Raw genomic sequence first — 56531 nt, forward strand, 5'->3', positions numbered from 1 at the left:
CAAAGTCGACTTCCCGCAGGCGTTCGGGCCGACGATCACCGTGAACGCGCCGTCGGGAAGCTCCAGGTCGAGACCTTCGAACACGGCCCGGTCGTGGTAGCCGGCGGCGAGGCTCTGAGCGGTCAGCTTCACCGAAGGACCGCCACGTCGTTCGGTCCTCCAGCGGCGAGAGGAGCAACGGACGCGGACGTAGGCGTGTCGAACACCCGTACCTCCCTAGTGACCATAAACTTCAATACGTGTTGGTGACGGAAACGCTGAAACTGGCACCGTCGCAAAGTCAGGCGACAGCACTGGTTGCGACTCTGGAGGCGTGTAACGCTGGCGCGAACCGGGTTGCCGAGGTGGCCTTCATGCATGGGACCGCGAACAAGATCGCCTTGCACAAACTGGTCTATGCACGGCTGCGTGCAGACTTTGGGCTGTCGTCGCAAATGGCCGTGCGTGCCGTCGCAAAGGCGTGCGGGGCGTACAAGCGCGATAAGACCGTCCGCCCGGTGTTCCGTCCGCACGGAGCGATCCAGTACGACCAGCGGATCTTGACGTGGAAGGGCCGCGAAGCAGTATCGATCCTGACTCTCGAAGGCCGCACAATCGTCCCGGTCGTCTACGAAGGGCGTTGGTTCAAGCGGGCTGGGACCGTGGTGCGGGGTCAAGCTGACCTGATCTACCGCGACGGCATGTGGTTTGTCGCCGTGGTCATCGACGTCCCTGAGCCACCAAGAGGCGCCAAACCCGATGACTGGTTGGGCGTCGACCTCGGTGTCGTCAACATCGCCACCGATTCGGACGGCGCTGCCCACAGCGGCAAGGGAGTCAGAAACGTCCGCCGTCGCAATGCCCGGTTGCGGGCGAAGTTGCAGGCGACCGGCACCAAGTCGGCGAAGCGGCTGTTGAGGAAGCGCCGTCGCAAAGAGTCCCGGTTCGTCCGCGACGTCAACCACGTTGTATCGAAGAAACTGGTCGGTGTAGCCAAAGACACCGGACGGGGGATCAAGCTCGAGGACCTGAGTGGAATCCGTCGCCGGATAACGGTTAAGAAGGCTCAGCGCGCCGACCTGCACTCGTGGGCGTTCTACCAGCTCCGGATGTTTGTGGCTTACAAGGCTGCGATCGCCGGGGTTGTGGTCGCCTTCGTAGATCCGCGTAACACGTCGCGGGAATGCTACGAGTGCGGACACATCGACAAACGGAACCGCCCCACCCGGGACGACTTCCGCTGCACCGGCTGTGGGCACGCTGGCCCCGCCGACCACAACGCGGCGCGGAACATCTCGCGCCGGGCTGAAGTCATGCAGCCGAACGCGGCGTGACCCTCGCATCCAGCGGGGCGACCGACTGCAAGCCCGTTCCTTAAGAGACGGGTTCATGACTGTTTCCTCCGGACGAGCAGGAACAACAGGTACGGGCCGCCGATCGCGGCGGTGACCACGCCGGCCGGAAGTTGGGTCGGTGCGAAGACCAGTCGGCCGACCAGGTCGGCCAGCACCACCAGCAGGGCGCCGGTCAGCCCGGCGGCGACCAGTGGTGGCCGTTCGGTGCGGACCAGCCGGCGGGCCACCTGCGGCGCGACCAGGGCGACGAAGTCGACGGCGCCTACCTGGGCCGTGACCATCGCGGCGAGCAGCACGCCCGCGGCGGCCAGACCGACCCGGCGGGCGACCGGGCGGGTGCCGAGGCCGCGGGCCGTGTCGTCGTCGAGCGCGCTGGTGCGCAGCGCCCACCCGGCCCAGAACAGCACCGGCAGCAGCACCACGAGGGTGCCGGTCAGCCAGAGGGTCTCGGTCCAGCCGCGGCCGGCCAGCGTGCCGACGAGCCAGATGTGTGCGCGTTGCCCGTCGATCGGCTCGGCGGTGAGCATGACGATCTCGGTCAGCGCCCGCAGCGCGATGGCGACGGCGACGCCGGCGAGCACGAACCGTTGGGCGGCCAGGCCGTGTCGGGCGCCGAGTGCGAGCACGGCGGCGGCCGCGAGCAGCCCGCCGGCCAGGGCCGACGGCGCGATCACGGCGGCGGCCGCGCCACTGGTCAGTGCGATGGTGGCGGCCAGCCCGGCGCCCTGGGTGATGCCGATGATGTCGGGGCTGGCCAGGGAGTTGCGGGCGACGCTCTGGATCAGCGCGCCGGCCACGCCGAACAGCACGCCGACCGCGACCGCGAGCACGGCCCGGGGGAGGCGGAGCCGTTGCACCACGACGTCGTACGGGGTGCCCGCGCCCGACAGCGACCGCAGCACGTCGCCCGGCGCCACGTACGGCTTGCCGAGCGAGACCGCGAGCACCAGCGCGACGGCCAGCAGCACGAGCAGCACGAGCGAGACGGCCACCGCGCGCCGCCGTACGACCAGCGATGAACGACCGATCCGCAGCACGCTCATGCCGACACCACCTTGGCCCGGGTCACCAGCACGGCGAGCAGCGGTGCGCCGATCAACGCGGTGACGATGCCCGCGGACACTTCGCCGGGCAGTGCGACGACCCGGCCGATCACGTCGGCGGTCAGCAGCAGCGCCGGTCCGAGCAGCACCGACGTGGCCAGCACCCAGCGCTGGTCGCTGCCGACCAGGAACCGGGCCAGGTGGGGCACCGCGAGGCCGACGAACGCGATCGGGCCTGCCGCCGCGACGCCGGCACCGGTCAGCAGCACCGCGGCGACGCCGCCGCCGATCCGGGTCAGGCCGACCCGGGTGCCCAGGCCGCGTGCCACGTCGTCGCCGAGCGCGAGCGAGTCCAGGCCGCGGGCCACCACGGCGGCGAGCACCAGGCCGGTCAGCAGGAACGGCAGCACCTGGAGCGCCACGCCGGAGTCGCGGCCGGTCAGCCCGCCGACCACCCAGAAGCGGAACTCCTCGAAGGTGCGGGTGTCGGCGCTGAGCAGGCCGGCGGTGATCGCGCCGAGGCTGGCCTCCAGGGCCGCGCCGACGAGGGCGAGGGTCACGGGGGAGGCGCCGTCCCTCGTTCGCGCGGCGACGCCGAAGACCAGCAGCCCGGCACCGAGGGCGCCGGCGATGCCGAACCAGACGTACCCGGTCAGCGAACCGATGCCGAACAGCGTGATGGCCACGACGACGCCGAGCGAGGCGCCCGCGCTGATGCCCAGGATCCGGGGTTCGGCGAGGGGGTTCCGGGTCAGCGCCTGGAGCAGCACGCCCGCGGCGGCCAGGGCCGCACCGACGACAAGGCCGAGCAGTGTCCGTGGCACCCGCAGGTCCCAGACGACGCTGGCCGCCTCACCGCCGTCCGGAGCGACGAGCGCGTGCCAGACGCGCCCGATGCTCAACGGATTGCTGCCCACCGCGAGGCTGGCCAGCACGACCAGGACGAGCAGAGCCGCCCCGGCCAGCAGAACCAATCGACGACGCACTCGAATCCTTAGCTAAGCCTGCCCTAACTGCGAAGGGCACTCTAATAGCCGAATTCACGTCGTGTCACAGGCCGTGATCTAGCGCACGTCGAAGATCCCCACGAAGCCGGGCCACGCCGACGCCCGGCAGTAGACCGGGATCAGGTCGATCGGGGTGTCCCGCCGGTGCTCCCGGCCGCCGGCGAGGCGAACGCCCGACCACACGTCGACCCAGTCTCCGGCCGGCAGATAGGTGGTCCACGACGTCGTGGACGGCTCGGTGACGGGGTTGACCAGCAGGTCGGCGCCGAGCATCCATTGCCGCGGCCGGCTCCAGACCCGTGCGTCGGCCGGCTCGTCGAAGAACAGCGGGCGCATCAACGGCCGGTCGGTGGCGATCGTCGTGGCCGCCTCCCGCGCGAGGTACGCCACCAGCCGTTCGCGGAGGTGGGCCAGCCGCCGGAAGACCGGCACGACCCGCTCGTCACCGCTCGTCTCCGCGACGTGCCAGGGCGTGCGGTCACGCAGCGGAAGCTGGTGGTGGTTGAACTCCGAGTGGTACTGCATGATCGGCATGAAGGTCGACGCTGCCGCGGCGCGCAGGTAGAGCTCGGCGTCGGGCACCGGCCCGGAGAAGCCCGCGAGGTCCCAGCCCCAGTAGACGATGCCGCAGGCGGCCGCGGTCACCCCGGCCGTGACGGAGTTGCGGAACGCCTCCCAGGTCGAGTCCTCGTCACCGGCCCAGAACACGCCGTGCGCCTGTGAGCCGGTGAACCCGCTGCGGGAGAACGTGACCGGCGCCTTGCCGTGCGCGCGCAGCAGGTCACCGAACGCCCGGGCGTAGTGCACGGGATAGCGGTTGTTGCCCTCGTCGCCGCGGCTGCCGTCGCCGTAGCGCAGGTCGTGTCCCCAGGCGTGCTCGCCGCCGTCGGTCTTGAACCCGTCGACGTCCCAGTCCCGCACGAGGTAGGCGCGCTTGGCCGTCCACCATTCGCGGGTGGCGGCCGTGGACAGGTCGGGCAGCAGCGACTTCGGGAACCACCAACCCCGGTTGTGGTACGGAGTGCCGTCGGCTTCCGACACGGCGTGCCCACCGGCGACCAGCGCGGCACCCTCGGCCAACACCTGCTCGTGCAGCCCCGGCTCGGAGTCCGCGGTCTTCAACAGCGGGATCTGCCACAGCAGCACCTTGATGTGGCGGTCGTGGAGCTCCGCGACCATGCCCTTCGGGTCCGGCCAGGCGCCGTCGGCCGGATAGCTGAAGTCGCCGTCCTTGAACGGGGACCCGTCGGGGCGCGGCGCGTAGGCGGCGTCCCGGGGGATCATGATGCCTTCCTCGTCGCTCCACGCCTCGATGACCACCGCGCCGACCGGGATGTCGAGGTCGCGGTGCTGGTCCATCCGGTCGAGGACGGTCCGCTGGGTGTTCCACTCGTTGCCGGAGGCCCAGAGCCGGAAGACCCAGTCGGGCAGCTCCTCGGCCCGGCCCACCTCGTCCAGGAACGCGCCGAGCACCTCGGTCGGGGTGCCTTCGTAGACGCCGAGGTCGACCCGCTCATTCGGGGTCCCGCCGAGCGCGACCTCCACGACCAGCCGGTCGGGGGTGGTGGCGCCGACGTCGTACCAGGTGCGCCGGCTGGTCCGGACGTGGAAGCCCCAGCCGGTGCCGTCGGTGCCGACCACGTGCGCGAACGGCATCGGCAGGTACGTGCGGCCGTGCGCGCCCTGCGCCTTGTACTGCTCGAAGACCACCGCGTCGAGCCGCCGCCCGGCCTGGTCGAGGTGGTCGAAGCGCTCGCCGAAGCCGACGACGTGGTCACCCGGGCGCAGCGTGAGTGCGAAGCGGGCGCGGTGGACCCCGTCAGTGGAGACCAGCCACTCGACGGAGCCGGGGACGACGCGGTCGTCGCCGCCGGTAAGCGCGACGTCGAGACCGGCCGGCGCCTCGGTGGTCCAGGCGGCCGGCGCGACCCCGAACCAACTGGTCGATTGGGTCCGGCCGTCGGCGGTAGCCGCGACGAACCGATAGGAGGCGACCTCGGCAACGGGCGGAGACTCGACGGCCCAGCCGCCTTCGCCGCCCAACGCGGAAGCCTGCGCGCCGGCGAGGTGGCCCTCACCACCGGCCAGGGCGGCCGCGTCGGCGGAGCTGCCGGCGTGCGGAGCGAGCGGAAGCTCGACCAGCCCGTCGCGAACCCGCCATTCGCAAACCACGGCGGTGACGTCGGAATCCGCCCACACGCCGAGCAGCACCCGCTGCCCGGTCAGCGGTAGCACCGGAACGCGCTGGTCCAACGACGTGGCGTACGGGTGCTCGATCCCATGTGGACGGTGCCGGATCATGCGAGCACTCCCAGCTCGTCGGCGAGAATCAGGTACATGCCGTGCGACCACAGCAGCGGCGTCGCGACCGGCCCCCAGCGATCGAGCCACTCCGGCCGGCTCGCGGGGTGCAGCAGGTGATGGGGGACCTGCTCGGGCAGCTCTCCGTCGGCGGTGGCCTGGTCGGCGATCCAGCTCAGGTGGCGCCTGGCGCCGGCCGGGTCCCCGGCGCGCGCCAGGTTCCAGCCGAGCAGCGCGGACAGCAGCAGCCATTGGCCGCCGCCGTAGAACACGTCGGCGGTGAAGCGGTGCACGCCGCCGTCGGCGTCGAGGTCGGCGGCGACCTTCGCGAGCGTCGCGGCGGCCACCGGGGATCCGGCGTCGACCAGCCCGAACGGGACGACGCAGGCCGGCAGTGAGCCGTCGACAGCGGGGGAGCCCAGCCACTTCACCAGGTGGCCGTCGCGGGTCCCCTCGGTCAGCACCAGTTGGCGGGCGGCGTCCGCGGCGGCGGCGGCCGCGGAGGCGCGGCTACCGTCGAGGACAGACAGAGCCGCGCGGAGCCCGCCGTGGATCGCACCGAGGGTCGAGACGTGCCGGTGCTCGACGTGCTCCTCCCACCAGTCGTAGCAGGGCCGGTCCCAGAACGCGGTGAGGAAGTCGACGGCCACCTCGATGCCGGGCAGCCAGCGGGCCGGGTCGAGCCCGTGTCGCCGCGCGTGGGTGACCACCGACCACAGCCAGGTGCCGTAGCCGTCGGTCTGGAAGTTCCACCACGGGTCCGCGCCGTCGTGCCCGTCGAACGTGAATCGGGTCGGCGGCATCTGCTCGACCGGTGCCGCGGCGCCGGCCGACCGCAACCGGTCGACCTGCGCCCGGCGGTCGGCCAGCACGCGGCTGACCCAGTCGTGGAACCTGTTGGCCGAGGCGACGTCACCGAACCGGGAGACGCCTTCGGCGGTGAAACCACCGTCGCGCAGCCAGGCATAGCCGCGGTACGCCGAGAAGGTCGGCGCGGCCGGGTAGGCGCCGCCAGGATGCTGGTGTGCGGTGATGACGGCGTGGCTGCGGGCGGCCAGCGCCTGGTACTGCGCGACGGTGGTCATCCGGGTTCCTTGAATCAGAAGGATCAGGAGAGGAGCTTGTCGACGGCCTTTTGGGCGTCGGCGAGCGCGGTGGCGACATCCTTGCGGCCGGCCGCGGCGGCCGACAGCTCCTTCGTGACGGCGTCCTGCATCTCCTGCTGGCGCTCGATGACCGGCGGCAGCACGGTGGCGTCGAGCGAGTCGAAGACGGCCTGCCGGTTGGCGGGCTTGCCGGCGGTCAGGTAGCTGGCCACCTTGTCGGTGTCGGCGACCGGCGGCAGCTCCCAGCTCGTGGCGAGCCGGGCCTTGACCATGTCGTCGGACGAGGTGAGGAAGGTGACCCACTTCTGGGCGGCCGCCTGGTTCTTGCTCGCGGCCGAGACGACGGCACCGTTGGTGAACATCGCGGACGCCTTCGTGGTGTCACCGGGCTCGACGGCGATGTCCCAGTCGAACTTCGCGTCGGCCAGGCCGGAGAACATCCAGATGCCGCTGTGCCACATGGCCAGCTTGCCGTCCTTGAACAGCTTGGAGTCGAAGTCGGGCGTACCCGCGCCCTGAGCCTCGGTCGGCATCGTCTTGCCGGCCTTGGCGACCAGGAACTCGGCGGCCTTGCGGCCCGCGTCGGAGTTGAACGTCGAGGACTTCTTGTCGGGTGCGAGGAACTCGCCGCCGGCCTGGGCGAGCGCCTTGTAGAACTCGAAGAACGAGATCGGCTGGTAGTCGCCCCAGACGCCCTTGCCCTTGTTGGTCAGCTTGGTCGCCGCCGCCTGCTCGTCGGCCCAGGTCCAGCTCGCCGTCGGCGGTGCGACACCGGCGGCCTTGAACAGGTCCTTGTTGTAGAACAGCACGACGTTGGAGAACGACGCCGGCAGGCCGTACTGCTTGCCGTCGGCCTTGAACGCCTCGAGCAGGGACGCCTTGTACGGTGCGGCGTCTACGTCCTTGAGCTCGGCCAGCGAGCCGTTGGCGGTGTAGGTCACGAAGTTCTCGTAGTTGAGCTCGAACGCGTCGCCGGCGGTGCCACCGGCGACAGCGGTCTGGAGCTTGGTGAAGTAGTCGGCGTACGGCAGCGTCTCGATCTGGACCGTGATGTCGGGGTTGGCCGTCTGGAACGCGGCCTTGATCGCGTCGAGGTCCTTCTCGTGCCCGTCGTTGGCGGAGAAGTTCATGTAGCGGACGGTGGTCTTGCCGGCGACCGGCTCGTCCGCCCGCGTGGCCGATCCCTGCGAGCAGGCGGCCAGCGCCAGCACCAGTCCGGCGATCACGGGCACGGCCGCGCGTCTGACGAAACTCCTCATGTCGACGTTCCTTTCCAGCGGGGGGTGTGGGGTTACTTGATGCCGGTGTGTGCGATCCCGGCGATGATGTGGCGCTGCGCGAACAGGTAGACGACGGCGATCGGCAGGATCGAGAAGACCGAGCCGGCCATCACCACGTCCCAGTCGGTGGTGAACTGGCCCTGGAGGGTGGACAGGCCCAGCGGCAGCGTCATGAACTCGGGTGAGCGGATCACGACCAGGGGCCACAGGAACGAGTTCCAGCTCCCCATGAACGCGAAGACCGCGACGGTGGCCAGCGCCGGACGGATCAGCGGCAGCACGATGGTGGTGAAGATGCGCAGGTGGCCGGCGCCGTCGATGGTGGCCGCCTCGTCGAGGTCGCGGGGCAGCGACTCGACCGCCTGCCGGAGCAGGAAGACGCCGAACGCGGACGCGATCGACGGCGCGAGCAGTGAAAGGTACGTGTCCTGCAAGTTGAGCGTCTTCATCTCGATGAACAGCGGCACGACCAGCACCTGCATCGGCACCATCAGGGTGGCGAGGTAGAGGCCGAAGACGAGGCCCTTGCCGCGGAAGGCGAGCCGGGCGAACCCGTACGCCGCCATCGAACCGGTGACGAGCTGGAACAGGGTGCTGGCGGCGGCGATCCAGAACGAGTTGAGCGCGATGCGCCACATCGGCAGGGCATCGAGCAGCTCGCGGTACGCGGCCAGGGTCGGGTCCTTGACGACGAGCGTGGGCCCGCCGGCCAGGCTGCCGTTCGGGGTGATCGAGGTGATCACCGTCCAGAGGAACGGGACGAGCATGACGGCCGCGCCGGCGACGACCGCGGTCCAGCGCAGGACGGTTCGGAAGTTAGGCATAGTGCACCCACCGGCGCTGGCCGCGCACCTGGACCGCGGTGATGAGCAGGATGACGGCGAACAGGATCCAGGACAGCGCGCTGGCCTCGCCGGCCCGGCCGTACCGGAAGGTGAGGTCGTAGATCTGGCCGACGACGACCTGGCTGGAGCCGGAGGGGCCCCCGCCGGTCATCACGTAGACCTGGTCGAAGACCTGGAAGCCGTTGATGAGCGAGATGACGACGACGAAGAACGTCGACGGTGACAGCAGCGGCAGGGTGACGCGCCAGAAGCGCTGCCACGCGCTCGCGCCGTCGGTGCGGGCGGCCTCCAGGACGTCCTGCGGGATCGCCTGGAGCCCGGCGAGCATGATGACCATGACGAAGCCGAGGTCCTTCCAGGCCGAGGCGAGAATGACGGCGGGCAGCGCCCAGGCGGGGTCCGTCCACCAGCCGGGCTGGGGTGCCCCGAGCGCGCCGAGCAGCGAGTTGACCAGCCCGCTGGACGGGTTGAGCAGCCACTTCCAGACGAGGGCGACGACCACCCAGCTCGTCACGACGGGCAGGAAGTACGCGGCGCGGAAGAAGGCACGGCCGGGCATCCGTTGGTTGAGCAGCAGGGCGAGGCCGAGCCCGCCGGCGAACACCAATGGCAGGTAGCCGGCGCAGTAGAGCAGCGTGTGTGCGAACACGTCGCGGGTCGCGGGGTCGCGAAGCAGCTCGGTGTAGTTGTCCAGCCCCACCCACTCCATCGGTGAGATGAGGTTCCAGCGGTGGAGGCTGACCCAGGCCGACGAGACCATGGGTACGGCGGTGAACAGCACGAGCGGGATCGCGCTGGGCAGGAGGAAGAACAGCACCCAGCCCCTGTTGCGCCAGCCGCGGCGGTTCATCGGGCCGCCTCCGGGCCGGTCTGGAGCCGGGCGCGGACGAGCTCGCCCTGCGCACCCGCGGCGACCGCGTCGAACGGGGATGCCAACACCAGCGAGGCCGCGCCGACCGCCCACTGGTCCTCGGTCCACGAGTCGACCAGGCATCGGATGCCGCGCCGGGCGGGCATGAGCTGCCGCCGGAACGCTTCCTCGAAACCGGTCTCCCAGAACGCCCAGTCGCGGATGCCCTCACCCATCAGCACCACCAGCTCGGGGTCGACCGTGTGCACCACCCCGGCGAGCGTGCGCCCGAGCAGCCGGCCGGCGTCGTGGTAGATCTCCAGCGCCGCCGGCTGACCGGCGCGGGCGGCCTTGGCGAGGGTGGCGATCGTGCCGCGCGGCCCGATGGCACCGGCCCGGACGGCGGCGGCGACCAGCCCCGGCTCGCCGATGTAGGCCTCCAGGCAGCCGGTGTTGCCGCAGCCGCAGGTCGGTCCGTCGGCGGAGACCGGGATGTGCCCGATCTCGCCGGCGCCGCCGTGCGCTCCCCGGCTCACGGAGCCCTGGTAGACCATCCCGCAGCCGATGCCGAGGCCGATCGTGACCACCATGAACGAGGTGTGCTCGCGTCCGTGTCCGTAGACGATCTGGGCTGCCGCGAGCGTGTTGACGTCGTTGTCGACGAGGACCGGCACCCCGAGCGCGTCGCGCAGGCGCCGCCCGACCGGAACCTGGCTCCAGCCGAGCGTCGGCGCGTCGACCATGCCGGACGCCTGGGCGTCGACCGCCCCGGGCAGCCCGACGCCGACGCCGAGCAGGTGGCCGTCGTGCGCGGTGACGACGTCCCGCAGGATGCCGCTGAGCGCTTCGAGTGCGGCCGGCCGCGCCGGGTCGAAGGGCTCGGACCGCGACGAGCGGACGGTGCCGTCGAGGTCGACGGTGACGACCGCGACGTGGTCGGCGGTCACCTTGGCGCCGATCGCGCCGCCCGCGGTGCGGACCAGGCCGAGCAGGGTCGCCGGACGGCCACCGTTGCTGGGCACCGAACGCAGCTCGGTGACGAGCTGGCGCTGGAGCAGCTCCTTGGTGGTCTGGGTGACGGTGGCGGGGCTGACCCCGAGCACGCGGGCGATGTCGGCGCGGGACGAGGCGCCCCGGGTGCCCAGCACGCCGAGCACGGCGGCGCGGACGAGGTCGCCGCGTGGAGAGACCTGCCCGGACCGCGCCATGCCGACACACCCTTTGTTTGGACCTAAATTTAGGACGCAATCTAGAGCGGCGTGGATCAGCCCGTCAAGACCCGGTCAGGCAGTGTCTCGACCAAACGGGCATAAACCTGCGAAAACCACTAAAAACGTGCGATGCCTCGCTAACCTCCGGAATGAAGCGCCGCGAAGCCTGAGGAGTCGCGATGACCGACAAAGCCGTTCCGGCGGCGGAGCTCTACACCGATGAGTTCGCCGCCGACCCGTATCCCGCGTTCGCCAAGCTGCGCACCGACAGTCCAGTGTGTCCGGTCACTTCGCCGCGGTTCGACTCGTTCCTGATCACCAGGTTCGAGGACGCCAAGGCGGCGTTGAACGACCCGCGGCTGTCCAAGGACCTCTACGGTCCGGGCGACCACTACCTGCGCATCTTCGGGCCGAACTCGGCGGGCCTGAACAAGAACATGCTCAACTCGGATCCGCCGGAGCACAGCCGCCTGCGCCAGGTCACCGGTCGGGCGTTCGCGCCGCGCCGGATCGAGGCGCTGAGGCCGCGCGTCGCCGAGATCGTCTCGGGCCTGCTGGACAAGGTCGAGCCGCAGGGCAAGGCCGACCTGATGCGCGACTTCGCCATCCCGTTGCCGATGCTGGTGGTCTCCGAGCTGCTCGGAATCCCGCGCACCGACAACGACAACGTGCTCGAGTGGACCCAGGTGATCCGCGAGTCCGGGTCGTCCGGCCGGCCACCTGCGGAGGAGAAGGCGCGGGTGCAGGAGGCGCAGGCCTGGCTGCACGGCTATCTGCAGGACCTCGTGACGGCCAAGCGCGCCGAGCCGGGCGACGACATGGTCAGCATGCTGATCAGCGCCTGTGACGAGGAGGGCGTGCTCTCCGAGCGGGAACTGGTCAGCACCGCGTTCCTGCTGCTGTTCGCCGGGCACCAGACCACCGCGGACTTCATCGGCAACGCGATGGTGGCGCTGCTGACCAACCCCGAGCAGCTCGCGCTGTTGCGGAAGACGCCCGAGCTGCTGCCGCACGCGATCGAGGAGCTGCTGCGCTTCGACGGGCCGCTGCCGGTGGCCAGTCCGCGGGTCGCCACCGAGGACCTCGAGTACCAGGGCGTGCGTATCCCTGAAGGCTCGATCGTCGGTGTGGTCATCAACTCCGCGAACCATGACTCGGCGCAGTTCGAGGACGGGGACCGCCTCGACCTGACCCGGGAACGCGGGCCGCATCTGGGTTTCGGCCACGGGGTGCACTACTGCCTCGGCGTCTCGCTCGCCCGCATGGAGGCGCAGATCGGCATCGGCGCGCTGCTGCGCCGGCTGCCCGGTCTCGCCCTGAGCGTGCCGGTCGACAAGCTGCGCCGGCTGCCGGCCGCGTCACCGTTCCGCGGGCTGATCGAGCTGCCGGTCCATTTCACCGCCTGACGTCTGTATGTCCAATCCTCGTGAGGAGCTGCCGTGGTATTCCGCACTGTGATCGTCTGCCGCATCGTTCCGGGCAGTGAGCAGAAGGTCGCCGACGTGTTCGGCCACTACGACAAGGTGACCCGGCCGCAGGACGTCGGTGTGACCGGTCGCATCCTGTTGTCGCTGAAGGACCTCTACATCCACGTCGTCGAGCGCCCGCAGGACCCGGCGATCACCGGCAACAACCGCGGCCTGCCGGCGTTCAAGGAGATCGCCGAGCAGATCGCGCCGTACGTCACGCCGTACCCGCGCAACTGGGAGAACCCGTCCCACTCGGTGGCCAAGGAGTTCTACAGCTGGACCGCACCGGGGAAGACGGCCTCGGCCGGCGCCAACCCGCTGCTGATCGTCCAGCGGATCAAGCCAGGCTCGGAGTCCGAGGTGGCGCGGATCTTCCGCGAGTCCGACGAGACCCCGCTGCCGACCCAGATGGGTGTCACGGGCCGGTGGCTCTACTCGATCGACGACGTGTACGTGCATGTGATGGAGCGCACGGACGAGGCGGTCAAGGAGGGCCTGGGCTCCAACCACCACGCCCCGGCGTTCACGAAGATCATCGAGGACCTGGCGCCGTACGTGGCTCCGTACGACCCGGAGACCTGGCGTGGTCCGCAGGACTCGATGGCCAAGCCGTTCTACAGCTGGCGGGCCAGCGACTGATCGGCGGCGCGTGGTGGCGGGGGTGTGGGCAGGTGTGCCCGCACCCCCGCCGCGCGTTATAAATGGCCTAATGACAGACGTTCGGGCTGATGTGACCGGGGGCACGTCCGACCGGGTCATCCTGACACCGGACCAGCGGGTCCGGGTGTTCGTCAGCTCGACGCTCACGGAGCTGGCGGCCGAGCGGGAGGCGGTCCGGGAGGCCGTGGAGCGGCTGCACCTGTTGACGGTGATGTTCGAGGCAGGCGCCCGCCCGCACGCCCCGCGTGACGTCTACCGCTCGTATCTCGCGCAGAGCCAGATCTTCGTCGGCATCTACGACGAGAGCTACGGCTGGGTCGGGCCCGACTCGGCGATCTCCGGGCTGGCGGACGAGTACCGCCTGGCGCGGGGATTGCCCCGGCTGGTCTACGTGAAGGAACCGGCGCCGGCGCGGGACCCGCGACTGGCCGACCTGCTGGCGGACGTCGAGGCCGACATCAACGTCGTCCGCCGCCGGTTCCGGTCACCCGACGAGCTGCGGGGCCTCGTCGAGCGCGACCTCGCGGCGCTGCTCTCGCAGCGGTTCCACCAGACCCGGCAGGCGCGGGCCGGCGAACCGGGGGAGGTCCTGCATGTCCCGTTGGCCCGCACCCCTTTGGTGGGACGCGAGCACGAGCTCGACCTGCTGAGCTCCCGGCTGACCCAGGACCGCGTGCAGTTGCTGACGCTGGCCGGTCCGGGTGGGGTGGGCAAGACGCGACTGGCGACGGCGCTGGCCGAGCGCGTCGCGTCCGGCTATCCCGACGGCGTGCGGTTCGTCGACCTCGCGACCGCCGGCAGCGTCGACAACGTCGGCGACGTGTTCGCCCGCGCGCTGCGGCTGCGTACCTCCGACGGCGTGGGTTCGTTCGACGACGTCGAGTCGTTCCTGCGCTCCAAGCGGATGCTGCTCGTCGTCGACAACTTCGAACACGTCGCAGGTGCCGCGCCGGGGCTGGCCGCGCTGCTGCGCGCGGCGCCCGGCGTGACCGCGGTGGTGACCAGCAGGGCTCCGCTGCGGCTGTCCGACGAGCGGGTGTACCGCGTGCCGCCGTTGCGCTCGGCGCCCAAGTCGACCCGCTTCGACGTGGCCACGCTCACCCAGCGGTTCAGCGCCGTGCGCCTCTTCGTCGACCGCGCCCGCGCCGCCGACCGGCGGTTCGCGTTGACGGACGACAACGTCGAAGCGGTGCTGGAGATCACCCGTCGGCTCGGCGGCGTCCCGTTGGCCATCGAGCTGGCCGCGGCCCGGGTCCCTCTGCTGCCGCCCATGGCGATCGCCGCGCTGCTGGACGACCAGCTCAGCCTGCTGACCGGCGGCCAGCGCGACCTGCCGGCCCGGCAGCGGACGGTGCGCGACACGTTGGCCTGGAGCTACCGGCTGCTGCCGCCGGACGCACAGAAGCTGTTCGCCCGGACCGGGGTGTTCACAGGCGGGTTCGACCTCGCGGCGATCGAGGCGGTGTGCGCGGACGAGTCGTTCGACGTCTTCGCGGCACTGGAGTCACTTGTGGACGCCGCACTCGTCGAGCCGGACGACCATGACCGCTTCCGGATGGTCGACAGCGTCCGTTTGTACGCGCTGGAGCGGCTCGGGGCCGACGACGACGTGACCGCGGCACGCGACCGGCACGCGGCCCACTTCCTGGATGCCGCCCTGCGCGCGGCGCCGTACCTGAACACCGTCGACTCACCCGTCTGGCTGGACCGGCTCGACCGGGAGCACGCCAACCTCGGCGCGGCGACCGAGTGGTTCCTGGACTCCGGCCGGCCCGCCGACGCGCTTCGGATCGGCTGGGCGATCTGGCCGCTGTGGTGGCAGCGCGGGTACGTCGACGAGGCCGCGCGTGTCGTCAGCCGGATCCTCGACGGTGCCGACCAGCTCTCGCCGAAGCTGCACGGCCGGGCGCTGGTGGCCTCAGGTGCGATGGCGCTCGTGTCGGGCCAGGACGCCCAGGCGCGCATCGACTTCGAGCGGGCGCGCGAGCTGGCCCGGGTGGCCGACGATCCCGTCACCGAGGCCCGCGCGCTTGGCCCGCTCGGCTCCTTCGCGAGCCGTGACGGTGACCACGAGCGGGCCGGCCGGCTGCTCCGTGAGGCGTACGAACTGGCGCTCAGCGGTGACGAGCAATGGCTGATCAGCCTCTTCCACAGCCGGATCGGGATGATCGCGTTCCGGCAGGGCGACCGGGCGGCCGCCGGTCGCCACCTCGATGACGCGGTGCGGGTCTCCGCGCAGGGCGGGGACGAGCTCGGCATGGTGGTCGCCCGCTACACGTCCGCCGCCGTGCGGTCGGCGGACGGCGACGGTGCGGGCGCCCACGACAGCCTCCTGGCCGGCCTGCGGTTGGCCGCGCGCAGCGGCGACCAGGCCAGTGTGGGGCTGTTCCTCGCGGCGTTCGCGGACCTGGCGGGCGCGGACGGCCGGCTGGTCCGGGCCGTACGGCTGGCCGCCGCCGCGGGGAGTTTCCAGACACCGTCGAGCAAGCTGTGGATGCGGGCGTACGTGCCACCCTGGCCTGTCGCCGGTCCGGACCTCGCGACGATGCGGGCCGGGCTCGGCGACGACCGCTTCGACCGCGCCTGGCGTGAGGGCGAGCGACTCGGGCTGCGCGGCGCCATCGACGAGGCGGCCCAGGAGTGACGTCCGACCTGATCCTGACTCCGGACCAGCGGGTGCGCGTGTTCGTCAGCTCGACACTCACGGAGCTCGCGGCCGAGCGGCAGGCGGTCAGCGATGCCGTGGTCGGGCTCCACCTGGTGCCGGTCATGTTCGAGTCCGGCGCCCGCCCCCACGCACCCAGCGACGTCTACCGGTCCTACCTCGCCCAGAGCCAGGTCTTCGTCGGCGTCTACGACGAGAGCTACGGCTGGATCGGCCCCGACTCGACGATCTCCGGCCTGGCGGAGGAGTACGGCCTGGCGCGCGACCTGCCCCGGCTGATCTACGTGAAGGAACCGGCACCGGGCCGCGACGCGCGCCTGGCGGACCTGCTGGCGCGGATGGACCGGGACGCCGCCGTCTCCTACCGCTCGTTCCGCTCACCGGACGAGCTGCGCGGTCATGTCGAACGGGATCTCGCCGCGTTGCTCTCCCTGCACTTCGACCAGGCCCGCCGGACGCCGCGGGACTCGGACACCGGTGCCGGCGACGGGATTCCGGTGGCCCGCACCCCGTTGGTGGGTCGGGAGCACGAGCTCGACGTGCTGGCCGCCCTGCTGACCGACGAGCGTGTGCCGTTGCTGACCCTGGCCGGTCCGGGCGGCGTCGGGAAGACGAGGTTGGCCGGCGCCCTCGCCGCACGCGTCGCGGCGGGATATCCCGACGGCGTCCGCTACGTCGATCTGTCCGCGGTCACCGGTGGCGACGCGGCCGGTGAGGCGTTCGCCCGAGCCCTGCGACTGCGTACCTCCGGCGGTGTGGCCGCGTTCGCCGACGTCGTGTCGTTCCTGCGCTCCAAGCGGCTCTTGCTGGTCGTCGACAACTTCGAGCAGATCGTCGACCTGGCGCCACGCCTCACGACGCTGTTGCGCGCGGCGCCGGGCGTGTCCGTGGTGGTGACCAGCCGGGTCCCGCTGCGGCTGAGTGTCGAACGGGTGTTCCGGGTGCCCCCGCTGCGTTCCGCGCCGGACTCCGCCCGCCACGACCTGGCCATGATCACCCAGCGGTTCAGCGCCGTCCGGCTCTTCGTGGACCGCGCCCGGGCGGCCGACCGGCGGTTCGCCCTGACCGACGACAACGCCGCCGCGGTGCTGGAGATCACCCGCCGGCTCGGCGGCATACCGTTGGCCATCGAGCTGGCGGCCGCGCGGGTCCCGCTGCTGCCGCCCGCGGCCATCGCCGCCCTCCTCGACGACCAGCTCAGCCTGTTGACCAGCGGCCGGCGTGACCTGCCGGAGCGGCAACGGACCGTGCGGGACACGCTGGCCTGGAGCCACCGGCTGCTGCCGCACGACGCGCAGCGGCTGTTGGCCCGGACCGGGGTGTTCGCCGGTGGGTTCGACCTCGCCGCGATCGAGGCGGTGTGCGTCTGCGACGAGGAACCGATGGACACTTTCGGTGCCCTGGAATCCCTTGTGGACGCCGCATTGGTCGAGCCGGACGGCGACGACCGCTTCCGGCTGGCCGAGAGCGTGCGTGACTTCGCCCGGGAGCGGCTCGCCGAGGTCGGCGAATGGGACGTGACGCACGACCGGCACGCGGCGTACTTCCGCGACCTGGCTCTGCGCGCCGAGCCTCATCTCAACACCGCCGACTCGCCGGAGTGGCTGAGTCGGATCGAGCGCGACCACCGCAACCTCGACGCCGCGCTGGACCGGCTCCTTGACACCGGCCGGCCGGTCGAGGCGGTCGAGGTGTGCTGGGGCCTCTGGCTGTTCTGGTGGCGGCGCGGCCACATCGACGAAGGCGTGCGCTACCTGCGACGTGTCCTGGCGGACCCGGACGTGCTGCCGCCGGCTGTGCGCGGCCGCGCGCTGGTCGTCGCCGCCGCCATGGCCTACGTCTCCGGCCAGGACGACGAGGCCCGCACCACCTTCGAACAGGCGCGGGAGCTGGCCCGGGCGGCGGGTGACGACGTCGCCGAGGCCCACGCGCTCGGCCCGCTCGGCACCTACGCGGCCCGCGCCGGCGACATCGACCGCGGGCGCGAACTGCTGGGCCAGGCGTATGAGCTCGCGGTGCGCGGCAACCGGCTCTGGCTGGTCAGTCTCTTCCACTGCCGGCTCGGCATGATCGCCTTCCGGTCGGGCGACGCGGCGGGTGCCGTGCGGCATCTCGACGAGGCCAAACGGGTCGCGGCGGAGGTCGACGACGAGCTCGGGCTGGTCGTCGCCCACTACTCGGCCGCGGTGGTGCGGGTCGCGACGGGCGACCTGGCCGGCGCTCACGCCAACCTCGTGGCGGGCCTGCGGTCCGCCTCGAAGAGCGGCGACCTGGCCTGCGCCGGGTGGATTCTCGTCGCGCTGTCAGACGTGGCCGCCGCCCGAGGCCGGTTGGTCCGGTCCGTGCGGCTGGCCGCCGCGGCCGCCACGTTCCGGACGCCGTCGGGCAAGCTGTGGATGCGGGCGTACGTGCCGCCGTGGCCGACCGCCGGCGCCGACCTCGCGGAGCTCCGGGTGCGCCTGGGCGACGAGCGGTACGAGCGGAGCCGGCGTGAGGGCGAACGGCTCGGGCTCGCGGGCGCGGTCGAGGAGGCGGCGCGGGACGACGAAGCGGGCGCCCCCGAAGGGACGCCCGCCCAGGTCGACGAACCTCAGCCGCGCCAGTGGTAGAACTCCCGGGCCACCGCGTCCTGCGGTGACTTCCAGGTCTGCGGGTCGTACGGCTTGATGTAGGCCCGCAGGTCGTCGCTGATCTGCTTGAACCCGGCCATGCCGGGGCCCTTGCGCAGCGCCTCGGTCGGGTCCTCGGCGAACTCGATGACGTGCAGGTAGAGGTCGTTGAGCGAGTAGAGCGAGCGGGCCCTCACCCCCAGGTCGTGCGGGAGTGAGGTGGCGTCGGACGCCGCGAAGATCTGGGCCACCGACTGCTGGGAGTCGGGCTGGATCTTGGCAACGATCACGGTGCGGTTCATGCGTTTCCTCCCTGATGGAATGAGTCGGTGCCACCTAGTGCGAAGATCCCTGCCAGGTGTGCGTCGAGCGCCTCGGCCGCGACCGGCGAGGTGCGGAACCCGACGTGGCCGTCGGGGCGGATCAGGTAGGCGCCGGTGCCGCGCAGGCCGTACGCGGCGCGGAAGGTGCCCGACGCGTCCCGCAGCACCGGCACGTCCAGGCCGGCCGGCACGTCGGCGTCCGGGCTGGCCAGGACGTAGATGTTGACGAACCCGCGGACCTTCTCGGCCAGCTTGTCGAAGCCGGCGTACTCGTCCTGCGGCGTCGCGCCGTCCGCGTGCACCAGCAGAGTGTGCGCGGTGCCGCGGGTCAGCTCGAACAGCCGCGTCGGGTGACCGACCCCGAAGCGCCGCAGGTCGTGCGCGTCGGGCGCCCGGTCACCTGGCTGCGGACCGCCGTCGAACGCGTCGCCGTGTGCGCCGACCAGCGGGCTGCCGGCGTAGCTCAGCGTCATCTGCATCTCGAGCAGGAACTGCTCCCGCTCGTCGTCCATGTCCATCTCGTCGGTGAACGCGATCTTCACCGCGCGATCGACGATCGCCTTGCCGGCGGGCCGGCGCTCGGCCTCGTAGCTGTCCAGCAGCGCGGGCGCGGCGTCGCCGCCACACGCCAGGGCCAGCTTCCACCCGAGGTTCCAGGCGTCCTGGATGCCGGTGTTCATGCCCTGGCCGCCGGCCGGCGGGTGCAGGTGCGCGGCGTCGCCGACGACGAAGGCCCGGCCTTGACGGTAGCGGTCGACGATGCCGTGCTTGATCCGGAAGATCGACGACCAGCGCAGGTTGCTCGCGGTCGTGGGCTCCGGGGCGAGCTCGTCCAGGACGACCTGGATGTCCGCCAGCGACGGCGGGTCGTACTCCGCCTGGAAGCCCGGCGGGATGGGGTTCGAGCCGATCTCGGCCTGCAGGCGCGGCGGGGCCAGGGTGGCCACCCGGTAGCGGTTGCGGCCCTTGAGCGGCACGCAGACCAGCATGCCCTTCATCTCGTCGTCCTCGACGTGGATGAAGCGCAACAGGTGGCCCTCCGGCATCGACCAGTCCAGGTCGACGTCGCCCAGCATGAAGAGCTGGGGGAACATGCCCATGCCGCCCTCGAAGGTCAGGCCCAGCTTCTGCCGCACGGTGCTGTGTGCGCCGTCGGCGCCGACCAGATACTGCGCCCGCACGGTCTCCGCGCGGCCGTCGGCCCCGACGAGATAGGCGGTCACCCCGTCGGCGTCCTGGGTGAACTCCTTGAGCTCGGTGCCCCGCTCGACCCGGACTCCGTGGCCGGCCAGGCACTTGGTCAGGATGTTCTCGGTCTCGTACTGCGGCAGGCCGACGTGCGCGTACGGCAGGTCGGGCAGGTCCCAGTCGACCTGGTGCGTCTGCCGGCCGTTGACGAACACGGTCTGGCCGTGCAGCCAGATGCCCGCGTCCATCGCCTCCCGGACGATGCCGAGGTTCTCCCAGATCTCCATCGTGCGGCACTGCACGCCGATCGCCTTGTCGGCGGTGCCGGCCGCGTCGGGCCGTTTCTCGACGAGCCGGCACGGCACGCCGCGCCGGGCCAGCTCGATCGCCGCGGTCAGGCCGGCCGGGCCCGCACCCACGACGAGCACGTCGGTTGAACTGTCCACCGTAGACCTCTCTGCGCTGGGTGCGGCCGGCTTCGCCGCGACGGGCTCGACCCGGGCGACCGGCTGCGGCCGCGGTGCCGCCTGGACGACGCCACCACCGGGCTGCGGGCTCTCCTGCGGCCGAGCCACGATGTGGTACGTGGCCCGCTCGAAGTTCTCGCAGATGTACTGGATCAGCGGAGCGGTCTGATCCAGGTGCGACTGGTCGTCGGTCCACGCCTCGAAGGACGCTTCGTCGAGCCACTCGGCGAAGATGTGGTACGTCCCGGTGCCGGGCTCGCGCAGCAGCTCCTCACGGACGTGCCCGGGCGTGCCGCGCATCCGTTCGGCGACCTTGCGGTAGGCCTTCTCGTACGCGGCCTCCTCGCCCTGCGGCACGGTGACGGTGACCCGCACCCGGATCCCCGGACCCCGGCCGACCACGGTCGACAGCACCTCGTACGTGTTCTTCTCGCCCGACTCGCGCAGGTCCCGCAGCGCGGCGGTGAGCTGCTCGCGCGCGGCGCTCGGCCCGAACGCGTCGAGCGCCTCCTGGTCACGCCAGTCGCTGACGATCAGGAACGTCTGCGGATCGTCGGCGTCCCGGATCAGCTCCTGACGCAGACTGCCCTGCGTCCGGCTGATCTCCTCGGCGGCGACCCGCCAGGCGGCCTCGAAGGCCTCGACGCAGCCCTCTCTGGCCCGCATCCTCAGGATCGTCCGAACTGGACCCTCATCCGGCATCGCGCAGACCTTCCTCCCGATAGCGCTTGAGCACGATGGAGCTGTTGAAACCGCCGAAGCCGCGGGCGTTGACGAGCACCACGTCGGCGGCGAGCTGGCGCGGCTCGCGCACCAGGTCGAGGTCGTGACCCGGGCGGGCGAGGTTGCCGACCGCCGGCACGATCCCGTCGCGCAGCGCCAGCAGCGCGGTCGCCACGGTCAGCGCGCCGCCGCCCGAGCAGAGCCGCCCGATGTGACCCTGTGGCGCGGTGACCGGCACCGGCCGGCCGAACACCTCGCGGATCGCCTGCGCTTCCAGGGCGTCGAGCGCGGGTGTGGCGGCACCGTCGGCGAACACGAACCCGACGTCGTCCGGCGAGACGTCGGCGTCGGCGAGCGCCTTGCGCATGGCCCGGACGAGCTGCGCGCAGTCGGGCGCGGGCCGCTCCGGGTGGTGTGCGTCGTGGGTCGCGGCGTACCCGGCGAGCTCGCCGTAGATCTGCTGCGCGCCACGTTCCGCTGCCGCCGCGGCGTCCTCGACGATCAGCACCGCGCCGCCCTCACCGGGCACGTGGCCGTCCGCGTCGGCGTCGAACGGCCGGTAGCCGGTCGCCGACAGCCGTTCGCTCGTGCTTTGGCAGACCAGCGCGTACGGGGACAGCGGCGCCTCGGTGCCGCCGGCGATGACGGCCGGTGTGCCGCGCCGGATCACCCGGCGCGCGGCGCCGAGGCTGTCCAGCCCGCCCGCGCCCTCGGACACCAGCACCTGGTTGGGACCCTTGGTCCCGTGCAGGATCGAGGTCTGCCCGACGCTGGCGGCGTAGAACCAGGCGATCGACTGGTACGCGGTGACGGCCCGGCGCCCCTTGCTCCACAGCGCCTGGATCTCCCGCTGCCCGAACTCGTTGCCGCCGGAGCCGCTGGCCAGCACGACCGAGGTGGCGTACGGGTCGTGCGCCGCCGGGTCGTACTTGGCGTCGTCGAGCGCCTGCCGCGTCGCCGCCAGCGACATCCAGGTCCACCGGTCGGTCTGGATGATCAGCCGTGGGTCGACGGAGCCCTCGGCGGCGAAGCCCGGCACCTGGCCGACCAACCTGCCGTCGAGCTCGCGCACGTGCTGTTCACCGGCCAATGTGGAGCGCCAGTGGTCCTCGGTGGTCAGACCGCTCGGCGCCACGACGCCGATTCCCGTGATGACGGCCCGCTTCACGACGACCACCTCCGCAAGACAGCGGCGGACTGGAAGCCGCCGAATCCGCTACCCACCGACAGCGCGACCTCGACGCGCTGCTCGCGCGCGTTCTTCGGCACGTAGTCCAGGTCGCACTCGGGATCCTTGTTCTCCAGGTTCGCGGTCGGCGGGACCACGCCGTAGCGGATCGCCAGCACGCACGCGGCGAGCTCGATCGCGCCGATCGCGCCCAGCGAGTGGCCGACCATCGACTTGATCGAGCTGACCGGCACGTCGTACGCGTGCTGCCCGAGGCTGCGCTTGAACGCGGCCGTCTCGTGCCGGTCGTTCTGCTTCGTGCCCGAGCCGTGCGCGTTGATGTAGCTGACCGCGGTCGGGTCCAGGCGGGCCTGGCCGAGCGCGTCGGTGATGGCCTCCGCCATCTCCAGCCCGTCCGGCCGCAGCCCAGTCATGTGGAACGCGTTGCTGCGGTTGGCGAAGCCGGCCACCTCGCAGAAGATCTCCGCACCACGGCGGCGCGCGTGCTCGAACTCCTCGAGGATGAGCACGGCCGCGCCCTCTCCCATGACGAACCCGTCCCGGGTGGCGTCGAACGGCCGGGAGGCGTGCTCCGGGTCGTCGTTGCGCGCCGAGGTGGCCCGGATCGCGTCGAAGCACGCCATCGAGATGGGCGAGATCGGCGCGTCGGCCGCGCCGGCGATGACCACGTCGGCCTCGCCGTCCTCGATGAGCTGGTGGCCGTGGCCGATCGCGTCCAGGCCGGACGTGCAGCCGGTGGAGATCACCGCTGCCGGCCCGTGCGCGCCGTACCGGCAGGCCACCTCGGTCGCCGCGCTGCTCGGCACCAGCGCCTGGTAGAGGAACCGGCTGCCGTAGCGCTCGTCGACGTGCCAGTTGCGCCCGTGGTCGCTGACGTTGACGTACTCGTCCTCGAGCCGGGTCGTGGCGCCCACCGCGCTGCCGATGCTCACCGCGACGTTGTCCCGGTCGGTGGCACGCAGGTCAAGGCCGCTCTCCTTGAGGGCCTCGTCGGCGGCGACCAGGGTGAACTGGGCGAACCGGTCGTTGCGGTGGATCTCCTGCGGCGTCAGCCCGGCCGCGCGCGGGTCGAAGTCGCACTCGGCCGCGATCTGCGAGCGGAAGTCGGCCGCGTCGAAGAACGAGATCCGCCGCGTCGCCGTGCGCCCGGCGGTCAGCAGGTCCCAGAACGCGGCGCGGGTGACCCCGCCGGGTGCGACCACCCCGACGCCGGTCACCACGGTGCGCCTCCCGCTCACGGCGCGCTCCCGGGCAGCGCCTCCGTGTCCACGTGCCCGAGCTCCGGGCGCGGTGCCAGCGGGCCGAGGGTGAAGACCAGGAACGCCGGCGCGGCGCCGTTGTTCATGAGCCGGTGCTTGACGCCGATCGGGATGTGCACGCCCTCGTTGGCGTTCAGCGGCAGCTCCCGGCCGTCCAGCCGCACGGTGATCGCGCCCTCGACGCAGAACAGGAACTCCTCCGAGTACGGGTGCCAGTGCTCGGTCACCACCTCGGCCGGCTGCAGGCGCAGTGTCCCCATGAAGCCCGACGTCGAGCCGACGGTGGCGGGGGAGAGGATCGTGCGGATGTCGCCGCCGCGGCGCCGGTTGCTCGGCACGTCCTCGATCGACACCGTCTTGATCGCCGGCCGGGCCTTGCTCGGGCCGCCGATGCCGTGCAGGGCGATGCGCTCGACCTTGTCGCGGATGACGTCCATCTGGATCGCGGTGTTTGCGTTGATCCGGTCGGTCATCGCGGCCGTGTCGATCGGCGCGTCGGGGCGCATCCGGAAGTCCTGGATCCAGCGCATCCGGGTGGCCTTGCCCTCGGCCTCGTACAGCCATTCGATGTTCATGAACTCGAACGGACCCGGCTCGACCCGGCGGGCGACGACCCGGCGCGTGGCCTTGTCGGGGGTGCGCTCGGAGACCCAGCTCCACACCTTGCCGTTCTCGTCCGGGTGCATGGCGAGCCGGAACCGCACCGTGTCGCCGGAGCGTTCGATGATCTCCGCCGACGCGTACTCGGTGAACAGCTCGGGCCATTTCTCGACGTCGTTGGTGGCGTCCCAGACGACGTCGAACGGCGCGTTGATCAGAATCTCGTTGTCGACGTGTCCAATGGTCGGTGCGCTCATGCCGCCACCTCCCTGCGGTCGGCGGAGCATGAACGCCGGCGGCTGAGTTGACTGCGCTCGCTTCGCTCGCTCATGCCGCCGGCTCCTCGTCACGCGAAAGCCGCTCGTTGATGGCGGCGGTCATCTCGCCGACGGTGAACGCCATCGGGCGGTCGTCGGGCAGCTCGAACCCGTAGAGCTCCTGCAGTTCGGACTGGAGCTGGAGGAACGCCAGCGAGTCCAGCCCCAGGTCGCCGAAGGTCTTGCCCGGGTCCTGCGTGCGCATGTCCGAGGGCAGCCCAACCTTGCTGACCAGCAGCTGCATCAGGTCGTCGATGGTGAACCTCATGATTCCTCCCGTGTCTGCGGATCGGTGAGCCGGCCGACGAGCGACGTGTCGTGGGTTCCGGCGACGAACAGCTCGTGCTTCAGTGCGGTCAGCAGGAAGTCGCGGTTGGTCCGCACCCCCGGGCCTTCGACGGAGAGCTCCGCGAGCGCCCGCCGCATCCGGGCGATCGCCTGGGGCCGGTCCGGGGCCCAGACGCAGATCTTGGCGAGCAGCGGGTCGTACGCGGCGGAGATGCGCCCGCCGGCCTCCGCGGCCGTGTCGACGCGGACGAACGGGCCGCCCGGCAGCGTCAGCTCGGTCAGCCGCCCTGGCGTCGGCATGAAGTCGCGATCCGGGTCCTCGGCGTTGATGCGGCACTCGATGGCCCACCCGCGCGCCGTGAGCTCCTCCTGCGACACGTCGAGCGGCTCGCCCGCCGCGATCCGTAGCTGCTCGCGGACCAGGTCGACGCCGTGGGTCAGCTCCGTCACCGGGTGTTCGACCTGGATCCGGCAGTTGACCTCCATGAAGTAGAACCGGTGCTGGTCGTCGACGAGGAACTCGACGGTGCCGGCACCGACGTACCCGGCGGCGAGCAGGCCCCGCACGGCGGCGTGGCCCATCTGCTCGACCAGCCCGCGCGGCAGGCCCGGGGCGGGGGCCTCCTCGATGATCTTCTGGCGGCGGCGCTGCACGGAGCAGTCACGCTGGCCGAGGTGCAGCCCGTTGCCGTGGCTGTCGCAGAGCACCTGCACCTCGATGTGCCGGGCGGCCGGCAGGTAACGCTCGACGTAGACGCGGTCGTCGCCGAACAGCGACTGGGCGGTGCTGCGGATCTCCCGGTACTGCCTCGGCAGGTCGTCGGGCTCGGTGACGACCTGCATGCCCCGCCCACCACCGCCCGCGACCGCCTTGACGATGACGGGATAGCCGATGTCGGCGGCCACCTTCGCGACGGCCTCGGCGTCGCTGACCGGTTCGATCGTTCCCGGCAGCAGCGGCAGGCCGGCGTCGGCCATCGCGGCACGGGCCGTGGACTTGTCGCCGAGCCGGTCGATCACGGCCGGGGGAGGGCCGACGAAGATGAGCCCTTCGGCCTCGCACGCCTCGGCGAAGTCGGCCTGCTCGGAGAGGAAGCCGTAGCCGGGGTGGACCGCCTCGGCGCCGGTCTGCCGGGCCGCCTCCATGATCGCGGGCAGGTAGAGGTAGCTGTGCCGGGCGGGACCGGGGCCGATGCACACGGCCTGGTCCGCGAAGCGTACGACGGGGCTGTCCCGGTCCTCGGTGGAGTAGACGGCGGCCACCCGCAGGCCAAGCTCGCGGCACGTGCGGGCGACGCGCAGGGCGATCTCGCCGCGGTTGGCGATGAGCACGGTGTCGAACACGGCGACCTCCTAACCGGCCTGGGGATCGATGGTCAGGAGCCGTTCGCCGAACTCGACCGCCGCGCCGTCCGCGACGTGCAGCGCCACGATCCGGCCCTCGGCGTCGGACTCGACCGGGATCATCAGCTTCATCGCCTCGACGATGCCGACCTGCTGGCCCCGGCGAACCTGGTCCCCTTCGGCCACGAAGGGCGTGGCACCGGGCTCCGGCGCCCGGTAGAAGGTGCCGACGATCGGCGCGCACACCCCGACGCCGGGCGGCAGAGCGGGCTCGTCGGCCGGGACTTCTACCGGCACGACGGCGGTGGTGGTGGCCGGTGCGGGGGCGGCGGGTCCGGCCGCCGCCTCCTGGACGGTCCACTCCATCTCGACGACCACGTCGCCGGCCCGGATCCGCAGCGCGCGGGGCCGGTGGCCCAGGTCGGCGAGGAGCGACTGGGCGCTGCGGCGGACCTCGTCCAACGCCTCCGCGAGCGGGGCCGGACTGTCGGTCGGCGCTGGTTCGATCAAGGACGTCACTGTGCTCCTCCAGGGTGCGAGAGTGCGGCGGCGCTCTGCGGGGCGTAACCGGGACCGGCGCCGAACCGGCGGAACCGCGCGCGCCGCTCGGCGACCAGGCGCCCGGGGTCGCGCGAGGCGAGGTCACTGAGCTCGGCCCGGATCGCGGCCCGGACCAGCGCCGCGGCGGCGGCCTGGTCGGCCTCGGCGCCGCCCGCAGGTTCCGGCACCACGCCGTCGACGACGCCGAGGGAGAGCAGGGAGCGGGCGTCGACCCGCAGCGCGCGGGCGGCGGTGGGCGCGGCGGAGGAGTCCTTCCAGAGGATGGCGGCGCAACCCTCCGGGCTGATCACCGTGTAGATCGCGTTCTCCATGATCAGGACCCGGTCGGCGACCGCGATGGCGAGCGCGCCGCCGCTGCAGCCCTCGCCGGTGACCACCGTGACCAGCGGGACCGGCAGGGCGCCCATCAGGCGCAACGTCTCCGCGATCACGGTGGCCTGCCCCTGCAGCTCGGCGTCCACCCCCGGGTACGCGCCGGGCGTGTCCACGAGCGTCACCACCGGCAGCCCCCACTTGGCGGCCAGCCGCATCAGCCGGGCGGCCTTGCGGTAGCCGGCCGGGTTGGGCATCCCGAAGTTGTGCGCGGCCAGGTCGGCGGGAGTGTGCCCCTTCTCGTGGCCGATCACGACGACGGAGTCGCGGCCGATCCGGCCCACCCCGCCGATGATCGCCGGGCAGTCGCCGCCGACCCGGTCGCCGTGCAGCTCCTCGAAGTCGTCGAGGATCAGGCGGAAGTAGTCCGATGTGGTCGGTCGGCCGATGTGCCGGGCGCGACGCACCGCGTCCCAGGCGTCCTGTTCGGCGACCTGGTCGGGCTCGCGGATCACCACCTGCTCGACCGGGCAGACGTTGGCGGCGGTGTCTCGCCGGCCACCGACCGACAGGATCCGGCCCAGCCGCTCGCGCAGCGCCGACCGCGGCGACACCAGGTCGACGAAGCCGCGCTCCAGCAGGAACTCGGCCGTCTGGAACCCCGGCGGCAGCTCCTGCTTGATGGTCTGCGCGATCACCCGGGGGCCGGCGAAGCCGAACCGCGCGCCGGGCTCGGCGATGACGATGTCGCCGAGCATCGCGTACGACGCCGCCACGCCACCGTAGGTCGGGTCGGTGATCACGCAGACGGTGATCAGGCCGGCCTCGTCGAGCTGCTGCATGGCCTGCGCGGTCTTGGCCATCTGCATCAGCCCGACCACGCCCTCCTGCATCCGCACACCGCCGGACGCGGTCACCGTGATCAGGGGCAGGCGCTCGGCGAGCGCGGTCTCGGCGGCCCGCGTGATGAGCTCGCCGACCGCGCCGCTGAGGCTGCCGCCCATGAACCGGAAGTCCATCGCGGCGACGATCGCCGGTGTGTCGCCGATGGACAGCCGGGCGCAGAGCACCGCCTCCGGCATGCCGGTGGCCGCGCGGGCCTGCGCCAGGCGGTCGGCGTACGGCACGCCGTCGGTGAAGCCCAGCGGGTCCGCGGACGCGACCTCACAGTCCAGCGGGCGCAGCGAGTCCCGGTCGGCGAGCAGGTCGAGCCACTCCTGCGCGGTCAGCGGGAAACAGCCGCCGCACTGTGGGCAGACGCCGTGGTTGCGGGCCAACCGCTTGGCGTAGACGACGGCCCGGCAGTGCCGGCACAGCGCCCAGTCCGGTCGCGCGCTCATCCGGTCACCCCCGTGTCGACCAGGAACAAGGTGCCCTCGTCATCGAGATAGCCGACGTCGCCGGTGTGCAGCCAGCCGTCCGCGTCGGCGATGGCGGTGGCCACCTGCGGTCCGCGAACACGGACGAGGCCGGGCTTTCCCGGCGGGGCGGGGCGCCGCCCGTCGAGGTCGAGGACGCAACAGTCGGTGCTATCCACCGGGTGCCCCACCGAGCCCGCCGTCTGGCGGTCGAGCCGGTCGCAGTGGGTCAGCGGGCCGCCGGCCGGGCCGTACCACTGCACCAGCGGTGCGCCGACGCGCAGGGCGAGCCGGCTGGCGGCGGACGGGGCGAGCGTGGCACCACTGGACAGCACGGCCCGCACCGTCGGCGTGCGCGGGTGCGTCGACCGGGGGTCGGCGGCCAGCCGGGCCAGCGGTGCGGGCAGTCCGCAGTAGTGGGTCGCCGCCTCCCGCGCGGCCAACGTGACGCCGCCCGCCGGGTCCGGGTCCGCGCAGAGCACCTGGGTCGCGGCCGCGTGTACCGCCGCGTTCAGGTACACCTGCTCGTACGTGGGGAGCTGGTTGACCACAGTCGAGCCGGGGCCGAAACCGTAGGCCTGGGCCGCCTGGGCGGCGCCGACCGTGAGGTTGCGGTGGGTCAGCGGGACGATCGCGCCGTCGGCGGCGCGCCGCAGGCAGGCGACCGTGTCGGGGTCCGCGGGCGGCAGCGGGCGGGCGCGCGCCGCGTGCTTGCGGACGAGGGCGGCCACGGTCTGGGCGCGGTGGTGGCCCGGCTGGTCCAGGTAGGCCACGTCCAGTTCGTCGCGCTCCACCCGGATCCGGCGAAGCTGGTCGGCCATGCCGGCGGTGGCCACGAGAAGCGCGATGCCGGCCCGCCCGACCAGGTCGTCGAGCGCGTCCTCGGTCAGGGCGGGATCCACGACCGCGCACACGTGTCCGGCGCGCACGGCGCCGAAGTAGGCGATCGGGAAGGCGGGGTGCAGGGCGGCCGTGACGCCCACGACGGTGGTGGGCCGCAGGCCGCGCAGGGCCGCGGCGAACCCGTCCACGGCAGCGTCGAGCTCGCGGTAGGTCAGCGCCCGGGTGCCGTACCGGATGGCGGCCTGCTCGGGTGCGATCGTCGCCGCCCGCCGCAACAGCCCATCCAGCGACTGAGTGGACTCAGTTTCGGACACGGAGGGCTCCTTCGGGCCGGCTGTCTTACGGCCCTCCGACGGTCGCAGTTGTCCACTTGAGCCCGCCTGGAATGTCGCTGGAGGCGAAAAAGCCTCTGTCGCAATCGTACGATCAGACCGAAAAGGTTACTCATGTCGTCTAAGAGCTTTAAGGTTCTTCACAGCGACGGTCATACGGGGGCGCGATGAAGTACCACGTTCTTGGTCCGCTGCTGGTGAGGGCCACACCTGCCGGCCCGCCGGATCAGCTCACCGCACCGAAGCCACGCAAGGTGCTGGCCCTGCTCCTGCTGCACGCGAACCTGGTCGTGCCGGTCGAGACACTGATCGTCGAGCTGTGGGGCGACGAGCCGCCGGCCAGCGCGCAGACCACGCTCCAGACCTACATCCTCAAGACCCGCCGGATGCTGGTGACCGCCCTGTCCGTCGGCCCCGACCAGCTCGCCAGCGAGATCCTGGTGACCACGTCCGGTGGCTACCGGCTCAACGTCGGCCCCGGCGAGCTGGACCTGCACGAGTACGAGCGGCTGGCCGCCGCCGGCCGGGCCGCGCTCGGCCAGGGCGACGACGTCGAGGGAGCGCGGCTGCTCGCCGAGGCGCTCGGCCTCTGGAAGGGCGGAGCGCTGGTCGACGTGCGGCTCGGCCCGGTCCTCCAGGCGGAGGTGCAGCGCCTGGAAGAGCGCCGGCTGAGCCTCTGGCGCCAGCGGATCGAGGCGGACCTGCGGCTCGACCGACACCAGGCGGTGCTCGGCGACCTGGGTTGGCTGGCCTCCCGGCACCCGCTCAACGAGGACCTCCAGGCGCAGTACATGGTCGCGCTCTACCGGGCGGGCCGGCGCACCGACGCGCTGGAGGCCTTCCACCGCCTGCGCGGCACGCTCCAGGACGACCTGGGCCTCGAACCGTCACAGCGGGTCCAGCGCCTCCAGCACGCCATCCTGACCGCCGACCCGGCCCTGGACCACCACGCCTACGCGGCGATCTAGCCCACTGGTTCCGCGAGGCGGCGGCGGAGCAGGACGTCGAGCGGGATCGACTCGCCGTCGCGGCCGCCGCGCCCGATGACCAGTGGGGCCGGCTGGGGCTCGAGGGTCACTCCGGTCAGTCGCGCCCGGGTGGAGTTCGGCACGTTGAGCAGGTAGAACCGGCCCCCGGTGTCGACGCCCAGGCTCCGATGCCGGTCGAGGTACCAGCCGTGCAGCCCCGTGCGGTAGCGGGCGCTGCCGCGATGGGCGGCCGCGGTCAAAGCCACCGGCGCGATCCCGCGCCCGGCCGCGTCGCGGACGAACTCCCCGATCAGCTCGGCGGCCCGCTCCGCCTCGCGCGCCCGCCGGTCCGCCTGCGCGCGGGCATGGGCGTCGAGCGCGCGCTGGCGCTGTGCGGCCCAGTCAAGATCCGCCTCCGTAGTCACGAGAGCGGAATCTACCGCCGATGGGGGGCGGCGGCATATCGGTCGACCCGGTCCGGGGCGCTGACCATAATCAGTCGATGGGTATGCCGGTGCTGTGGCTCTACGGGCCTCCTGGCGTCGGGAAGACCACGGTGGGCTGGGAGCTGTTCAACGAGCTCCCCGAGCCGGTCGGCTTCGTCGACATCGACCAGCTCGGGATGTGCTACGCGGCGGCCACGTCGCACGAGTGGGCGCCCGAGCCCGCGTCGGACCCGGGGCGGCACCTGATGAAGGCGCGCAACCTCGACGCGGTGGTGGCGAACTTCGTCGCGGCCGGGGCGCGGTGCGTCGTCGTGCCGGGCGTGGTCGACGCCGCGCGTGGTGCGCTGCCGCTGTCGAACGGCACGGTGGTCCCGTGCCGGCTGCGTGCCGAACCGGCCGAGCTGCGGCGGCGACTGGCCGCACGCCGGAGACCGATGGACCGGGTCGACGAGACACTGGCGTACGCCGCGGAACTTGATCGCCTGCCCGGACCCTGCGTCGACACCACCGGTCTCGATGTCGCCGAGGTCGTGCGCCTGGTGTGCGCGCACCTGCCGGCTCCGGAACCGGCCGCCGCTTCCTGGCCGCCACCCGTGGGCGGCCCGGGGGAGCTCCTGCTGCTGTGCGGGCCGACCGCGGTCGGCACCTCGACCGTCGGGTGGCGGATCTATCAGGAGCTGATGCGGGCCGGGGTGCGGACGGCGTTCGCGGACCTGCGGCAGATCGGGTTCGTCCGGCCGTCGTCCGATGGCAACCATGGCCTCAAGGCGGCCAACCTCGCCGCGATGTGGCAGACCTACCGCGAGCGGGGCGCCCGCCGGATGGTCGTGGCCGGCCACGTCGAGGAGGTCGCGCCCTACCGGGCCGCGCTGCCCGAAGCGACCGTCACGGTGTGCCGGCTGCGCGCCTCACCGGACGAGCTCGCGTCGCGGATCATGGCGCGCGGCCGGGGCGAGGGAGCGACCTGGGGTCTGGCCGGTGACGAGCTGACCGGCAAACCCGCGGCGCTCCTGCGCGACGTGCCGGCCCGAGCGGCCGCCGAGGCCGCGGCCCTGGACCGGTCGGGCATCGGCGACCTGTGCGTCGACACCGACCACCGCACGGTCGCGGACGTCGCCGAGGAGATCCGCGCGGGCTGGTGACCCTGGGTTTCGCGGTCGTCGATGACTACGATGCGCCCGTGTCGCTGCCGTTGGTGCTCGTCGCCGGGACGCTCGGTGCGTGCTGGGGCGCGGTGCTGCCCGGGTTGATCGCCCGGTTCGCGGTGGTCTGGCCAGAAGAACAGCCGCAGGCGCCGGCCTGGCGGCGGAGCTGTCCGCACTGCGGTGCCGACCGGCCGCGCTGGTGGCGGGCGGCGGGTCGGTGCCCGGCCTGCGGCCGCGCGCCGGTGCCGGGCCGCTGGCTGTTGGTGCCCGTGACGGCCCTGGTCTGCGCGGTGCCGGCCGCTGCCGTCGGGCCGACCGCCGTGCTGCCGGCCGTCCTGCTGCTCGGGGCGCTCGCGGTGCCGCTGGCCGCCGTCGACCTGTTGGTGCTGCGGCTGCCCGACCCGCTGGTCGGCCTGTTGTTCGGCGGCGGACTGGCCCTGCTCGGCCTGGCGGCGGTGCTCGACGGCGCCGGTCACGGCCTGTTGCGGGCGTTGGCCGCCGCCGCTGCCTGCGGGGCCGGCTACGGCCTGGTCGCCCTGGTCCTTCGTGGGCAGATCGGCTTCGGCGACGTCAAGCTGGGCGCCGCGCTCGGCCTCTACCTGGGGTGGTTCGGCTGGCCGGCGGTGGTCGCCGGGGTTGTGTTCGCGCCCGTGGTCAACCTGCCGCTGGTGATCGGTCTGCTGGTCAGCGGCCGGACCGATCGTCGCTCGGCGGCGCCGTTCGGCCCGGCGATGCTGGCGGCGGCGCTGTCAGTTGTCACGTTGGTCGCCCTCCGGTAGCCGACCGGTCACACTTCCCCTCGTTCGATCGTGTCGTGGCCGTGTAGCCACCCTCAGCGATCATCCAGTCCGGATATCGACCGGCGACTGAATGACAGTGATCTCTTCCCGAATGAGACTCATGTGCGTTCCCCACCCGTGTCCCCGACACTTCTTGGAGTCCTGTCTCATGATCGAGAAGATCAAGCGGTTCGCCGAGCGCCGCAATCGTGATCGTGGCGCGAGCGCGACCGAGTACGCGTTGATCCTGGGTTTTATCGTCACGGCGCTGATCGTGGTGCTCGCCGTCTTCGGCCCGTCCATCGCGCGGACGTTCGACAAGGCGTGCAAGGGCGTCGCACCCACCGACACGTGCCGCGTCGCGACCCCGTAGGCCCAGGTCAGGCCTCGGCCGGCCGCCCACGGGCGGGCACCGTCGGTTCCCTGACCGACCGCGGTGCGGCGGCCGTCGAGGCGGCCCTCGTCTTCCCGATTCTGTTGTTGCTGATATTCGGGATCGTCGACTTCGGACGGATGCTCAACGCCCAGATGAATGCCACGGAAGCCGCTCAACAGGGCGCCCGGATCGCCTCGTTCGGCGACCGGCCCCACGCCCGTATTCGCGAGATCGCCGGCGCCGATGCCCGCGTCGCGGCCGTCGTCTGCCCGATCTCCGGCGGCGGCGGCGGTGGAAGGACGGCGGAGGTGACCGTCACCTACCCGTTCACGTTCGTGACGCCGATGGGCGCGATCGCGAGCGTGCTCGGCGCCGACGGACCGGACGGCACCATCGAGCTGACCGGCCGCGGAGTCATGCCGTGCTCGTGAGACGCCCACGCGACCGGGGTGCCGTCGGCGCCATCGTCGCCGTGCTCTTCGGCACCGGTGTCGCGTTGGGCATGTGCGCGCTGGTCATCGACATCGGACTGATCTACGTCGAGCGCAAGCAGCTACAGACCGGCGCCGACGCGGCCGCCGTCGAGGTGGCCCGGGTCTGCGCGACCAGCGCCGTCGCCTGCGGCGCACCGGGCACCGTCGCCACCGCGGCCGCGTACGCCCGGGAGAACGTGGCCGACGGCGAGGCGACCGCGTCGGTGTGCGGCCGCGGTGGCGGGCTGAGCGCGTGCCCGACACCGAGCGCCTGCGCCCGCCCCGCGCCCGAGACCGGCGTCTACGCCGAGGTGCGCACCAGCATCCTGCGGCCGGACGGCTCGACGCTGCTGCCGCCGGTGTTCGCGCAGGCGGTGGTCGACGACTACGACGGTGCGGCGGTCACCGCCTGCGCCCGCGTCACCTGGGGACCGCCGCGGGCGGCGCGGACCCTCGCGCTGACCGTCTCCGCCTGTGACTGGGCCGCGATGACCGGCCGTGGGCGCGCCTTTCCGACCGGGGAGCGGACCGTCCGTCTCTATCCGGAGACGGACCCGGCGGCCTGTGGCCGGGGCGGCGCCGGCAGTGCGGGCGCGGGCGGCTTCCGCTGGGTGGCCGGCGCCGACGCGACGTGCCGCACGCCCGTGTCGACCACCACGGCGTTCCGGGTCACCGAGCTGCCCGCCGGCTGCCGGGACGTCCTGGAGGCGTTGACGCCCGGGCAGGCCGTGGCCGTGCCGATCTTCACCGCCGTCACCGACGCCGGTGACGGCGGGTTCGCGTACACCGTCCTGGGCGTCGCGGCCTTCGTGGTCACCGGCTGGCGGCTGCCCGGCTCGCGCTCGCCGCGGACGCCGGCCGGCTGCGGCGCGGGCGACTGCGTGTCCGGGTATTTCACGCGGGCGCAGGTGCCCGGCGGGGGAACGGTCGGCGGACCGAACCTCGGCGCACAGATCACCGCACTCATCGGTTGACCGAGGGGAAAGACCACTGATGAACCGACGCATCATCGCGGTGCTCGCCGCCGTCGTCCTGGCCGCGGCCGGGGCCGGCGCCGTGCTGCTGTACGTCCGGTCGGCGGACTCCCGTGCCGTCGCCGGCAAACAGGCGCGCACCGTGCTGATCGCCGAGAAACAGATCCCGGCCGGCACCAACGGCCGTGCGCTGCGGGCCGGTGGCTATCTGAGACAGACCCGGATGCCGATCGAGACGTTGCCCGAGGACACCCTGACCGCGGTCGAGCCGGACCTGGACGCGCTGGTCACCACGGCCACCGTCCAGCGTGGACAGCTCGTGCTGCGGACCATGTTCGGCACAGCGGTCGACCGCTCCGGAATGGCCATCCCCGACGGCAAGCTCGCGATCTCCGCCAAGGTCAAGTCGGCCGTGTTCGGCCCCGGCTCCGTACAGGCCGGCACCCGGGTCGCGATCTTCTACACGTACACGCCCCTGGAGGCAGACAAGATCGACGACGTGTCCGGCAGCGGGCTCGAGCGCGGCCGCACCACCAACAGCGTCACCCGCGTGCTGATGACCGACATCGAGGTGATCTCCGTCGGCGTCGCGGCGGAGGACGCCGTCGGTGACGCGCCGCTGCCGGCCACCGCCAGCACCGGCGACGTCGCGATGACCTTCGCACTCGACCAGCGGCAGGCCGAGATCCTGGCGCACGCCACGGCCCTGGGCGGACTGCTCAACGTCGGCCTGCTCGGCGACTCCTCCGACGTCAGCCCCGACCGCGGGGTCGACAACGGGACCCTCTTCGGGAAGGCGGGATGAGATGACCATCCTCTTCGAACCGAACCGGCAGTGGTCGGCGCACCTGGCGGCGTTGCTCGGCGCGAGCGTGCACACCGTCGGCGAGGTCGCCGACCTGCGACGCCTGCTGGTCGACGGGGCCACGGAGCCGCTGGTCGTCGTCGGCCCGGGCGCGCCCGCCTCGGTCGCGCTGGAGGTCGCCGCGCAGCAGCGGCTGGTGCGCCCGGCCCTCGGGGTGGTCCTGCTCCGGGAACGCCTGGACCTGGAGACGATGTCGCAGGCGCTGCGGGCCGGCGTGCGGGAGGCCGTCGACGCCCACGACTCCACCGCCGTGCGGACCGCGTGCACCCGGTCGCTCGAGGTGTCCCGGCAGTTGACCGGCGCTCCGGCGGCCACGCCGCAGGGGGAGGCGAAGATCGTCACCGTCTTCTCCGCCAAGGGCGGCTGCGGCAAGTCCACCCTGGCCACCAACCTCGCCGTGAGCCTGGCCGAGGGCGGGCGGCGGCGGGTCTGCCTGGTCGACCTCGACCTCGCGTTCGGCGACGTCGGGATCATGCTCCAGCTCTCGCCCGACCGGGGCATCGCCGACGCCGTCGCCTCGCGGGAGCGGATCGACGCGGGATTGATCCGTGCCCTGCTGACGTCGTACGCGCCGGGGGTGGACGTGCTGCTCGCACCGGTCGGGCCGACCGAGGCCGAGCGGATCGACCGGGATCTCGTGGTCGCGGTGCTGGCGGCGGTCCGCACGATGGCCGACTACGTGGTCATCGACACGCCGGCGCACTTCACCGAGGGTGTCCTGGCCGCGCTCGACGTCACCGACGTCCACGTCCTCGTCGCGACGCCCGACGTGCCGGCGCTGAAGAACCTGCGGATCGCGATGGACATGCTCGACCTGCTCGGGCTCGCCAAGGACAACCGGCTGATCGTGCTCAACCGCAGCGATGCCAAGGTGGGGCTCTCCGGCGCCGACATCGAACGCGTGCTCCAGGCCCGCACGACCGCACAGATCCCGTCCAGCCGGGACGTGCCGATCTCGATCAACCGCGGCACGCCGATCGTGGTCGAGAAACCCGGCCATCCGGTCAGCAAGGCGATCCGTGACCTGGCAGCCGGCCAGATCGCCCAGCGTGCGGGCGCCCGTGGCCGCCGGTGGCACCGGGCCGGCCGATGAGCCTGACGGATCGACTCTCCCAGCGGCACTACGCCGGTGGCGACAGCGGCGCGTGGCCGACCCGGGCGGGCGTGGGCTCGGCGGCTGCTCTGCGCGTGCGGGTGCACCGTGAGCTGCTGGCCATCCTCGGACCGCAGCTCTACGACCAGCGCACCGGCGACCAGGCGTTGGAGCAGAAGGTCCGGGAGACCATCAACGACGTGCTGGCCCGGGACGACTCGCCCTTGGCGGTCGCCGACCCGGCCCGGGTCGCCGCCGAGCTGATCGACGAGATCCTCGGCCACGGCCCCGTCGAACCGCTGCTGCGCGACCCGGACATCACCGAGATCATGGTGAACGGTCCGAACCGGATCTTCGTCGAGCGGTTCGGGCAGATCCATCAGGTCGACGCCACGTTCGTCGACGAGGACCACCTCCGCCGGGTCATCGACCGGATCGTCTGGCGGGTGGGCCGGCGGGTCGACGAGGCGAGCCCGATGGTCGACGCCCGCCTGCCCGACGGCAGCCGGGTCAACGTCGTGCTGCCGCCGATCGCCCTGGACGGCTCGATGCTGACCATCCGCAAGTTCGCCCGCGAGGCGTTCACGGTGGACGACCTGATCGGCTTCGGCACTGTCACCCAGGAGGTGGCCCAGCTTCTGTACGCCTGCGTGCGCGGCCGCCTGGACATCGTGATCAGCGGCGGCACGGGGTCCGGCAAGACGACGACCCTCAACGTGCTGTCCGGCTTCATCCCACCCAACGAGCGGATCGTCACCATCGAGGACGCCGCCGAGCTCCAGCTCCGCCAGGACCACGTGCTGCGCCTGGAGGCCCGCCCGCCCAACATCGAGGGCCGGGGCGAGATCACCATCCGGGACCTCGTGCGCAACTCGCTGCGGATGCGGCCGGACCGGATCGTGATCGGCGAGGTTCGCGACGGCGCCGCGCTCGACCTGCTCCAGGCGATGAACACCGGCCACAACGGTTCGCTGACCACGGTGCACGCCAACGCGCCGCGGGACTCGATCGCCCGGCTCGAGACGATGGCCATGATGGCGGGCCTGGACCTGCCGGTGCGGGCGATCCGCGAGCAGCTCGCCTCCGCCGTCGACCTGATCCTGCACCAGGACCGTCTGCGGGACGGCTCGCGCCGGGTCACCCACGTCTCCGAGGTGATCGGCATGGAGGGCGAGGTCGTCACGTTGCAGGACCTGTTCGTCTTCGACCACCGGGCCGGCCTCGACGAGCACGGCCGGCATCGCGGGACGCTGCGCTGGACCGGCCTGCGGCCCAAGTTCCTGGACACCCTCGCGGACAGCGGAATCCCGCTGCCGGCGGGGCTTTTCGAGAGCCCACCGTGGTGACCCGGCGGGTGCTGGCCGCGGTCGCCGCCGGGCTCGCGGTGAGCCTGCTGACCGGCCCTGCGGCATACGCGGACGGTGCCCTGGCCGTCTCGGTAGCCGACGTGCGCCCGGGACAGGTGCGGCTCGTGGCAGCGCTACCGGGCGGGCGGTCCCCGGCCGTCACGGTCTCCCGCGACGGCTACGCGCTGCCCGCCACCGTCCGGGCCGGCGTCGCGGCCGGTGCCGCGCCGGCCCGGACCCTGACCGTCGTGGTCGACGCCGGTCCGGAAACTCTGGGCGCCGCCCGATCCGCGGTGGCCGCGCTCGCCGGCAGCGTTCCGGACGACGTCGCGCTTGGGCTCGTCGCCGCGACCGACCCGGCCGTCGTGACGGTGTCGCCGACCCGGGACCGGGCCGCCTTCCGGGCCGGCCTCGACCGCCTGCGGGCCGAGGCCGGCCCCGGTCCGCTGACCGCGCTGCGCACCGCGGCGGCACTGGCACCCAAGGCCGGCGAGCGACGGCTGCTACTGGTCGACGCCGAGGCCGCGACCGGTGCGTCCGATCCCGGCGCCGCGAACGCCCTCACCCGGGCCGGCCAGCGCCTCGACGTGGTCACCCTCGGCGCGGCCGGCGCCGGCCTGCGCGAGCTCGCCGCCGCCACCGGTGGCGATGCCCGGTCCGCGACCGCCGGCACACTGGCCGCCACGCTCCGGTCGGCCGCCACGCTGCCGGCGCTGTTCACCATCACCGTGGCGGTGCCCGCCGAGCTCGCCGGTGCCGCGGCGTCGCTGCGGGTCAGCACCGGCACCGGCGCCGCCCGGCGCACCGCCGACGTCAAGGTCCGGTTCGGCCCGGCCCCCGCCCCCACGGACGTCGAAGCCGCAGCCGACGGCGGCCCTCGTCTGCTGATGCCCCGGCTGGGCACCGGCGTGCTCGGCGTCCTGGTCTTCGCCGTGCTGCTGGTGGCGCTGCTGCTCGTGGTCTTCGGCGCGGGCGGCACCCGCCGGCAGCGCCGCCTCGACCAGGTCCAACGCTTCCGCCTGGCCGGCCAGGGCGGCGGCGTGCCGGTCATGTCCGCCGCCGGCTTCGCCGGCACCGTGTCGAACCTGTCCGGCCGGGTGGGCCGGACGACCGGCCAGGCGCAGAAGCCCGACGACGCCCGTCCGGTGCTGGGGCAGGGTTGGAAGCTCCGGCTGGCCGCCGTGGCCGTCGGCGTCGCCGTGCTCGGACCCCTGGCCGGTGCGCTGGGCATCGTGCTGGGCGGCCTGCTCGGCGCGCTGTTGACGGCGCTCTATCCCCGGATCCGCGAGCGCCGTCGCCGGCAGTCGTTCGCCGACCAGTTGCCCGACGCCCTCGCGCTGATCGTGAGCTCGCTGCGCTCGGGATTCTCGCTGACCCAGTCGCTGGACGCGGTCGTGCGCGACGCCCCACCCGGGCCGCTGGCGGTCGAGCTCGGCCGCGCGATGGCCGAGGTGCGGCTGGGCGCCGACCTGGCGGACTCGCTGGACCGGGCCGCCGAGCGGGCCGGCAACCAGGACCTGGCCTGGGCGGTCATCGCGATCCGGATCCAGCACGAGACCGGCGGCAACCTCGCGGAGACGCTGGAGACCACGGTGGACACGATCCGGGAGCGGGCCCGGCTGCGCCGGCACGTGCGGGCGTTGTCGGCCGAGGGGCGGCTCTCCGCGTACCTCCTGCTGGGTCTGCCCGTCGCGATCGGCGCCTGGATGTTCCTGGTCAGCCGGGACTACCTGAGCGTGCTCTGGACCACGACAGCGGGCCTGGTCATGCTCGTGGCGGCGGGTCTGCTGATGGTGCTGGGCGCGTTCTGGATGTCCCGCTGGCTGAAGGTCGAGGTCTGAGGATGCTGCTGGTCATCGGGTTGGTCGCGGTCACCGTGGGGCTGGCCGTCGCCGGGATGGCGCTGGCCGGCGGGCGCCCGCAGGAGGCCGTCACCCGCACCGTCGAAACGGCCGACCGGGGCTACCGGGTGCCCGGCGTGCAGGTGGCGCGCCCGGCCCGAGGTGCCGGGGCCTTGCCACCCATGGCGTACGCGGTCGGTCATGCGCTGGGCCGCGGTGGCGTGTCAGCCTGGCTGTCCCGCCGGCTCGACCAGGCCGGCAACCCGAGCTGGCTCAACGTGCCCAAGGTGATCGCCTACCAGGGTCTGCTGGTGGTCGTGGGTGCCGCCGCCGGGCTGGCGCTCGCCGTGCTCGCCGCGCCGCCGCTGGGTTGGCCGGTCTGGACGGTGCTGGGCGCCGCGGCCGGCTACGCCGCGCCGGCCCTGCTCGTGCTGCATCTCGCGCAGGAACGACAGGACTCCGTCCGGCGTACGCTGCCCGACGTCCTGGACACCCTGGTCGTGACCGTCGAGGCCGGGCTCGGTTTCGAGGCCGCGCTGGCCCAGGTGGTGCGCAACGGGCGTGGGCCGATGGTCGGCGAGTTCGCCCGGGTCCTGCACGAGATGCAGATCGGCCGGGGGAGGGTCGACGCGCTGCGGGAGATGGCGGCCCGCACCACCGTGACCGAGCTGAGGGCGTTCGCGTCGGCAGTCGTGCAGGCGACGACGCTGGGCATCCCGATGGGTCAGGTGCTGCGCCAGCAGTCCGCCGAGATGCGGATGCGTCGCCGGCAGCGGGCGGAGGAGGCGGCCCAGAAGGTCCCGGTGAAGATCCTGTTCCCGATGGTGTTCTGCATCTTCCCGGCATTGTTCGTGGTCGTGATCGGGCCGGCCGCGATCAAGATCCTGCGGGCGTTCGGTGGCTGAAGTGTCGGTCCCGTCAGCCAGCCTGGGGCAGGTCGCCGCCCCCGGCGGTCTTGGCGCGCACCCGGGCGACGTACGTACGCACGGTCGACTCGCCCACGCCCAGCTCATCGGCCACGCCGGCGGGAGTCAGGCCGGCGCGGAGCAGGTCGTACACCTCGCGCTCGCGGCGGCTCAGCCCGGTCGTGAGGTGGTGGCGGAGCGCCGCGTTCAGAGTGTGCGCGGAATAGCTGCCGCCACCGGACAGGCAGGCGCGGATGGCCGCCGCGACCTCGACGGCGCCGGCTTCGCGCGACACGTATGCGGCGACGCCGGCCGCGAGCGCGCGTTCGAACAGCCGCTGCGTGGCCGCGCCGACGACCAGCACCGGCAGGAGGGGCCGGGTGGCGTGCAGGCGTTGGGCCAGCGCGATCCCGTCGCCGTCCGGCAGGCGGAGATCAACGGTGACAAGGTCCGGTGCGAGGGACTCGACCACCCGCTGCGCCTCGATCGCCGAGGTCGTGCGGCCGGTCAGCTCGGTGTTGGCGACAGCGGCCACCGCGCGGCTGATCATCATGTGTGTTGCCGCGTTGGCGTGGATGGCGAAGACAGTCGTCGCCACTGCACCACTCCGATCCGCTCGGTTCCTTCCTTTGCCCCGTGTGAAGTCCTGCCGACGGTACTTGACACGCCTATGGATCCACCTAGGACCGGCTTAGCCAGCGGTTAGGTCTTGCTTAAATCGGAGGGAGGATTCGACACAGTGCAGGACGAGACGCTCGGCGCGCGCTACCGGCTGACCCGCCGGCTGGGTGCGGGCGGCATGGGCGTCGTCTGGCAGGCGTACGACCGGGTCCTCGATCGCGACGTGGCGGTCAAGCTCCTCGCGCCCCAGTTCGCCCGGGATGCCGAGTTTCGCCGCCGGATCCTGGCGGAGGCCCGCGCGGCCGGCCGGCTCAGCCACCCGCACATCGCGAGCGTCTACGACTACGGCGAGACGACCGGCCCCGGCGACCCGCTCCCGTACGTCGTCATGGAACTGCTCCACGGCCGCTCGCTGGAGCAGCGGCTCAAGCGCGGCCCGATCGGGGTGGAACCGGCCCTGCGGATCTGCGCCGAGGTGGCCTCCGCGCTCGCCGCCGCGCACGCCCGCGGCGTGGTCCACCGCGACGTCAAACCTGGCAACGTGATGCTGCCGGCGGGCGGCGCCAAGGTCGTCGACTTCGGACTCGCCGCGGTGGCCGGCGCGCGCGACGCGGCCCCGGGCGAGCTCGTCCTCGGCACGCCGGCCTACCTCGCACCGGAACGGCTAGACGGGCGGCCGGTGGTGGCCGCCACCGACGTGTACGCGCTGGCCCTGCTGCTCTACCGCCTGCTCGCCGGCCGGTTGCCCTGGACCGCCGAGACCAGCACGCAGATGCTCGAGGCCCACATCTACCTGGAGCCGGAACCGTTGCCGAAGCTGCCCGGCGTGCCGCCGGTCGTCCGGGACCTGCTGAGCCGCTGCCTGGACAAGGAGCCGGACGCTCGCCCCGTCAGCCGGGAGGTGACCGTGACGCTGGCCCGCGCGGCCGGGGTCCACGTCCCGCTGGACGGGGCCGACGACGACGAACAGGACGAGGACGAGGAGGTGGCCTCGTCCGCTCCGAGCGCGGGCACCACCGCCGACCGCCGGCACCTGCGCGCCGTCCCTGGCAGGCGGCCCCGCGCCGGGCCGTTCGCGGAGCGGCTCGGCGCCGAGCTCGACGTCGCGCTGGACCACGTCGACCTGCGCCGCCAGGCCAGCGCGATGCTCCGCGAGACAGTCGGGTTCGACCTGGCGATCTGGGCGGTGCTCGACCCCATGACGCTGATGTGGGCGGCCTGTGTGGTCGACGGCGGGCCGCACGACGAGTCGCTAGAACGCGAGCTGTTCGTCAACGAGTACGGCCAGGACGACGTGCTCCGGCTGGTCGACCTGGCCGGCGACCAGCGCATCGGGACGCTGGATCTCGCCACCCACGGCGACCCGGCGCTGAGCCCGAGGTTCCGGGGCATCCTGCGGCCGCGCGGCTTCACCGACGAGCTCCGGGCGTCCTTCCACGACGCCGACGGCACCTGGGGAGCACTGTTCGCTTACCGGGCCGGAGGCCTGTTCAGCAGCACGGACGTGGCTCAGGTGGCGCCCGCCGGCCGGCTGCTCGGTGCGGCCCTGCACAACGCGCTGGCCCGTGGGCACGAGGACCCGCCGCCTGCGCCTACGCCCGCGCCCGCTCCGGGCTTGCCGGCCCCGCGTGTCTCGCGGTTCCGGCTGCCCCGACAGCGGCGACCCCGCCGCACCGACCTCGCCCCGGTCAGCGCGCCGGCGCCCGGCCCGCCCGTGGCCGACTCCGACTCGGGCCGCCTCGTCCTGTCACCGGACGGCCGGCTGCTCGACGTGACGGCCTCGGCCCGCGGCGTGCTCGACGCGGTGGAGCTCGACCGGGTCGGCACGGCGGTCGCCAAGGGCCGGCGCACCGGGCTGGTCGACACGTCCGGCCACCTGCGGTACGACGGCCGCTGGCTCGCGTTCCACGCCGTCGACCTGGAGAGCGCGATCGCCGTGAGCGTCGGCCGCATCCGCCCGCACGAGATCAGCGCGTTCGTCGTACAGGCCCGCGGTCTCCAGCCCTGGCACGGCGCGATCCTCGGCGCGGTCGCCCGGGGTCGCAACACAAGGCAGATCGCCCGCGAGCTGAACCTGTCCGTGTACGCGGTCGAGGACGGCCTGACGGCACTGCTGACCGCGTTCCGGGCCAACGGCCGGGCGGAGCTGCTGACCAGCCTGTTCTTCGACCACTACGTTCCGTTCCACGCCTCCGACGTCGTCCTGCGCGGCTAGGCGGACGGCCGCCGAGCGGTTCGAGGTGCCGGTCCGCTGCCGCGACGGGCACGTGTTCACCACCGTCTGGGTGCCGGGCATCTCGTTCAAGGCCATCCGCCTCGGTCCCGTGCGTTTCCAGTGGTGCCCGGTGGGCGAGCACCGCACGTTCGTCACCCTTGTGCCGTGGTCGCGCCTGCGCCCGGAGGAACGCTGGATGGCGGCCCACAATCACGACTCCCGCATGCCCTGATTCCGCCCCGACGCGCCGGGATCGGTGCGAGCCTGGGGATCATGGCACCACTTGTGTACGAGACCTACGTCGCTCCTGGGAAACCCGTGGTTTCTGATGATCTGCCCGCCGGTGAGACGGCGGAGATGTGGTCTCCGACCAGCGCGACCCTGATCCACGGCGAGCGGGACGCGGTGCTCGTCGACGCGCTGCTGACCGACCGCGAGGGGTACGACCTGGCCGACTGGGTCGAGGAGTCGGGCAAGGACCTGACCACCATCTACGTCACACACGGCCACGGCGACCACTTCTTCGGTGCCGCCGCGGTGCTGGAGCGGTTCCCGGACGCCCGGCTGGTGGCCACCTCGCAGGTGGTCGACGTGATGGAGGAGCAGGTTGAGCCGGACCTGCTCGACGGGTTCTGGCGGACCCGGTTCCCGGACCAGATCGGCGACCCGGTGGTGGCCGAGCCGCTCGACGGCGACACCATCGAACTCGAGGGCGAGGAGTTGCACGCCGTCGCGCTCGGGCACAGCGACACCGACCACACCACCGCGCTGCACGCGCCGTCGATCGGGCTGGTCGTGGCCGGCGACAGCGTCTACAACGGCGTGCATCTCTACCTGGCCGAGGCGGGCCGGGACGGCCTGGACGGCTGGTTCGACGCCCTGGACAAGGTGGCCGGTCTGCGGCCGCGCGCGGTGGTGGCCGGGCACAAGCGCGCCGACGCCGACGACCGCCCGACCGACGTCGACGCGACCCGCGACTACCTGCGCGACTGGGACGAGGCGGTGCGCCGCAGCGCCAATGCACAGGCGCTCTACGACACGATGATCGAACGCTACCCGGACCGGATCAATCGGGCCGTGGTCTGGCACTCGGCCGAAGCCGCCAAGCCTTAACCGCCCAGTCGCGCGGACAGGGCGTGGGTCTCGGCCAGCAGGATCCGGGCCAGTTCGTCGACGCGGGTGCGGATCCGTTCGACCGGGCCGCAGACGCTGATCACCGCGACCGGCCGGCCCTCGTGGTCGAACACCGGCGCCGCGACCGATGCCGCGCCGGCCTGGCGCTCGCCGAACGACGCCGCGTAGCCGCGTTCGCGGATGACCCGGAGCTCGTCGCGCAGGAAGGTGGGGTCGACCACCGTGTGGTCGGTCAGCGCGGGCAGCGGGCCCGACCCTAGATAGGCGTCGCGCTGCTCGTCAGGCAGGAAGGCCAGGAACGCCTTGGACGAGCTGCCGGCGTGCAGCGGGAACGGCTCGCCGACCCGGACCTCCATCTTGACGTCTCGGGCCGGCGTCACCTGGTCGAGGTAGACGCGGCTGTCCCGGACCCTGATGGACAGCGTCGAGGTCTCGTCGGTGGCGGCGCTGAGCCGGCGCATCGGTTCGCGGGCCAGGTCGCGCACGTCGACCCGGTCGAGGAACGCGCGGCCGAGGGCCAGCGACGCCGGGCCGAGCCCGTAGCGGCGGCTGGTCTCGTCGGCGACCACGAGCTGGCGGCTGCACAGCGTGGTCAGGATGCGGTGCACGACCGCCTTCGACAGGCCGAGCCGCCGGCCGATCTCGGTGACGCCGAGGCTCGGCTCGGGTGCGCGGGCGAACAGCAGGAGCACGTCGAGGGCGCGTTCGAGGCCGTTGACGGTGCGCGGGTCCGTCGCGTCGGCGGTGGTGGTCGTCACACCGTGGAAACTAGCGCACGCCGGCGCGGCGGCGGTTCGGCCGCCGCGCCGGGTCATTGTGCCTGGTTAGACAGAGATCCGGCCGGCGCCGGCTCCTGCCGTGACGCTCGACTTGACGCCGCTGGCGCTGTCGAGCTGGTACGAGTAGGGGACGCCGGAGACACTTCCGCCACCGCTCTCCGGGGTGCCGGAGCCGGTGAAGTAGTTGTTGCGCTGGAGGATCGCGCCGTCGTCCGAGTCCGCGTACCCGACGAGCGTGGGCTCGTCGACGCCCTCGAAGTAGTTGCCCTCGACCAGCACGCCGGCGCCCATGGTGGACGCGACGCCGTACTCGTTGTTGTTGTAGTAGTTGTTGTAGACGTGCACCGGGTTGCCGAACCGCACCCGCGGGTGCCGCGTGCCGGAGCCGTCGAACCAGTTGTGGTGGTACGTCACCCGTAGGTGGCCACGGTCCTCACCGGCGTTGTCGTCGCTGTGTCCGAGCAGCATGGACTTGTCGTGGCCGTACACCCGGTTCCAGGAGATGGTCACGTAGTCGCTGGCCCGTTTGACGTCGACGGCGCCGTCGTACCCGTTGGTGAAGCTGTTGTGGTCGACCCAGACTCGCGTCGAGTACTGGACGTTGATCGCGTCGTCGTCCCAGTCCCGGAACGAGATGTTGCGGATGATCACGTTGCTGGCGTTGGACACGTTGAGCCCGCAGCCGGCGATCGTCGCACCCGAGTTGCCGAGGATCGTCTTGTTCGACCCGACGGTGATCATCCCGGAGCAGGAGATCGTGCCGGAGACCCGGACGACCCGGGCGGTGCTGCCCGATACGGCGCTGGACAGGGCCGACGAGCTCGTCACCGTGGTCGCGGAGGCGCTGCCGCCGCCGCTGGTGCCGCCGCCCTGGGTGGCCCAGCCGACCAGGCCGGTCTGCGGGGTGCCGCCACCGCCGCCTCCGCCGCTGCCGACCAGGGCCAGTTGCCACTGCTGGTTCCAGCCGCCGAGGTCCGCGTACTGGGAGATGATGCCGCCATCGGCCGTCGACCATTCCCAGATGTCGAGCGCCTTGCCGCTGTGCCGGTTGAGCAGTTTCACGAAGCCGCTGTCGGTGTCCCGGACGGCGAAGTGCTGCCGGGTCGTGCCGTTGTCGGAGTTCGCGACGAGTGGCGTGCCGTCGTTGGCGTTCGGCAGCTCCAGGAACTTGCCGCTGTGCCGGGAGCGCAGCTTGTAGTAGCCGCTGCCGGCGTCGACGAACTGCCATTGCTGTGCGTTGTTGTTGTTGCGGGCCCACTGCACGATCGGTGCGCCGTCGGCCGTGTTGAAGTTGTAGAGATCGATGGCCTTGCCGCTGTGTCGGGAGACGATCACGTAGTAGGCACCGGTGTCGATGGTGGCCGCTTGCGCGGGTGCGGCCACCACCTGCGTGACCGCGACGGCCGCGAGCAGGCCCAAGGCGCCTGCCAGCAGCGCGCGTACGCGGCGCGCGGGAGCGGAATGTCGCATGGGGAAATGACCTCCATTGCCGATTCAGCCGGCGGGGCTGGTCGCCGGCATGCTGAGTTAGCCATAGGGCCGAGTTTGCTTTAGGTAAGCGCTTTCCCGAGGGAAAACTAGGCGTTTACAACCATGCTCGTCAATGCTTTGACATGTGCAGGAAGTTTGCAATGCGTTTGGCTGAGGCCGCCGTCGTGTCCGGGTGCGATGATGTTGCGGTTTGCTGACTTCCGCGCCCGACTTCGACGACACGGAGCCTGAGCATGAGCGAAAAGCCGGACACGATCGTCCTGATCCACGGATTCTGGGTCACACCCCGCAGCTGGGAAGACTGGAAAGCGCATTACGAGGCCAAGGGCTTCACCGTCCTCACACCGGCCTACCCCGGCTTCGAGGTCGAGGTCGAGGCGCTCAACGCCGACCCGTCGCCGATCGCCTCCCTGACCGCACCGCAGGTCATCGAACACCTGTCCGCCGTGGTCGGCGCGCTGCCGAAGCCGCCGATCCTGATGGGCCACTCGGCGGGCGGCGCGTTCACCCAGGTGCTGCTCGACCGCGGCTACGGCGCGTCGGCCGTGGTGCTCAACTCGGCGCCGACCGAGGGCGTCAACGTCATCCCGCTCTCGCAGATCAAGTCGACGTTCCCGGTGCTGAAGAACCCGGCCAACCGGCATCGCGCGGTGGGCTTCGACTTCGACCAGTGGAACTACGCGTTCACCAACACCTTCCCCGAGGACAGGGCACGGGCGCTCTACGAGCGCTACGCGATCCCGGCCTCGGGCGGCATCCTCTGGAACAGCGTGCTGGCCAACCTGATGCCCGGCCCGCAGGACATCGCGGTCAACTACCACAACGCTGATCGCGCGCCCCTGCTGTTCATCTCGGGCTCCGAGGACCACATCATGCCGCCCAGCGTGCAGAAGTCGAACGCCGCGCACTACAAGGGCGGCACGACGACCGAGGTGAAGCTGTACGAGGGCAAGGCGCACCTGCTGCCTTCCCAGGACGGCTGGCAGGAGATCGCCGACTACGCCCTGGACTGGGCGCTCGAGCACGCCAAGTGAGTGATGTTCGGCTGACGCACGTCGGCGGCCCGACCACCCTGGTCGAGGTCGCCGGCTGGCGGCTGCTCACCGACCCGACCTTCGACCCACCGGGCCGGCGGTACGGTTTCGGTCTGGGCACGTCGTCGCGCAAGCTGACCGGCCCGGCGGTCGAGGTCGACGCGCTCGGCCCGATCGACGCGGTGCTGCTCACCCACGACCACCACGCCGACAACCTCGACGACGCCGGGCGTTCGCTGCTGTCCCTGGTGGACGACATCGTCACGACGGAGTCCGGGGCACGCCGGCTCGGCGGGCGGGCACAGGGGCTGCGTCCGTGGCAGAGCCTCACCCTGTCCCGGCCCGGGCGGCCCAGCATCGAGGTCACCGCGACGCCCTGCCGACATGGCCCGCCGCTGAGCGGCCCACTGGTCGGCGACGTGATCGGCTTCGCCCTGGCGTGGGAGGGTCAGCGGCACGGCGCGCTCTGGTTCACCGGCGACACAGTGCTCTACGGCGGCGTGCGCGAGGTCGCCGGCCGCGTCCCGGTCGGCACCGCCGTGCTGCACCTCGGCGGCGTGCGCTTCCCGATCACCGGTCCGCTGCGCTACTCGCTGACCGCCCGCCGGGCGGTCAAGCTGTGCGAGCTAGTCCGCCCACACACCACGATCCCGGTGCACTACGAGGGCTGGAGCCACTTCCAGGAGCCGCGACCGGCGATCGAGCGGGCCTTCTCCTCCGCGCCGGCGGAGGTTCGCGACAGCGTCCGCTGGCTTCCGATCGGCGCCCCGACGGACATCGACGTCTGACACTTCCGGGGTTATCGTCACCCGCATGCGGGTGGTCAGCCAGGAACGGGTCGTGCGCGGCGGCTGCGCGTTCTTCCTGCGGCACGGCACATTGGACATGGACGGTCTGGCCGGCAGCCTGTCGGTCAGCCGCGCCACGCTCTACCGGGTGGTGCACGGCCGTGACCCGCTGCTCGGCGAGGTGCTGTGGCGGCTCGCCGAACGGATGCTGGCCCGCGCCCACGCCGAGACGACCAGCCCCGGCCTCGACGGCGTCCTGGAGACCACCCGCCGGTTCGCCGACCAGGTCCGGCAGGCCGAGCCGTTCCTGGCCTTCCTGCACGCGGAGCCCGCGACGGCCGCCCGGGTGCTGTTCACGCCGGCCGGGGGAGTGCACGCCAGGGTGGTCGCGGCGCAGCGCGGCATCCTCGCCGCCGCGACCGACCCCGCCTGGTCACCCGGTGACCTCGACGGTGCCGCCTACCTCTACGTCCGGATCATCGAGTCCGCCCTGTACGCCGAGCTGCTCGGCGGTCACCGGGCCGACCCCGGCACCACCGAACGGGCTGCCCGGGCGGTGCTCGAGGCCTGCTGAGACGGCCATCTCAGCTTCCGCGCGACCGGTAGCAGCTCGCATCGACGAACACTTATGGTGCGGCGCAGGACCGACGTCGTGAAGGAGCTCGCCGACATGACCCGTCTCTGGAGCCGCGCCGCGCTGACCGCCGGCCTGCTCGCCTCCGTCCTGTCCGCGACACCGGCACAGGCCGGCCCCGCACCCGTCGCCCGCCCCACCGTGCAGGGACCGATTCCCGGCACCGTGCCGGGCGACCGCCTCGCCGCGAACCTCGCCGATACGTACCCCTTCTTCTCGACACCCTTCGACCTGGCCCGGCACGGCTACGTGGAGGAGGAGTTCTATCTCTCCGGGGTCGCCGACGGATGGGACACCCTCGGCAACCAGGTGGCCACCGACGTGCCGTACCGGACGCGGCTGGTGGTCCGCCGGCCGGCGAACGCCCGGGCGTTCAGCGGCACGGTGCTGGTCGAGTGGCAGAACGTCACCGCCGGCTACGACCTCGACGCGCTGTGGAACGCCGAGGCGACCACGCGCGCCGGACACGCCTGGGTCGGCGTCTCCGCGCAACGGGTCGGCGTCGACCAGCTCCGAGGCTGGAGCCCGACCCGCTACGGCGCGCTGGACGTCACCGGCGCGGGCAGGTTCCTGACCGACGAGCTGTCGTACGACATCTTCGCCCAGGCCGGCAAGGCGATCGCGGACCCGCGCGGCGTCTCCCCGCTGGGCCGCCTGAAGGCCCGCACGGTGCTCGCCATCGGCGCATCCCAGTCGGCGTCCCGCATGACCGTCTACTACGACAAGGTGCTGCCCCAGGTGCGGCCGGTGTACGCCGGCTACGGCTTCATCGTCGGCTCGGCACCGACCCGCGTCGGTCCGGAGCCGGTATTCCAGGTGCTGTCCGAGACCGACGTACGCACGCCGGTGCGCCCGGCCGACACGAACCAGTTCCGCCGGTGGGAGGTTGCCGGCGGTGCGCACAGCGGCTACAACGGCCAGGTCTACCGGGCACCGATTCAAGTTCGGGACCTCGGCGCGGCGCCGGTCTACACGTGCGCACGGCCGCCGTTCAGCCAGGTGCCGGTGCAGCACGTGACCGCGGCGGCGTACGCACACCTGGAGCGCTGGGTGCGCCGCGGCACCCCACCGCCGACCGCGACACCGATCGAGTTCAACGCGGACGGCACCAAGGCCCGGGACGAGCTGGGCCTGGCCCGTGGCGGCATCCGAATGTCCCAAGTGGACGTTCCGATCGCGCTGAACACCGGGGACAACGCCGGTGAGTCGTTCTGTTTCTTGTTCGGCACGCACCAGCCGTTCGACGACGCCACACTGGACGGTCTCTACCGCACGCACCTGGGTTACGTCGCTCGCGTGGTAGCCACCGACGTCCACAACGTCGTAGCCGGCTACCTCCAGCCCGCGGACGCGGCGGACAACCTGCGCGTGGCGCTCCGGTCCGGCGTCGGCCACTGAGGGGAAGCCCGCCGGACCCGACCCGACGGGGGTCCGGCGGGCTGCCCTCAGGCGGCTTTCGCCACTGCCTCGACGAGGCGGTCGACGTCGTCGGTCGTGGTGCCCGCGCCGACGCTGGCGCGTAACGCGGTCGCGGGCATCGGCAACCCGGTGCGGCGGCCCGCTTCGGACAGTAGGTGGCGGCTGAACGGGTGTGCGCAGAACAGGCCCTCGCGTACGCCGATGCCGTGCTCCACGCTCAGCCAGGTGGCTAGGTCGCCGCTGTCGTGTCCCGAGACGGCGAACGACACGATGCCCACGCGGTCGGACCCGGACGGGAACGACCGCAGCACCGCGACGCCCGGGATGCGCGCCAAGCGTCTTTCGAGGCGGGTGGAGAGCCGGGCCTCGTGGTCCTGCCAGCCAACCCGGTCGCAGGACGTCAGCGCGGCACAGACCGCGCCCAGGGCCACGGCCCCGAACACGTTCGGCGTGCCCGCTTCGTGCCTGGCCGGCCCGTCCGTCCACGTCACCGTCGCCGCGTCGTCCGCCACCCCGCTGGTCGCACCGCCGCCGGCCAGATAGGGCGGTGCCTGGTCGAGCCAGTCGGCCCGGCCGGCGAGCACACCGCAGCCGAACGGTGCGTAGAGCTTGTGCCCGGAGACGGCCACGTAGTCCGCGTCCCACGACGAGAGGTCGACGGGTCGGTGCGGCGCGAGCTGCGCCGCGTCGACCGCCACCCGTGCGCCGAAACGGTGTGCCTGCTCGACCAGTTCGGCGATCGGCCACACCTCGCCGGTCACGTTGCTGGCGGCGGTCACCGCCACGAGCAGCGGCCGGGCCGCCCCGTCGCGAGCCCTGATGGCGCGCAGGGCATCCGCGAGCGACGCGACCGCCGACGCCGGCGAGGCCGGTATCGGCAGCCGGTGCACCGAAGGCCAGGGCAGCAGGCCGGCGTGGTGCTCGCCCAGGAACGTCACCGTCAGCGTGCCCGGCGGCAGGGCGTGGGCGAGCAGGTTCATCGCGTCGGTGGTGTTCCGGGTGAACACCACCTCGTCGTCGGGACGGGTTCCGAGGAAGTCGCCGATCGTCTGCCGGGAACGCTCGTACGCCAGCGAGGTCTTCTGCGACAGGGCGCCGGCCCCCCGGTGGACGCTCCCGTACCAGGGCAGCAGGTCCTCCACCGCATCGAGCGCGACGCGCGCCACGGGCGCGGTCGCCGCGTAGTCGAGGTTGGCGAAGGGCAGCTTCCGCCCGTCAGGGAGCGCCACCTGGGGCGGCAGGGCAGCGAGAGTGATCACGAGGGCCTTCCTGTGTTCGCGCTTGCCGAACACCGGGCGGCGTCGGCCAGGTCCTCATCCGGGGCACCCCATCGCGAAGAAGGGTTGCCGGTCAGCAAGCCGGGGCTACGCGCTGACACTCATGACCTGGCGCCACGATACCTGGTCAGGCATCCCGCCGGCGGAAGAGGGTGACGGCGGCGGCCAGGACGGCCGCCACGAAGACCGCGAAGACGCCCGCCGACGGCCATCGGGTGAACAGGCCGACCTCCGAGGCCAGCCCGCCGGACGCCTCGCCCGCCGCGCTCACCAGTTGCAGGCCGGCGGTGAAGGGAAGGAACCTCACCACCGGGTGCAGCCAGTCCAACGCCGGCACGTACGACAGCCGGAAGATGAGCTGTTCGACGATCATCGGCGTCACCAGGAGGACCACCAGGGCTCCCGGCACTCCGCGCAGGAGCTGCCCGAAAGCGACCCCCAGCACCGCCCAGAGCACCGCCAGCAGCACGTAGCCGATCACGGTCGCGTCCGTCAGCGATGGCGTATCCGCCCAGAACGGCACCGTGACGGCGACGTTGAGCAGCACCGACACCGCCGTGACGACCAGGGCCGTCGCGCCGACGACGAGCACCTTCGCGGTGAACAGCCGGGCCCGTTGCGGCACCGTGGTCAGCGTCGGCTGGATCGTGCCGTAGCGGTACTCGTGGCCCGACGCGAACACCCCGACCACCGCCAGCAGGACCACCGCCATCGGCACCGGCGCGTTCGCACCGCCGCCGGTCACCGCGGCCGCCACCACCTCGAGAGACGGCGAGTCGTCCAGGGAGGCGACCAGGAGTGCGATCGCGACGTTGAGCACCAGCGCCGAACCGATCAGCCAACACGTGGAACGCAGGGTACGCAGCCGCACCCACTCGAAGCGCAGCGCGTCAGCCACGGGGCACCGCCACGTACTCCTCGGCGTCGCCGGTAGCGGTCATGAACGCCGCCTCCAGCGAAGCGGTCGTCGTGGCTAGCTCGTGCAGCCGGACACCGTTGTCGAACGCGACATCGCCGATCGTCACCGCGTCGGCGCCCGCGACCCGCAGCGCGTCGTCGCCGGCCGGCTCCACGCTCACCCCGTCAAGGGCGCGCAGCGCGTCGGCCAGCGCCGAGGCCTGCGGGCTGCGCACCAGCACCGTCGACCGGGTGAACTCGCTCACGAAGCCCTCGACCTTGCCCTGATAGATCATCCGGCCGCGGCCCACGACCACGAGCTCGTCGGCCATCAGCGACATCTCGGAGAGCAGGTGGCTGGAGACGAACACCGTGCGGCCCTCGGCCGCCAACGCCCGCAGCACGTCGCGCAGCCAGTGGATGCCGTGCGGGTCCAGGCCGTTGGCCGGCTCGTCGAGGATCAACGTGCCCGGGTCGCCGAGCAGCGCCTGGGCCAGGCCGAGCCGCTGCGCCATGCCGAGCGAGAAGCCCTTGGGCTTACGGCGGGCGACGTCGGCGATGCCGACGAACTCGAGCACCTCGTCCACCCGCGACGCCGGGATGCCGCTGCCCGCGGCCAGCATGCGCAGATGGTTCCGCGCGGTCCGGGTCGGGTGGACGGCCCGCGCCTCCAGCACCGCGCCGATCTCCCGCAGCGGCTGCCTAAGCGTGTCGAACCGCCGGCCGTCGAACAGGGTCTCGCCGGCGCCGCGGTCGAGGTCGAGCATCAGTCGCATGGTCGTCGACTTGCCGGCGCCGTTGGGGCCGAGGAAGCCGGTGACCATGCCAGGGCGGACCTCGAACGAGAGGTCGTCGACGGCGACCTTCGCGCCGTACCGCTTGCCCAGGTGGGTTGCCAGGATCATGCGTGCAGGATCGCCCGGGGTTGCTGTGTTTCCGCTGAGAGCCCACAGTGGTGGCGTGAGACGTGCCCTGGCCGCGCTGACCGTCGCGGCGTTCGTCACCCTCCTGGTCGACGTCGTCGCCGCACACCGGTCGGCGGTGTCGCTCGGGCCGGCCGTCGCGTTCGTGCTCGCCGCGACGCTCGGCTTCGGACACGTCGAGAGAAGCACCAGAACCTGGCCGCGGTACGCGTACATCGTGGCGCTCCTCCTGCTCGGGGGTGCCGTCTTCGCCAGCTCCGGTGGCTATGTCGGCGCCACCCTGCTGCTGGTCGTGCTGGTGAGCCAGACCACGCTGCTGCTGCCCCTGCCGGCGGTGGCCGTGGTGGTCGCGCTGGTGCCGTTCTTCCATGCCGGCATGGCCTTCGCCGAGGGCCTGCGCGAGGGTCTGGGCCTGCTCGCGGCCGCCGTGTTCGCGGCGGTGCTGACCAAACTGCTGCTCCGCGAACAGGCGGCCCGGCAACAGCTTCGGGAGTACGCCGTGCAAGTGGAGGAGCTCGCCGCCGTGCGGGAGCGCAACCGGATGGCCCGCGACATCCACGACGGGCTCGGGCACGCGCTGACCGTGGTCCAGATGCAGATCAAGGCGGCCCGCGCGGTGCTGGCGGTCCAACCCGAGCGGGCCGACGAGGTGTTGGCCAAGGCGCAGGACCAGGCCGAGGAGGCGCTGCGTGAGGTGCGCCGTTCGGTGGGCGCGCTGCGCGAGCGCCAGCCGGCGGTCCCGTTGCCGGAGGCGTTGAAGGCGCTGGCCGCGGAGACGTCGGCGGCCGGCGTGCCGACCGAGTTGGAGGTCACCGGCCCGGTGCGCCCGCTGCCGGACGAGGCCGAGGAGTCGCTGTTCCGGGCCGCGCAGGAGGGGCTGACCAACGTGCGCAAGCACGCCCGGGCGGGGCGGGCCGCGGTGATCCTCGACTACTCCCGGCCGGCGGAGGTGCGGGTCGAGGTGCGTGACGACGGTGCCGGCACGGCGGCCGGGAGCGACGGCTTCGGCCTGCTCGGTCTCCGCGAGCGGGCCGCGCACGTGGGTGGCCGGATGAGCCTGGAGTCCGTGCCGGGCAAGGGTTCGACGCTGCGGGTCGAGGTGCCCGGGTGACCGTCCGGGTGCTGCTCGTCGACGACCAGGCGCTGTTCCGGGAGGCGCTGGCGATGCTGCTCGGCGTGCACCCGGACATCGAGGTGGTGGGAGAGGCCGGCGACGGTGCCGAGGCGCTGACCAAGGCCGGCACGGTCGCACCCGACGTGGTGCTGATGGACCTGCGGATGCCGGTGCTGGACGGGGTCGCGGCCACCAGGCGCCTGCGGACCGAGCATCCCGGCGTACGGGTGATCGCGCTGACCACCTTCGACGACGACGATGACGTGTTCGCCGCCCTGCGCGCCGGGGCGCTCGGCTACCTGCTCAAGGACGTCTCGTCGGCCCGGCTGGCCGAGGCGGTGCTGGCCGCCGCCCGAGGCGAGTCGGTGCTCCAGCCGTCGGTCGCGGCCAAGCTGGTGGCCCGGATCGCCGCGGAGCCCACCGACCCGGCCCCTTTGACGGTCGCGTTGTCGGAGCGGGAGCTCGAAGTGGTCCGGCTGCTCGCGGGCGGACGCAGCAACCGGGAGATCGCCGCCGCGCTCTTCCTGGCCGAGGGCACGGTCAAGAACCACGTCACCAACGTGCTCGGCAAGCTCGACGCCCGCGACCGCACCCAGGCCGCCTTGCGCGCCCGCGAGCTCGGCCTGCTCTGAGGTCACGTGACCCCGGTCGTGACCATCGGCACCTGCGCACGGCGGTGGTGCGCCGGGAGGATCGTCCACATGACGACATCGACGCACAGCAACCGCCGAGGCCACCTCCGCTTCGCCCTCCACTACCTCGAGATGGTCGTCTCGATGCTGGTCGGCATGTTCGCCCTGGGTCCACTGTGGTCCATGGCGCTGCCCGGCCTGGCCGACCACCCCGCCGCTGACGCGCTCGTGATGGCCACCAACATGTCCATCGGCATGGCGGCCTGGATGGCGATCCGCCGGCATTCCTGGCCGAGGATCGCGGAGATGGTCGCCGCGATGTACGCGCCCTTCGTCGTGCTGCTGGTGCCCTACTGGCTCGGCGCGCTCTCCGGACACGGCCTGATGATGGGCGGCCATGTGCTGATGTTCGTGACCATGCTCGCCGCGATGCTCTGGCGTCGCGCCGACTACTACCACCACGCCCACTGACGCGGACTACGGCCGGCAGACCCGGCGGACGAGGTCGCGCCAACCCTTCGCGAGCGTGTCGGTGATCTGGGCTGTGGCGTGGTCGACCTCGGTCGTCGACAGGTAGCGCAGCAGTGGGTCGTCCAGCGCCGCGGTGAGCTGCAGGGTGAGCAGGCCCAGATCGGCCGGGCCCAGGTCGATCAGGCCCAGCAGCATCCGGATGTGGGTGTGGGACAGCGACGTTGGCAGGCTGCCGCCGGGCTGCGGCTGGCGGCCGGCGAGCGCGGCCCTGGCGACCCCGCGGTTGTCCATCAGGAACCGCATCCGGGCTTCGCCGTACGCGGCGAGTCGCTCCATCGGCGGCGCACCGGGCCCGAGCGGTGGCGGTCCGCCGAGCACGTCCTCCTGGAAGCCGCGCTCGGCCTCGT

53 protein-coding genes, 1 pseudogene and 1 riboswitch (2 of these 55 running past the window's edge) are annotated in these 56531 nt (G+C 72.3%); of the genes and pseudogenes, 26 read left to right on the top strand and 28 right to left on the bottom strand.

The genetic code is table 11. From position 1 onward, the window contains the following. Window positions 1–132: the 5' end (the start) of an ABC transporter ATP-binding protein gene (locus BLV39_RS35000; RefSeq protein WP_090801799.1), read on the bottom strand. 636 nt of this gene lie to the left of the window's left edge; only the first 132 of its 768 coding nucleotides appear in the window; its start codon is at window positions 130–132; its stop codon lies beyond the left edge, outside the window. Window positions 133–239: 107 nt separating this feature from the next. Between BLV39_RS35000 and BLV39_RS35005 the strand changes: the two genes are divergently transcribed. Continuing rightward, window positions 240–1313 carry an RNA-guided endonuclease InsQ/TnpB family protein gene (locus tag BLV39_RS35005; RefSeq protein ID WP_090801801.1) on the top strand — a complete coding sequence of 358 codons (1074 nt, stop codon included), beginning with the start codon at window positions 240–242 and terminating at the stop codon, window positions 1311–1313. A 53-nt stretch (window positions 1314–1366) separates the two neighbouring features. Here the strand turns inward: BLV39_RS35005 and BLV39_RS35010 are convergent, their stop codons facing one another. The 8 genes from BLV39_RS35010 to BLV39_RS35045 form a co-directional block, all read right to left on the bottom strand. Beyond that, window positions 1367–2377 carry a FecCD family ABC transporter permease gene (locus tag BLV39_RS35010; RefSeq protein ID WP_239083521.1) on the bottom strand — a complete coding sequence of 337 codons (1011 nt, stop codon included), beginning with the start codon at window positions 2375–2377 and terminating at the stop codon, window positions 1367–1369. Further along, window positions 2374–3363: a FecCD family ABC transporter permease gene (locus tag BLV39_RS35015; RefSeq protein WP_239083520.1), complete on the bottom strand. Its 990-nt coding sequence runs from the start codon at window positions 3361–3363 to the stop codon at window positions 2374–2376. Before BLV39_RS35015 ends, BLV39_RS35010 begins: the two co-directional genes overlap by 4 nt. Before the next feature lie 78 nt (window positions 3364–3441). Continuing rightward, a complete protein-coding gene (locus tag BLV39_RS35020; protein ID WP_090801807.1) occupies window positions 3442–5685 on the bottom strand; it encodes a glycoside hydrolase family 31 protein in 2244 nt (747 codons plus the stop codon). Further along, on the bottom strand, window positions 5682–6770 hold the full coding sequence (locus tag BLV39_RS35025) for a glycoside hydrolase family 15 protein (RefSeq protein ID WP_090801810.1): 1089 nt from the start codon (window positions 6768–6770) through the stop codon (window positions 5682–5684). The genes BLV39_RS35020 and BLV39_RS35025 overlap by 4 nt, the downstream gene beginning before the upstream one ends. A 23-nt stretch (window positions 6771–6793) precedes the next feature. Further along, window positions 6794–8050: an ABC transporter substrate-binding protein gene (locus BLV39_RS35030; protein ID WP_090801812.1), complete on the bottom strand. Its 1257-nt coding sequence runs from the start codon at window positions 8048–8050 to the stop codon at window positions 6794–6796. 32 nt (window positions 8051–8082) lie between these two features. Further along, window positions 8083–8895, bottom strand: coding sequence for a carbohydrate ABC transporter permease (locus BLV39_RS35035; RefSeq protein WP_090801815.1), 813 nt, complete (start codon window positions 8893–8895; stop codon window positions 8083–8085). Then, a complete protein-coding gene (locus BLV39_RS35040; protein WP_090801830.1) occupies window positions 8888–9766 on the bottom strand; it encodes a carbohydrate ABC transporter permease in 879 nt (292 codons plus the stop codon). Before BLV39_RS35040 ends, BLV39_RS35035 begins: the two co-directional genes overlap by 8 nt. After that, window positions 9763–10974 (bottom strand): ROK family transcriptional regulator, encoded by a 1212-nt coding sequence (locus BLV39_RS35045; RefSeq protein ID WP_090801833.1) that lies wholly within the window; start codon window positions 10972–10974, stop codon window positions 9763–9765. Before BLV39_RS35045 ends, BLV39_RS35040 begins: the two co-directional genes overlap by 4 nt. A 182-nt stretch (window positions 10975–11156) precedes the next feature. Between BLV39_RS35045 and BLV39_RS35050 the strand changes: the two genes are divergently transcribed. The 4 genes from BLV39_RS35050 (at window position 11157) to BLV39_RS35065 (ending at window position 18380) form a co-directional block, all read left to right on the top strand. After that, window positions 11157–12383: a cytochrome P450 family protein gene (locus BLV39_RS35050; protein WP_090801836.1), complete on the top strand. Its 1227-nt coding sequence runs from the start codon at window positions 11157–11159 to the stop codon at window positions 12381–12383. Between the two features lie 33 nt (window positions 12384–12416). Then, the gene (locus BLV39_RS35055) at window positions 12417–13085 is read left to right on the top strand and encodes a TcmI family type II polyketide cyclase (RefSeq protein WP_090801839.1); all 669 of its coding nucleotides are present in this window, start codon (window positions 12417–12419) and stop codon (window positions 13083–13085) included. Window positions 13086–13155: 70 nt separating this feature from the next. Beyond that, complete coding sequence (locus tag BLV39_RS35060; RefSeq protein ID WP_090801841.1) at window positions 13156–15750, top strand: ATP-binding protein; 2595 nt, start codon at window positions 13156–13158, stop codon at window positions 15748–15750. After that, a complete protein-coding gene (locus tag BLV39_RS35065) occupies window positions 15747–18380 on the top strand; it encodes a DUF4062 domain-containing protein (protein ID WP_090801844.1) in 2634 nt (877 codons plus the stop codon). Before BLV39_RS35060 ends, BLV39_RS35065 begins: the two co-directional genes overlap by 4 nt. Here the strand turns inward: BLV39_RS35065 and BLV39_RS35070 are convergent. From BLV39_RS35070 to BLV39_RS35115, 11 genes and pseudogenes are all read right to left on the bottom strand, one after another. Further along, the gene (locus BLV39_RS35070; protein WP_090801847.1) at window positions 18362–18682 is read right to left on the bottom strand and encodes a TcmI family type II polyketide cyclase; all 321 of its coding nucleotides are present in this window, start codon (window positions 18680–18682) and stop codon (window positions 18362–18364) included. The genes BLV39_RS35065 and BLV39_RS35070 overlap by 19 nt on opposite strands. Beyond that, window positions 18679–21060 (bottom strand): FAD-dependent oxidoreductase, encoded by a 2382-nt coding sequence (locus BLV39_RS35075; RefSeq protein ID WP_090801850.1) that lies wholly within the window; start codon window positions 21058–21060, stop codon window positions 18679–18681. Before BLV39_RS35075 ends, BLV39_RS35070 begins: the two co-directional genes overlap by 4 nt. Next, entirely contained in the window at window positions 21050–22258 is a 1209-nt protein-coding gene (locus tag BLV39_RS35080) for a beta-ketoacyl synthase N-terminal-like domain-containing protein (protein WP_143050020.1), read from the bottom strand. The genes BLV39_RS35075 and BLV39_RS35080 overlap by 11 nt, the downstream gene beginning before the upstream one ends. Then, window positions 22246–23508: a beta-ketoacyl-[acyl-carrier-protein] synthase family protein gene (locus BLV39_RS35085; protein ID WP_090801855.1), complete on the bottom strand. Its 1263-nt coding sequence runs from the start codon at window positions 23506–23508 to the stop codon at window positions 22246–22248. Before BLV39_RS35085 ends, BLV39_RS35080 begins: the two co-directional genes overlap by 13 nt. Beyond that, the gene (locus BLV39_RS44510; RefSeq protein ID WP_373315250.1) at window positions 23505–23966 is read right to left on the bottom strand and encodes a cupin domain-containing protein; all 462 of its coding nucleotides are present in this window, start codon (window positions 23964–23966) and stop codon (window positions 23505–23507) included. The genes BLV39_RS35085 and BLV39_RS44510 overlap by 4 nt, the downstream gene beginning before the upstream one ends. Before the next feature lie 75 nt (window positions 23967–24041). Next, window positions 24042–24416 (bottom strand): annotated as a pseudogene (locus BLV39_RS43790) (SRPBCC family protein); the annotation flags it as partial. A gap of 40 nt (window positions 24417–24456) precedes the next feature. Further along, window positions 24457–24714 carry an acyl carrier protein gene (locus BLV39_RS35095; RefSeq protein ID WP_090801860.1) on the bottom strand — a complete coding sequence of 86 codons (258 nt, stop codon included), beginning with the start codon at window positions 24712–24714 and terminating at the stop codon, window positions 24457–24459. Beyond that, window positions 24711–26078, bottom strand: a complete 1368-nt coding sequence (locus tag BLV39_RS35100) for an acetyl-CoA carboxylase biotin carboxylase subunit (protein WP_090801862.1) — start codon at window positions 26076–26078, stop codon at window positions 24711–24713. The genes BLV39_RS35095 and BLV39_RS35100 overlap by 4 nt, the downstream gene beginning before the upstream one ends. A 9-nt stretch (window positions 26079–26087) precedes the next feature. Beyond that, on the bottom strand, window positions 26088–26588 hold the full coding sequence (locus BLV39_RS35105) for an acetyl-CoA carboxylase biotin carboxyl carrier protein (RefSeq protein WP_143050021.1): 501 nt from the start codon (window positions 26586–26588) through the stop codon (window positions 26088–26090). 5 nt (window positions 26589–26593) lie between these two features. Beyond that, window positions 26594–28291, bottom strand: coding sequence for an acetyl-CoA carboxylase carboxyltransferase subunit alpha/beta (gene accA / locus BLV39_RS35110; RefSeq protein WP_090801867.1), 1698 nt, complete (start codon window positions 28289–28291; stop codon window positions 26594–26596). Continuing rightward, window positions 28288–29466 carry a class I adenylate-forming enzyme family protein gene (locus BLV39_RS35115; RefSeq protein WP_176985237.1) on the bottom strand — a complete coding sequence of 393 codons (1179 nt, stop codon included), beginning with the start codon at window positions 29464–29466 and terminating at the stop codon, window positions 28288–28290. Before BLV39_RS35115 ends, accA begins: the two co-directional genes overlap by 4 nt. A 185-nt stretch (window positions 29467–29651) precedes the next feature. Here BLV39_RS35115 and BLV39_RS35120 point away from each other — a divergent pair, with 185 nt between their 5' ends. Beyond that, entirely contained in the window at window positions 29652–30452 is an 801-nt protein-coding gene (locus BLV39_RS35120; protein WP_090801873.1) for an AfsR/SARP family transcriptional regulator, read from the top strand. Here BLV39_RS35120 and BLV39_RS35125 read toward each other — a convergent pair. Beyond that, window positions 30449–30877 (bottom strand): hypothetical protein, encoded by a 429-nt coding sequence (locus BLV39_RS35125; RefSeq protein ID WP_090801875.1) that lies wholly within the window; start codon window positions 30875–30877, stop codon window positions 30449–30451. The two genes, BLV39_RS35120 and BLV39_RS35125, sit on opposite strands and share 4 nt — an antisense overlap. A gap of 77 nt (window positions 30878–30954) precedes the next feature. Between BLV39_RS35125 and BLV39_RS35130 the strand changes: the two genes are divergently transcribed. The 10 genes from BLV39_RS35130 to BLV39_RS35175 all read left to right on the top strand — a co-directional run bounded on the left by BLV39_RS35130 (window position 30955) and on the right by BLV39_RS35175 (window position 40695). Continuing rightward, a complete protein-coding gene (locus BLV39_RS35130; protein WP_090801878.1) occupies window positions 30955–32040 on the top strand; it encodes a nucleoside/nucleotide kinase family protein in 1086 nt (361 codons plus the stop codon). After that, window positions 32037–32822 carry a prepilin peptidase gene (locus tag BLV39_RS35135; protein WP_373315243.1) on the top strand — a complete coding sequence of 262 codons (786 nt, stop codon included), beginning with the start codon at window positions 32037–32039 and terminating at the stop codon, window positions 32820–32822. Before BLV39_RS35130 ends, BLV39_RS35135 begins: the two co-directional genes overlap by 4 nt. A gap of 169 nt (window positions 32823–32991) precedes the next feature. After that, window positions 32992–33195, top strand: a complete 204-nt coding sequence (locus BLV39_RS35140; RefSeq protein ID WP_089251905.1) for a Flp family type IVb pilin — start codon at window positions 32992–32994, stop codon at window positions 33193–33195. Beyond that, window positions 33174–33629 (top strand): TadE/TadG family type IV pilus assembly protein, encoded by a 456-nt coding sequence (locus BLV39_RS35145; RefSeq protein ID WP_204082691.1) that lies wholly within the window; start codon window positions 33174–33176, stop codon window positions 33627–33629. Before BLV39_RS35140 ends, BLV39_RS35145 begins: the two co-directional genes overlap by 22 nt. Beyond that, the gene (locus BLV39_RS35150; RefSeq protein ID WP_090801881.1) at window positions 33620–34645 is read left to right on the top strand and encodes a pilus assembly protein TadG-related protein; all 1026 of its coding nucleotides are present in this window, start codon (window positions 33620–33622) and stop codon (window positions 34643–34645) included. The genes BLV39_RS35145 and BLV39_RS35150 overlap by 10 nt, the downstream gene beginning before the upstream one ends. Window positions 34646–34664: 19 nt before the next feature. Further along, window positions 34665–35450 (top strand): RcpC/CpaB family pilus assembly protein, encoded by a 786-nt coding sequence (locus BLV39_RS35155; protein ID WP_090801884.1) that lies wholly within the window; start codon window positions 34665–34667, stop codon window positions 35448–35450. A 1-nt stretch (window position 35451) separates the two neighbouring features. Continuing rightward, entirely contained in the window at window positions 35452–36603 is a 1152-nt protein-coding gene (locus BLV39_RS35160; RefSeq protein WP_090801887.1) for a CpaE/TadZ family protein, read from the top strand. Beyond that, window positions 36600–37949: a TadA family conjugal transfer-associated ATPase gene (locus BLV39_RS35165; RefSeq protein ID WP_090802860.1), complete on the top strand. Its 1350-nt coding sequence runs from the start codon at window positions 36600–36602 to the stop codon at window positions 37947–37949. Before BLV39_RS35160 ends, BLV39_RS35165 begins: the two co-directional genes overlap by 4 nt. Further along, entirely contained in the window at window positions 37943–39790 is a 1848-nt protein-coding gene (locus tag BLV39_RS35170; RefSeq protein WP_090801890.1) for a type II secretion system F family protein, read from the top strand. The genes BLV39_RS35165 and BLV39_RS35170 overlap by 7 nt, the downstream gene beginning before the upstream one ends. Before the next feature lie 2 nt (window positions 39791–39792). Further along, window positions 39793–40695, top strand: a complete 903-nt coding sequence (locus tag BLV39_RS35175; protein ID WP_090801893.1) for a type II secretion system F family protein — start codon at window positions 39793–39795, stop codon at window positions 40693–40695. A 13-nt stretch (window positions 40696–40708) separates the two neighbouring features. On the opposite strand, the gene BLV39_RS35180 is transcribed toward BLV39_RS35175, so the two are convergent. Continuing rightward, window positions 40709–41293 carry a response regulator transcription factor gene (locus tag BLV39_RS35180; protein WP_090801896.1) on the bottom strand — a complete coding sequence of 195 codons (585 nt, stop codon included), beginning with the start codon at window positions 41291–41293 and terminating at the stop codon, window positions 40709–40711. Window positions 41294–41434: 141 nt separating this feature from the next. On the opposite strand from BLV39_RS35180, the gene BLV39_RS44515 reads away from it, so the two are divergent. Genes BLV39_RS44515 through BLV39_RS35195 form a run of 3 tightly spaced genes read left to right on the top strand, consistent with a single transcriptional unit; the run spans window position 41435 to window position 44644 of the window. After that, on the top strand, window positions 41435–43531 hold the full coding sequence (locus BLV39_RS44515; protein WP_239083518.1) for a serine/threonine-protein kinase: 2097 nt from the start codon (window positions 41435–41437) through the stop codon (window positions 43529–43531). Between the two features lie 25 nt (window positions 43532–43556). Continuing rightward, window positions 43557–43763, top strand: a complete 207-nt coding sequence (locus BLV39_RS35190; protein ID WP_090801899.1) for a hypothetical protein — start codon at window positions 43557–43559, stop codon at window positions 43761–43763. 41 nt (window positions 43764–43804) lie between these two features. Then, window positions 43805–44644, top strand: coding sequence for an MBL fold metallo-hydrolase (locus tag BLV39_RS35195; RefSeq protein ID WP_090801902.1), 840 nt, complete (start codon window positions 43805–43807; stop codon window positions 44642–44644). Here the strand turns inward: BLV39_RS35195 and BLV39_RS35200 are convergent. Both BLV39_RS35200 and BLV39_RS35205 read right to left on the bottom strand, forming a co-directional pair. Beyond that, the gene (locus BLV39_RS35200) at window positions 44641–45423 is read right to left on the bottom strand and encodes an IclR family transcriptional regulator (RefSeq protein ID WP_204082690.1); all 783 of its coding nucleotides are present in this window, start codon (window positions 45421–45423) and stop codon (window positions 44641–44643) included. The two genes, BLV39_RS35195 and BLV39_RS35200, sit on opposite strands and share 4 nt — an antisense overlap. A 66-nt stretch (window positions 45424–45489) precedes the next feature. Next, on the bottom strand, window positions 45490–46914 hold the full coding sequence (locus BLV39_RS35205) for a pectate lyase family protein (protein ID WP_090801908.1): 1425 nt from the start codon (window positions 46912–46914) through the stop codon (window positions 45490–45492). Between the two features lie 254 nt (window positions 46915–47168). Between BLV39_RS35205 and BLV39_RS35210 the strand changes: the two genes are divergently transcribed. The 4 genes from BLV39_RS35210 (at window position 47169) to BLV39_RS35225 (ending at window position 50789) form a co-directional block, all read left to right on the top strand. Further along, window positions 47169–47969 carry an alpha/beta hydrolase gene (locus BLV39_RS35210; RefSeq protein ID WP_090801911.1) on the top strand — a complete coding sequence of 267 codons (801 nt, stop codon included), beginning with the start codon at window positions 47169–47171 and terminating at the stop codon, window positions 47967–47969. Further along, window positions 47966–48757: an MBL fold metallo-hydrolase gene (locus BLV39_RS35215; RefSeq protein WP_090801914.1), complete on the top strand. Its 792-nt coding sequence runs from the start codon at window positions 47966–47968 to the stop codon at window positions 48755–48757. Before BLV39_RS35210 ends, BLV39_RS35215 begins: the two co-directional genes overlap by 4 nt. A gap of 25 nt (window positions 48758–48782) precedes the next feature. After that, the gene (locus BLV39_RS35220; protein WP_090801916.1) at window positions 48783–49331 is read left to right on the top strand and encodes a QsdR family transcriptional regulator; all 549 of its coding nucleotides are present in this window, start codon (window positions 48783–48785) and stop codon (window positions 49329–49331) included. Window positions 49332–49427: 96 nt separating this feature from the next. Beyond that, complete coding sequence (locus tag BLV39_RS35225) at window positions 49428–50789, top strand: alpha/beta hydrolase domain-containing protein (RefSeq protein WP_204082689.1); 1362 nt, start codon at window positions 49428–49430, stop codon at window positions 50787–50789. A gap of 47 nt (window positions 50790–50836) precedes the next feature. Here the strand turns inward: BLV39_RS35225 and BLV39_RS35230 are convergent, their stop codons facing one another. The 3 genes from BLV39_RS35230 to BLV39_RS35240 form a co-directional block, all read right to left on the bottom strand. Beyond that, window positions 50837–52051: an aminotransferase class V-fold PLP-dependent enzyme gene (locus BLV39_RS35230; RefSeq protein WP_239083551.1), complete on the bottom strand. Its 1215-nt coding sequence runs from the start codon at window positions 52049–52051 to the stop codon at window positions 50837–50839. A 31-nt stretch (window positions 52052–52082) separates the two neighbouring features. Further along, a riboswitch (SAM riboswitch) is annotated at window positions 52083–52196 on the bottom strand. A gap of 18 nt (window positions 52197–52214) precedes the next feature. After that, the gene (locus BLV39_RS35235) at window positions 52215–52985 is read right to left on the bottom strand and encodes a hypothetical protein (RefSeq protein WP_090801918.1); all 771 of its coding nucleotides are present in this window, start codon (window positions 52983–52985) and stop codon (window positions 52215–52217) included. Beyond that, window positions 52978–53889: an ATP-binding cassette domain-containing protein gene (locus tag BLV39_RS35240; protein WP_090801920.1), complete on the bottom strand. Its 912-nt coding sequence runs from the start codon at window positions 53887–53889 to the stop codon at window positions 52978–52980. Before BLV39_RS35240 ends, BLV39_RS35235 begins: the two co-directional genes overlap by 8 nt. A gap of 55 nt (window positions 53890–53944) precedes the next feature. On the opposite strand from BLV39_RS35240, the gene BLV39_RS35245 reads away from it, so the two are divergent. The 3 genes from BLV39_RS35245 to BLV39_RS35255 all read left to right on the top strand — a co-directional run bounded on the left by BLV39_RS35245 (window position 53945) and on the right by BLV39_RS35255 (window position 56124). After that, the gene (locus BLV39_RS35245; RefSeq protein ID WP_176985238.1) at window positions 53945–55018 is read left to right on the top strand and encodes a sensor histidine kinase; all 1074 of its coding nucleotides are present in this window, start codon (window positions 53945–53947) and stop codon (window positions 55016–55018) included. After that, a complete protein-coding gene (locus tag BLV39_RS35250) occupies window positions 55015–55653 on the top strand; it encodes a response regulator (protein ID WP_090801924.1) in 639 nt (212 codons plus the stop codon). The genes BLV39_RS35245 and BLV39_RS35250 overlap by 4 nt, the downstream gene beginning before the upstream one ends. 69 nt (window positions 55654–55722) lie before the next feature. After that, entirely contained in the window at window positions 55723–56124 is a 402-nt protein-coding gene (locus BLV39_RS35255; protein WP_090801926.1) for a hypothetical protein, read from the top strand. 6 nt (window positions 56125–56130) lie between these two features. Here the strand turns inward: BLV39_RS35255 and BLV39_RS43325 are convergent, their stop codons facing one another. Then, window positions 56131–56531, bottom strand: the 3' portion of a protein-coding gene (locus tag BLV39_RS43325) for a TetR/AcrR family transcriptional regulator (RefSeq protein ID WP_204082688.1). Its footprint extends 199 nt past the window's final position; 401 of the gene's 600 nt are visible here — the last part of the coding sequence; its start codon lies beyond the right edge, outside the window — the gene reads right to left on this strand; it ends in the stop codon at window positions 56131–56133.

Origin of the sequence: Asanoa ishikariensis (assembly GCF_900107455.1) — a bacterium.
GTDB classification, from domain to species: domain Bacteria; phylum Actinomycetota; class Actinomycetes; order Mycobacteriales; family Micromonosporaceae; genus Asanoa; species Asanoa ishikariensis.

Bases quoted from the DNA above. Each gene is read 5' to 3' on its own strand.
- BLV39_RS35010 (WP_239083521.1), bottom strand. From the start codon at position 2,377: ATGAGCGTGCTGCGGATCGGTCGTTCATCGCTGGTCGTACGGCGGCGC.
- BLV39_RS35020 (WP_090801807.1), bottom strand. From the start codon at position 5,685: ATGATCCGGCACCGTCCACATGGGATCGAGCACCCGTACGCCACGTCG.
- BLV39_RS35025 (WP_090801810.1), bottom strand. From the start codon at position 6,770: ATGACCACCGTCGCGCAGTACCAGGCGCTGGCCGCCCGCAGCCACGCC.
- BLV39_RS35030 (WP_090801812.1), bottom strand. From the start codon at position 8,050: ATGAGGAGTTTCGTCAGACGCGCGGCCGTGCCCGTGATCGCCGGACTG.
- BLV39_RS35035 (WP_090801815.1), bottom strand. From the start codon at position 8,895: ATGCCTAACTTCCGAACCGTCCTGCGCTGGACCGCGGTCGTCGCCGGC.
- BLV39_RS35040 (WP_090801830.1), bottom strand. From the start codon at position 9,766: ATGAACCGCCGCGGCTGGCGCAACAGGGGCTGGGTGCTGTTCTTCCTC.
- BLV39_RS35045 (WP_090801833.1), bottom strand. From the start codon at position 10,974: ATGGCGCGGTCCGGGCAGGTCTCTCCACGCGGCGACCTCGTCCGCGCC.
- BLV39_RS35050 (WP_090801836.1), top strand. From the start codon at position 11,157: ATGACCGACAAAGCCGTTCCGGCGGCGGAGCTCTACACCGATGAGTTC.
- BLV39_RS35060 (WP_090801841.1), top strand. From the start codon at position 13,156: ATGACAGACGTTCGGGCTGATGTGACCGGGGGCACGTCCGACCGGGTC.
- BLV39_RS35070 (WP_090801847.1), bottom strand. From the start codon at position 18,682: ATGAACCGCACCGTGATCGTTGCCAAGATCCAGCCCGACTCCCAGCAG.
- BLV39_RS35075 (WP_090801850.1), bottom strand. From the start codon at position 21,060: ATGCCGGATGAGGGTCCAGTTCGGACGATCCTGAGGATGCGGGCCAGA.
- BLV39_RS44510 (WP_373315250.1), bottom strand. From the start codon at position 23,966: ATGGACGTCATCCGCGACAAGGTCGAGCGCATCGCCCTGCACGGCATC.
- BLV39_RS35095 (WP_090801860.1), bottom strand. From the start codon at position 24,714: ATGAGGTTCACCATCGACGACCTGATGCAGCTGCTGGTCAGCAAGGTT.
- accA (WP_090801867.1), bottom strand. From the start codon at position 28,291: ATGAGCGCGCGACCGGACTGGGCGCTGTGCCGGCACTGCCGGGCCGTC.
- BLV39_RS35120 (WP_090801873.1), top strand. From the start codon at position 29,652: ATGAAGTACCACGTTCTTGGTCCGCTGCTGGTGAGGGCCACACCTGCC.
- BLV39_RS35130 (WP_090801878.1), top strand. From the start codon at position 30,955: ATGGGTATGCCGGTGCTGTGGCTCTACGGGCCTCCTGGCGTCGGGAAG.
- BLV39_RS35140 (WP_089251905.1), top strand. From the start codon at position 32,992: ATGATCGAGAAGATCAAGCGGTTCGCCGAGCGCCGCAATCGTGATCGT.
- BLV39_RS35155 (WP_090801884.1), top strand. From the start codon at position 34,665: ATGAACCGACGCATCATCGCGGTGCTCGCCGCCGTCGTCCTGGCCGCG.
- BLV39_RS35160 (WP_090801887.1), top strand. From the start codon at position 35,452: ATGACCATCCTCTTCGAACCGAACCGGCAGTGGTCGGCGCACCTGGCG.
- BLV39_RS35165 (WP_090802860.1), top strand. From the start codon at position 36,600: ATGAGCCTGACGGATCGACTCTCCCAGCGGCACTACGCCGGTGGCGAC.
- BLV39_RS35175 (WP_090801893.1), top strand. From the start codon at position 39,793: ATGCTGCTGGTCATCGGGTTGGTCGCGGTCACCGTGGGGCTGGCCGTC.
- BLV39_RS35195 (WP_090801902.1), top strand. From the start codon at position 43,805: ATGGCACCACTTGTGTACGAGACCTACGTCGCTCCTGGGAAACCCGTG.
- BLV39_RS35205 (WP_090801908.1), bottom strand. From the start codon at position 46,914: ATGCGACATTCCGCTCCCGCGCGCCGCGTACGCGCGCTGCTGGCAGGC.
- BLV39_RS35210 (WP_090801911.1), top strand. From the start codon at position 47,169: ATGAGCGAAAAGCCGGACACGATCGTCCTGATCCACGGATTCTGGGTC.
- BLV39_RS35220 (WP_090801916.1), top strand. From the start codon at position 48,783: ATGCGGGTGGTCAGCCAGGAACGGGTCGTGCGCGGCGGCTGCGCGTTC.
- BLV39_RS35225 (WP_204082689.1), top strand. From the start codon at position 49,428: ATGACCCGTCTCTGGAGCCGCGCCGCGCTGACCGCCGGCCTGCTCGCC.
- BLV39_RS35240 (WP_090801920.1), bottom strand. From the start codon at position 53,889: ATGATCCTGGCAACCCACCTGGGCAAGCGGTACGGCGCGAAGGTCGCC.
- BLV39_RS35255 (WP_090801926.1), top strand. From the start codon at position 55,723: ATGACGACATCGACGCACAGCAACCGCCGAGGCCACCTCCGCTTCGCC.